The organism is Chryseobacterium sp. CH21, assembly GCF_004119445.1.
Taxonomy (GTDB): Bacteria; Bacteroidota; Bacteroidia; order Flavobacteriales; family Weeksellaceae; genus Chryseobacterium.
The window spans coordinates 1-56,495 of the sequence record NZ_QICI01000067.1 but is presented as its reverse complement, the minus strand read 5'-3'; the positions used below and the strand labels follow the sequence as shown (position 1 = coordinate 56,495).

63 protein-coding genes and 2 pseudogenes (1 of these 65 running past the window's edge) are annotated in these 56,495 nt (G+C 36.2%); 32 read left to right on the top strand and 33 right to left on the bottom strand.

The features are described from left to right. From BOQ62_RS14330 to leuB, 4 genes are all read left to right on the top strand, one after another. Positions 1-319, top strand: partial view of a 2-isopropylmalate synthase gene (locus BOQ62_RS14330; RefSeq protein ID WP_129040533.1) — the end only. Its footprint begins 845 nt before the window's first position; the window shows 319 of its 1,164 coding nt (coding positions 846-1,164); its start codon lies beyond the left edge, outside the window; it ends in the stop codon at positions 317-319. Between the two features lie 29 nt (positions 320-348). Then, a complete protein-coding gene (gene leuC, locus BOQ62_RS14325; RefSeq protein ID WP_129040531.1) occupies positions 349-1,737 on the top strand; it encodes a 3-isopropylmalate dehydratase large subunit in 1,389 nt (462 codons plus the stop codon). Positions 1,738-1,937: 200 nt separating this feature from the next. Continuing rightward, positions 1,938-2,546, top strand: a complete 609-nt coding sequence (gene leuD, locus BOQ62_RS14320) for a 3-isopropylmalate dehydratase small subunit (RefSeq protein WP_129040529.1) — start codon at positions 1,938-1,940, stop codon at positions 2,544-2,546. Further along, positions 2,527-3,651, top strand: coding sequence for a 3-isopropylmalate dehydrogenase (gene leuB, locus BOQ62_RS14315; RefSeq protein WP_129040527.1), 1,125 nt, complete (start codon positions 2,527-2,529; stop codon positions 3,649-3,651). The genes leuD and leuB overlap by 20 nt, the downstream gene beginning before the upstream one ends. A gap of 97 nt (positions 3,652-3,748) precedes the next feature. Here leuB and BOQ62_RS14310 read toward each other — a convergent pair whose 3' ends face one another. From BOQ62_RS14310 to BOQ62_RS14265, 11 genes are all read right to left on the bottom strand, one after another. After that, positions 3,749-3,931 carry a hypothetical protein gene (locus tag BOQ62_RS14310; protein WP_129040525.1) on the bottom strand — a complete coding sequence of 61 codons (183 nt, stop codon included), beginning with the start codon at positions 3,929-3,931 and terminating at the stop codon, positions 3,749-3,751. Between the two features lie 80 nt (positions 3,932-4,011). Further along, positions 4,012-4,617 carry a DUF4230 domain-containing protein gene (locus BOQ62_RS14305; protein WP_129040523.1) on the bottom strand — a complete coding sequence of 202 codons (606 nt, stop codon included), beginning with the start codon at positions 4,615-4,617 and terminating at the stop codon, positions 4,012-4,014. Between the two features lie 3 nt (positions 4,618-4,620). Further along, a complete protein-coding gene (locus BOQ62_RS14300; protein WP_129040522.1) occupies positions 4,621-5,184 on the bottom strand; it encodes a TlpA family protein disulfide reductase in 564 nt (187 codons plus the stop codon). 3 nt (positions 5,185-5,187) lie between these two features. Continuing rightward, positions 5,188-5,655 carry a nucleoside triphosphate pyrophosphohydrolase family protein gene (locus BOQ62_RS14295; RefSeq protein ID WP_129040520.1) on the bottom strand — a complete coding sequence of 156 codons (468 nt, stop codon included), beginning with the start codon at positions 5,653-5,655 and terminating at the stop codon, positions 5,188-5,190. A gap of 221 nt (positions 5,656-5,876) precedes the next feature. Then, a complete protein-coding gene (locus tag BOQ62_RS14290; RefSeq protein WP_129040518.1) occupies positions 5,877-6,296 on the bottom strand; it encodes a hypothetical protein in 420 nt (139 codons plus the stop codon). Positions 6,297-6,306: 10 nt separating this feature from the next. Then, entirely contained in the window at positions 6,307-7,020 is a 714-nt protein-coding gene (locus BOQ62_RS14285; protein ID WP_129040516.1) for a glycohydrolase toxin TNT-related protein, read from the bottom strand. A gap of 471 nt (positions 7,021-7,491) precedes the next feature. Next, positions 7,492-9,720 (bottom strand): zinc-dependent metalloprotease, encoded by a 2,229-nt coding sequence (locus tag BOQ62_RS14280; RefSeq protein ID WP_129040514.1) that lies wholly within the window; start codon positions 9,718-9,720, stop codon positions 7,492-7,494. A gap of 190 nt (positions 9,721-9,910) precedes the next feature. Beyond that, entirely contained in the window at positions 9,911-12,370 is a 2,460-nt protein-coding gene (locus tag BOQ62_RS14275) for a reprolysin-like metallopeptidase (RefSeq protein WP_228414166.1), read from the bottom strand. After that, entirely contained in the window at positions 12,370-12,840 is a 471-nt protein-coding gene (locus tag BOQ62_RS23370; RefSeq protein WP_228414164.1) for a hypothetical protein, read from the bottom strand. The genes BOQ62_RS14275 and BOQ62_RS23370 overlap by 1 nt, the downstream gene beginning before the upstream one ends. A 205-nt stretch (positions 12,841-13,045) precedes the next feature. Continuing rightward, positions 13,046-13,543, bottom strand: coding sequence for a DinB family protein (locus BOQ62_RS14270; protein WP_129040512.1), 498 nt, complete (start codon positions 13,541-13,543; stop codon positions 13,046-13,048). A 24-nt stretch (positions 13,544-13,567) separates the two neighbouring features. Next, positions 13,568-14,707, bottom strand: coding sequence for an acyl-CoA dehydrogenase family protein (locus tag BOQ62_RS14265; protein ID WP_129040510.1), 1,140 nt, complete (start codon positions 14,705-14,707; stop codon positions 13,568-13,570). Positions 14,708-14,898: 191 nt separating this feature from the next. Here BOQ62_RS14265 and BOQ62_RS14260 point away from each other — a divergent pair, with 191 nt between their 5' ends. The 7 genes and pseudogenes from BOQ62_RS14260 to BOQ62_RS14230 all read left to right on the top strand — a co-directional run bounded on the left by BOQ62_RS14260 (position 14,899) and on the right by BOQ62_RS14230 (position 22,411). Next, positions 14,899-16,818 (top strand): endonuclease, encoded by a 1,920-nt coding sequence (locus tag BOQ62_RS14260; RefSeq protein ID WP_129040508.1) that lies wholly within the window; start codon positions 14,899-14,901, stop codon positions 16,816-16,818. A gap of 480 nt (positions 16,819-17,298) precedes the next feature. Continuing rightward, the gene (locus BOQ62_RS14255) at positions 17,299-17,904 is read left to right on the top strand and encodes a SatD family protein (protein ID WP_129040507.1); all 606 of its coding nucleotides are present in this window, start codon (positions 17,299-17,301) and stop codon (positions 17,902-17,904) included. A gap of 2 nt (positions 17,905-17,906) precedes the next feature. Next, positions 17,907-18,602 (top strand): DUF3307 domain-containing protein, encoded by a 696-nt coding sequence (locus BOQ62_RS14250; RefSeq protein WP_129040505.1) that lies wholly within the window; start codon positions 17,907-17,909, stop codon positions 18,600-18,602. Between the two features lie 36 nt (positions 18,603-18,638). Beyond that, positions 18,639-19,361 (top strand): phosphoribosylaminoimidazolesuccinocarboxamide synthase, encoded by a 723-nt coding sequence (purC, locus tag BOQ62_RS14245; protein ID WP_129040502.1) that lies wholly within the window; start codon positions 18,639-18,641, stop codon positions 19,359-19,361. A gap of 35 nt (positions 19,362-19,396) precedes the next feature. Then, the gene (locus BOQ62_RS14240; protein ID WP_129040500.1) at positions 19,397-19,756 is read left to right on the top strand and encodes a four helix bundle protein; all 360 of its coding nucleotides are present in this window, start codon (positions 19,397-19,399) and stop codon (positions 19,754-19,756) included. A gap of 66 nt (positions 19,757-19,822) precedes the next feature. Then, positions 19,823-21,321: pseudogene (gene purF, locus BOQ62_RS14235) on the top strand (amidophosphoribosyltransferase). A 142-nt stretch (positions 21,322-21,463) separates the two neighbouring features. Continuing rightward, positions 21,464-22,411 carry a glycerophosphodiester phosphodiesterase family protein gene (locus tag BOQ62_RS14230; protein WP_129040498.1) on the top strand — a complete coding sequence of 316 codons (948 nt, stop codon included), beginning with the start codon at positions 21,464-21,466 and terminating at the stop codon, positions 22,409-22,411. A gap of 106 nt (positions 22,412-22,517) precedes the next feature. On the opposite strand, the gene BOQ62_RS14225 is transcribed toward BOQ62_RS14230, so the two are convergent. From BOQ62_RS14225 to aroB, 6 genes are all read right to left on the bottom strand, one after another. After that, entirely contained in the window at positions 22,518-23,102 is a 585-nt protein-coding gene (locus BOQ62_RS14225; RefSeq protein WP_228414179.1) for a porin family protein, read from the bottom strand. Beyond that, positions 23,036-23,236: a hypothetical protein gene (locus BOQ62_RS23365; protein WP_228414162.1), complete on the bottom strand. Its 201-nt coding sequence runs from the start codon at positions 23,234-23,236 to the stop codon at positions 23,036-23,038. Before BOQ62_RS23365 ends, BOQ62_RS14225 begins: the two co-directional genes overlap by 67 nt. A gap of 363 nt (positions 23,237-23,599) precedes the next feature. Then, positions 23,600-24,307: a porin family protein gene (locus BOQ62_RS14220; RefSeq protein WP_129040496.1), complete on the bottom strand. Its 708-nt coding sequence runs from the start codon at positions 24,305-24,307 to the stop codon at positions 23,600-23,602. 455 nt (positions 24,308-24,762) lie between these two features. Continuing rightward, positions 24,763-25,347, bottom strand: a complete 585-nt coding sequence (locus BOQ62_RS14215) for a porin family protein (RefSeq protein WP_129040494.1) — start codon at positions 25,345-25,347, stop codon at positions 24,763-24,765. A 202-nt stretch (positions 25,348-25,549) separates the two neighbouring features. After that, complete coding sequence (locus BOQ62_RS14210; protein WP_129040492.1) at positions 25,550-26,185, bottom strand: porin family protein; 636 nt, start codon at positions 26,183-26,185, stop codon at positions 25,550-25,552. A gap of 276 nt (positions 26,186-26,461) precedes the next feature. After that, positions 26,462-27,508, bottom strand: coding sequence for a 3-dehydroquinate synthase (aroB, locus tag BOQ62_RS14205; RefSeq protein ID WP_129040490.1), 1,047 nt, complete (start codon positions 27,506-27,508; stop codon positions 26,462-26,464). Positions 27,509-27,610: 102 nt separating this feature from the next. On the opposite strand from aroB, the gene BOQ62_RS14200 reads away from it, so the two are divergent. Next, entirely contained in the window at positions 27,611-28,792 is a 1,182-nt protein-coding gene (locus BOQ62_RS14200) for a pseudouridine synthase (RefSeq protein ID WP_228414160.1), read from the top strand. Between the two features lie 216 nt (positions 28,793-29,008). Here the strand turns inward: BOQ62_RS14200 and BOQ62_RS14195 are convergent, their stop codons facing one another. Then, positions 29,009-30,574, bottom strand: a complete 1,566-nt coding sequence (locus BOQ62_RS14195; protein WP_129040488.1) for an amidase — start codon at positions 30,572-30,574, stop codon at positions 29,009-29,011. A 182-nt stretch (positions 30,575-30,756) separates the two neighbouring features. After that, positions 30,757-31,362, bottom strand: coding sequence for a bifunctional nicotinamidase/pyrazinamidase (pncA, locus tag BOQ62_RS14190; RefSeq protein WP_129040486.1), 606 nt, complete (start codon positions 31,360-31,362; stop codon positions 30,757-30,759). 216 nt (positions 31,363-31,578) lie between these two features. Here pncA and BOQ62_RS14185 point away from each other — a divergent pair, with 216 nt between their 5' ends. The 5 genes from BOQ62_RS14185 (at position 31,579) to BOQ62_RS14165 (ending at position 34,899) form a co-directional block, all read left to right on the top strand. Beyond that, complete coding sequence (locus BOQ62_RS14185) at positions 31,579-32,721, top strand: DEAD/DEAH box helicase (RefSeq protein WP_129040484.1); 1,143 nt, start codon at positions 31,579-31,581, stop codon at positions 32,719-32,721. Positions 32,722-32,938: 217 nt separating this feature from the next. After that, a complete protein-coding gene (locus BOQ62_RS14180) occupies positions 32,939-33,475 on the top strand; it encodes a YfiT family bacillithiol transferase (RefSeq protein WP_129040482.1) in 537 nt (178 codons plus the stop codon). Between the two features lie 89 nt (positions 33,476-33,564). Next, positions 33,565-33,912, top strand: coding sequence for a hypothetical protein (locus BOQ62_RS14175; RefSeq protein ID WP_410494200.1), 348 nt, complete (start codon positions 33,565-33,567; stop codon positions 33,910-33,912). A gap of 13 nt (positions 33,913-33,925) precedes the next feature. Then, entirely contained in the window at positions 33,926-34,306 is a 381-nt protein-coding gene (gene ytxJ, locus BOQ62_RS14170) for a bacillithiol system redox-active protein YtxJ (protein WP_129040480.1), read from the top strand. Further along, positions 34,303-34,899 carry a Crp/Fnr family transcriptional regulator gene (locus tag BOQ62_RS14165; protein WP_089691886.1) on the top strand — a complete coding sequence of 199 codons (597 nt, stop codon included), beginning with the start codon at positions 34,303-34,305 and terminating at the stop codon, positions 34,897-34,899. The genes ytxJ and BOQ62_RS14165 overlap by 4 nt, the downstream gene beginning before the upstream one ends. A 143-nt stretch (positions 34,900-35,042) precedes the next feature. On the opposite strand, the gene BOQ62_RS14160 is transcribed toward BOQ62_RS14165, so the two are convergent. Next, positions 35,043-36,473 (bottom strand): PLP-dependent aminotransferase family protein, encoded by a 1,431-nt coding sequence (locus BOQ62_RS14160; protein ID WP_129040478.1) that lies wholly within the window; start codon positions 36,471-36,473, stop codon positions 35,043-35,045. 97 nt (positions 36,474-36,570) lie between these two features. On the opposite strand from BOQ62_RS14160, the gene BOQ62_RS14155 reads away from it, so the two are divergent. The 7 genes from BOQ62_RS14155 (at position 36,571) to BOQ62_RS14125 (ending at position 40,870) form a co-directional block, all read left to right on the top strand. Beyond that, positions 36,571-37,455 (top strand): DMT family transporter, encoded by an 885-nt coding sequence (locus BOQ62_RS14155; protein ID WP_129040476.1) that lies wholly within the window; start codon positions 36,571-36,573, stop codon positions 37,453-37,455. A gap of 338 nt (positions 37,456-37,793) precedes the next feature. Continuing rightward, entirely contained in the window at positions 37,794-38,390 is a 597-nt protein-coding gene (locus tag BOQ62_RS14150; RefSeq protein WP_129040474.1) for a Crp/Fnr family transcriptional regulator, read from the top strand. 57 nt (positions 38,391-38,447) lie between these two features. Then, positions 38,448-39,062 carry a Crp/Fnr family transcriptional regulator gene (locus tag BOQ62_RS14145; RefSeq protein WP_228414155.1) on the top strand — a complete coding sequence of 205 codons (615 nt, stop codon included), beginning with the start codon at positions 38,448-38,450 and terminating at the stop codon, positions 39,060-39,062. A gap of 177 nt (positions 39,063-39,239) precedes the next feature. Further along, the gene (locus BOQ62_RS14140; RefSeq protein ID WP_129040472.1) at positions 39,240-39,458 is read left to right on the top strand and encodes a hypothetical protein; all 219 of its coding nucleotides are present in this window, start codon (positions 39,240-39,242) and stop codon (positions 39,456-39,458) included. Between the two features lie 49 nt (positions 39,459-39,507). Further along, entirely contained in the window at positions 39,508-39,825 is a 318-nt protein-coding gene (locus tag BOQ62_RS14135) for a hypothetical protein (RefSeq protein WP_129040470.1), read from the top strand. A 15-nt stretch (positions 39,826-39,840) separates the two neighbouring features. Further along, a complete protein-coding gene (locus tag BOQ62_RS14130) occupies positions 39,841-40,227 on the top strand; it encodes a hypothetical protein (RefSeq protein WP_129040468.1) in 387 nt (128 codons plus the stop codon). 142 nt (positions 40,228-40,369) lie between these two features. Further along, positions 40,370-40,870 (top strand): CinA family protein, encoded by a 501-nt coding sequence (locus BOQ62_RS14125; RefSeq protein ID WP_129040466.1) that lies wholly within the window; start codon positions 40,370-40,372, stop codon positions 40,868-40,870. A 9-nt stretch (positions 40,871-40,879) separates the two neighbouring features. Here BOQ62_RS14125 and BOQ62_RS14120 read toward each other — a convergent pair whose 3' ends face one another. Continuing rightward, the gene (locus tag BOQ62_RS14120) at positions 40,880-41,668 is read right to left on the bottom strand and encodes an AraC family transcriptional regulator (protein WP_228414153.1); all 789 of its coding nucleotides are present in this window, start codon (positions 41,666-41,668) and stop codon (positions 40,880-40,882) included. A 173-nt stretch (positions 41,669-41,841) separates the two neighbouring features. On the opposite strand from BOQ62_RS14120, the gene BOQ62_RS14115 reads away from it, so the two are divergent. Beyond that, positions 41,842-42,921 (top strand): Atu1372/SO_1960 family protein, encoded by a 1,080-nt coding sequence (locus BOQ62_RS14115; protein ID WP_410494199.1) that lies wholly within the window; start codon positions 41,842-41,844, stop codon positions 42,919-42,921. A 100-nt stretch (positions 42,922-43,021) separates the two neighbouring features. On the opposite strand, the gene BOQ62_RS23360 is transcribed toward BOQ62_RS14115, so the two are convergent. Genes BOQ62_RS23360 through BOQ62_RS23350 form a run of 3 tightly spaced genes read right to left on the bottom strand, consistent with a single transcriptional unit; the run spans position 43,022 to position 44,432 of the window. After that, a complete protein-coding gene (locus tag BOQ62_RS23360) occupies positions 43,022-43,384 on the bottom strand; it encodes a hypothetical protein (protein WP_228414151.1) in 363 nt (120 codons plus the stop codon). A gap of 32 nt (positions 43,385-43,416) precedes the next feature. Continuing rightward, positions 43,417-44,136: a PLP-dependent aminotransferase family protein gene (locus BOQ62_RS23355; protein WP_228414149.1), complete on the bottom strand. Its 720-nt coding sequence runs from the start codon at positions 44,134-44,136 to the stop codon at positions 43,417-43,419. Next, the gene (locus tag BOQ62_RS23350) at positions 44,136-44,432 is read right to left on the bottom strand and encodes a GntR family transcriptional regulator (RefSeq protein ID WP_228414147.1); all 297 of its coding nucleotides are present in this window, start codon (positions 44,430-44,432) and stop codon (positions 44,136-44,138) included. Before BOQ62_RS23350 ends, BOQ62_RS23355 begins: the two co-directional genes overlap by 1 nt. A gap of 119 nt (positions 44,433-44,551) precedes the next feature. Here BOQ62_RS23350 and BOQ62_RS14105 point away from each other — a divergent pair, with 119 nt between their 5' ends. The 3 genes and pseudogenes from BOQ62_RS14105 to BOQ62_RS14095 all read left to right on the top strand — a co-directional run bounded on the left by BOQ62_RS14105 (position 44,552) and on the right by BOQ62_RS14095 (position 46,278). Further along, positions 44,552-45,007, top strand: a complete 456-nt coding sequence (locus BOQ62_RS14105; RefSeq protein ID WP_034698222.1) for a cupin domain-containing protein — start codon at positions 44,552-44,554, stop codon at positions 45,005-45,007. A 145-nt stretch (positions 45,008-45,152) separates the two neighbouring features. After that, a complete protein-coding gene (locus tag BOQ62_RS14100; RefSeq protein WP_129040459.1) occupies positions 45,153-46,037 on the top strand; it encodes a dihydrodipicolinate synthase family protein in 885 nt (294 codons plus the stop codon). An 8-nt stretch (positions 46,038-46,045) separates the two neighbouring features. Further along, positions 46,046-46,278: pseudogene (locus BOQ62_RS14095) on the top strand (thioredoxin family protein). Between the two features lie 202 nt (positions 46,279-46,480). On the opposite strand, the gene BOQ62_RS14090 reads toward BOQ62_RS14095, so the two are convergent. Continuing rightward, positions 46,481-46,987 carry a pyridoxamine 5'-phosphate oxidase family protein gene (locus BOQ62_RS14090; protein ID WP_129040457.1) on the bottom strand — a complete coding sequence of 169 codons (507 nt, stop codon included), beginning with the start codon at positions 46,985-46,987 and terminating at the stop codon, positions 46,481-46,483. A gap of 249 nt (positions 46,988-47,236) precedes the next feature. On the opposite strand from BOQ62_RS14090, the gene BOQ62_RS14085 reads away from it, so the two are divergent. The 3 genes from BOQ62_RS14085 to BOQ62_RS14075 all read left to right on the top strand — a co-directional run bounded on the left by BOQ62_RS14085 (position 47,237) and on the right by BOQ62_RS14075 (position 49,053). Further along, complete coding sequence (locus BOQ62_RS14085) at positions 47,237-47,677, top strand: DUF6597 domain-containing transcriptional factor (protein WP_129040455.1); 441 nt, start codon at positions 47,237-47,239, stop codon at positions 47,675-47,677. Continuing rightward, positions 47,674-48,033: a helix-turn-helix transcriptional regulator gene (locus tag BOQ62_RS14080; RefSeq protein ID WP_129040453.1), complete on the top strand. Its 360-nt coding sequence runs from the start codon at positions 47,674-47,676 to the stop codon at positions 48,031-48,033. The genes BOQ62_RS14085 and BOQ62_RS14080 overlap by 4 nt, the downstream gene beginning before the upstream one ends. A 66-nt stretch (positions 48,034-48,099) precedes the next feature. Beyond that, complete coding sequence (locus BOQ62_RS14075) at positions 48,100-49,053, top strand: nitrilase family protein (protein WP_129040451.1); 954 nt, start codon at positions 48,100-48,102, stop codon at positions 49,051-49,053. 52 nt (positions 49,054-49,105) lie between these two features. Here the strand turns inward: BOQ62_RS14075 and BOQ62_RS14070 are convergent, their stop codons facing one another. The 4 genes from BOQ62_RS14070 to BOQ62_RS14055 form a co-directional block, all read right to left on the bottom strand. Then, positions 49,106-49,462 (bottom strand): rhodanese-like domain-containing protein, encoded by a 357-nt coding sequence (locus BOQ62_RS14070; RefSeq protein WP_129040449.1) that lies wholly within the window; start codon positions 49,460-49,462, stop codon positions 49,106-49,108. Beyond that, positions 49,459-49,761, bottom strand: coding sequence for a DUF3817 domain-containing protein (locus BOQ62_RS14065; RefSeq protein ID WP_129040447.1), 303 nt, complete (start codon positions 49,759-49,761; stop codon positions 49,459-49,461). Before BOQ62_RS14065 ends, BOQ62_RS14070 begins: the two co-directional genes overlap by 4 nt. 2 nt (positions 49,762-49,763) lie before the next feature. Beyond that, entirely contained in the window at positions 49,764-50,222 is a 459-nt protein-coding gene (locus BOQ62_RS14060) for a hypothetical protein (RefSeq protein WP_129040445.1), read from the bottom strand. Positions 50,223-50,290: 68 nt separating this feature from the next. Then, positions 50,291-50,881 carry a TetR/AcrR family transcriptional regulator gene (locus BOQ62_RS14055; protein ID WP_129040443.1) on the bottom strand — a complete coding sequence of 197 codons (591 nt, stop codon included), beginning with the start codon at positions 50,879-50,881 and terminating at the stop codon, positions 50,291-50,293. Positions 50,882-51,030: 149 nt separating this feature from the next. On the opposite strand from BOQ62_RS14055, the gene BOQ62_RS14050 reads away from it, so the two are divergent. After that, the gene (locus tag BOQ62_RS14050; protein ID WP_129040441.1) at positions 51,031-52,248 is read left to right on the top strand and encodes an MFS transporter; all 1,218 of its coding nucleotides are present in this window, start codon (positions 51,031-51,033) and stop codon (positions 52,246-52,248) included. A gap of 126 nt (positions 52,249-52,374) precedes the next feature. Here BOQ62_RS14050 and pdeM read toward each other — a convergent pair whose 3' ends face one another. The 4 genes from pdeM to BOQ62_RS14035 form a co-directional block, all read right to left on the bottom strand. After that, on the bottom strand, positions 52,375-53,019 hold the full coding sequence (pdeM, locus tag BOQ62_RS14045) for a ligase-associated DNA damage response endonuclease PdeM (protein WP_228414145.1): 645 nt from the start codon (positions 53,017-53,019) through the stop codon (positions 52,375-52,377). 48 nt (positions 53,020-53,067) lie between these two features. Next, complete coding sequence (locus BOQ62_RS14040; protein ID WP_317127382.1) at positions 53,068-53,463, bottom strand: 2,3-bisphosphoglycerate-dependent phosphoglycerate mutase; 396 nt, start codon at positions 53,461-53,463, stop codon at positions 53,068-53,070. Positions 53,464-53,468: 5 nt separating this feature from the next. Beyond that, positions 53,469-53,675: a histidine phosphatase family protein gene (locus BOQ62_RS24100; protein WP_317127381.1), complete on the bottom strand. Its 207-nt coding sequence runs from the start codon at positions 53,673-53,675 to the stop codon at positions 53,469-53,471. Positions 53,676-53,821: 146 nt separating this feature from the next. Further along, a complete protein-coding gene (locus BOQ62_RS14035) occupies positions 53,822-56,272 on the bottom strand; it encodes a ligase-associated DNA damage response DEXH box helicase (RefSeq protein WP_129040437.1) in 2,451 nt (816 codons plus the stop codon). Positions 56,273-56,495 lie beyond the last annotated feature (223 nt).

Below are 56,495 nucleotides of genomic sequence, written 5' to 3'. Positions count from 1 at the left end.
GCCTAACAAAGCTATTGTTGGTGCTAATGCCTTTGCTCACAGTTCGGGAATTCATCAGGATGGTGTGATTAAAAACAGAGAAACTTATGAAATCATTGATCCTGCAGAAGTAGGAGTGAATGCTTCTTCGATTATTCTTACTGCCAGAAGCGGACGTTCAGCATTGGCTTACCGCTTCAAGCATATTGGCTATGAAGTGACCAAAAACGAACTTGATTATCTATATCAGGAGTTTTTGAAAATCGCTGACCTTAAAAAAGAAATATGTAATGATGATCTGAGCCTGATGATGGATTCTTTCAATAGAAAAATTGGATAGGTTTGATTTAAATCAAGATAAAGTAAACAATGGACAACAATAAAAAGACACTTTTTGATAAAGTTTGGGACGCTCATGTGGTAGAAACCATTCCGGACGGACCTCAGATCATTTATATAGACAAACATCTTATTCACGAGGTAACCAGCCCTCAGGCTTTTGCTGAGCTTGAATCCAGAAATCTGGAAATATTCAGACCGGAACAGATTGTAGCCACTGCGGATCACAATGTACCCACTTTGCATCAGGAGCAGCCCATCAAAGATGAGCTTTCAAGAAATCAGGTAGAGCAGCTTACGGAAAACTGTCAGAAAAACAATATCGAACTTTTCGGATTAGGACATCAATATCAGGGAATTGTTCATATCATCGCTCCGGAATTAGGGATTACCCAGCCGGGAATGAGTATTGTGTGTGGTGACAGCCATACCTCTACGCATGGTGCATTTGGATCTATTGCCTTTGGAATTGGAACCAGCCAGGTTGCTCAGGTATTTGCCAGTCAATGTTTATTGCTGAACAAGCCAAAATCCATGAGAATTACTGTGAATGGTAAACTGAATGAAAATGTTCAGCCTAAGGATGTTATTCTTTATATCATTTCAAAAATAGGAACAGACGGAGGAACAGGATATTTCTGTGAATATGCAGGTAATGTATTTGAAGAAATGTCAATGGAAGGAAGAATGACAGTCTGTAACATGAGTATTGAAATGGGTGCCAGAGGCGGAATGATTGCTCCTGATGAAACCACTTTTAATTATGTACAGGGAAGAAAATTCGCTCCACAAAAAGAAGAATGGAATGAAAAAGTAGCCTATTGGAAAACTTTGAAAACAGATGAAGGAGCCATTTTTGATGAAGAATTAAGCTTTGACGCATCAGATATTTATCCAATGATTACGTATGGAACCAACCCGGGAATGGGGATTTCCATCCGCGAAGTTATTCCGGCACCACAAAATGAATCTGAAGAGAAAGCATTAAAATATATGGGACTGGCAGCCGGACAGACTGTCAACAGTATCAAAGTTAATTATGTTTTCATAGGAAGCTGTACTAACGCAAGAATAGAAGATTTCCGTTCTGCAGCCCAATATATTAAAGGGAAAAGCAAGTCAGAAGCTGTAAAGGCACTGATTGTTCCGGGATCTCAACAGGTGGTGAAACAGATTTATGAGGAAGGTTTGGACAAAATATTCAGTGAGGCAGGGTTTCAGATTCGTCAGCCGGGATGTTCAGCGTGTTTGGCGATGAATGATGATAAAATTCCGGAAGGAGAATATTGTGTTTCCACTTCCAACAGAAACTTTGAAGGCAGACAGGGACAAGGTTCAAGAACAATTCTTGCCAGTCCGCTTACCGCAGCAAAAGCAGCAATAGAAGGTAAAATCTCAGCTTTTGAAAGTGTAAACTAAAAAGAATTTAACCACAAAGACACAAAAGATGATAACACTTAATTAAGAAGAAGATTCCATTTGCTTGTAGAAAAAGAACACTTAAGCTTTTTGAAAATCTTTGATTTTCATTCTTATGTGAACTTCAGTTAAGTAAATTGAAAAATAAAAAGAAAACTTTTGTGCCTTTTGTGGTTCTAAGTCTAAACAATATAGAATAAATGCAAAAATTAGTTGTTTTAAAATCCCGCGCAGTTCCACTGCCGGCAGAAAATATAGATACAGACCAGATTATTCCGGCTAGATTCCTGAAAAGTATAGACCGAAAGGGTTTCGGAGAAAATCTGTTCAGAGACTGGAGATTCAATATACATACAGGAGAACCCAATCCGGACTTTGTTTTAAACAATCCTAAATTCGAAGGTGAGATTCTGGTGGCAGGAAATAACTTCGGTTGTGGAAGCAGCCGTGAACACGCAGCCTGGTCTTTAACAGATTATGGCTTTAAAGTAATTGTTTCCAGTTATTTTGCGGATATATTTAAAGGAAATGCCCTGAATAACGGACTTCTTCCCGTAAAAGTTTCCGAAGAATTTTTAAAAGAAATTTTAGAAGGAATCAATGAAAATCCAGACAATGAAATTGCTATTGACGTGGAATTACAGTCCATCAGCTTCAAAGATACTACAGAAACCTTTGAAATTGATTCTTACAAAAAAATATGCCTGCTAAACGGCTATGATGATATTGATTTTTTAATCAGCAGAAAGCAGACGATCACAGAATTTGAATTAGAAACACAAAAAGCAAATGAGCGACAATTATTTTAAAATTGCGGTTCTTCCCGGAGATGGGATTGGCCCGGAAATCATCAGTGAAAGCATTAAAATATTAGATGTTATTGCTGAAGCTTTTCAATGCAAATTCCATTTTGACTATGGATTAATCGGTGCAGAAGCTATTTTTAAAACAGGAAATCCTCTGCCTGAAGAAACATTAAAGATTTGTAAAGAATCTGATGCTGTGCTTTTCGGGGCTATTGGCGATCCGGTTTTTGATAATAATCCGGAAGCAAAAGTAAGACCTGAACAGGGATTATTGAAACTTCGTAAAGAACTGGGATTGTTTGCCAATATCCGTCCTTTGAAAACGTATGCATCTCTGATCGATAAAAGTCCTTTGAAAAGAGAAATTATTGAAGGAGCTGATATCCAGATTTTCAGAGAACTGGTAAGTGGAATTTATTTCGGTGAAAAATTTACAGATCCGGAAGGAGCTTATGCTTATGATGTCTGTAAATACAGCCGTGAAGATATTATTCCGATTGCTCATATGGCATTTCAGGAGGCTCAGAAAAGAAATAAAAAGCTTACCCTTATTGATAAAGCCAATGTTCTTGACACTTCAAGATTGTGGAGAAAAACGTGTCAGGAAATTGCACCGGAATATCCTGATGTACAGCTGGATTATATGTTCGTAGACAATGCAGCCATGCAGCTGATTCTTAATCCTAAGCATTTTGATGTTATTTTGACGGAAAATATGTTTGGGGATATTATTTCAGATGAAGCAAGTGTGATCGGAGGCTCTATCGGTTTGCTGCCATCTGCATCAGTAGGAGAGAAGAATGCTTTGTTTGAGCCTATTCATGGATCTTACCCACAAGCGAAAGGAAAGGGAATTGCTAATCCTATTGCTTCCATTTTAAGTGTTGCCATGATGTTGGATCATCTTAATTTAAAGGCAGCAGCAGATAAATTAAGACAATCTGTAGAACATGCAATTGAAAACAAGTATGTTACGATTGATCTTAACACCAAACAGTATTACTCAACAAGTGAAGTGGGAAGCTTTATTGCTGACCATATCAGATATTCTGAGAAGTCGTATTACAATTTTGAAAATGTCAAGATCGGAAAATCAACCATTGTATAAAAAAAGTTCATTTAGATAGTTAGAAAGAAAAGTTCCGCCTCGTATGAGACGGAACTTTTCGTTTTTTTTAATATTAATAAGCCTTCAAAGCTCTTTGTTATTTTGTATTATCCGTTTTTCCTGATTTATTTTTGGAAGATTTTTGGATGTCTTCTTTATCAATATTAGGCGGATTGGTCTTTTTCGAAGCGGCAGGAATATCCTGGAAATCCTGATTTTGCTTTTGGGTTTCTGCGGTATTGGCAGACTCTTTCTTTTGGGTGTTTCCTTTTTTATCCATGACTTTGAATTTTCAATATTATATAATGATATCATTCAAAGTGTTTGCCAAAATGGGAAACGGGTAAAATTTTATTCTTCCTAAAGACCCAAAATACCAATTTTTCCGGTTTTATCTTCTATTTCGTAATTTAAAGCTTTAGCCAGAACGAAAACATTATTCAGATTTTCCATCAGCTGTTTACGGCCTTCGGTTCTCAGCTGATTCTGATCAATAGATTTTTCTGCCGTTTCCTTAGCTTTCTGAGTAACATTTTTAATGTCTTTTTCCGAAATTCTGTTGATAAAAGAATCGTCCAAAGATTGAATTTCAACGCTCGGAGTAATTCTTATCTCAGCATCAGGAAGCTCGGTAATGATGAGTTTTTTGTTGATGGAATCTACTTCGATCTTCATTTTGTTAAGATCATAAGAAACCTGAGCATTAGTTTTTGTGTAAGTAATAATGCTGTTGCTGGAAATCTCTTTCCCAAAAACTTCATAACCCATTTTGGTTTTCTGCATGCTGGAAGTATTCTGCTCCATGACCACCATCTTATTCATCTTGGAGATCTGATTGGTCAGGATATAATAATCTGACTTTTCAGTTTTATTTCCAAGGTTCAAACAGGATTTCAGACCGAAAAACAGCAGCACCATCGCACCGGCACCGGCTGCAAAAGATAATATGGTTTTATAATTTCTCAAAATCTATTTAAAAATTTCTTTGATGACAGATGAATCGTTCTTTTTCAAAATTTGAACTAAATCTCTTTCAATATATCCAGTAGTGGGCATTTCTATGATTCTGCCAACCTCTTTTCCGTATCTTTTCAGGATAATGGTAGGAACTTTCTGAATATTATAAAGACTTTCTTCTCCGGCAGGAGATTCTTTCTTACGGTTTACCGCAATAATAGTCAGTTTGCTTTCAGGATAGTTGGCTTCTTCCAGTATCTTCATTAATCTTGGAACATCTCGGTGGCTGTCTTCGCACCATGTTCCCATGAAAACAATAATATCATAACTCCCAAGTTTTCCCTTTCTTAATTCGCTTACAGCTTGTTTGTCAATAGCATATTCATCATGTTCTTTCACATACCAATCGGCATAAGGAGCTTTCAAAAACTGCTCTTTCAGCTGGGCACCTAAAAGCATTTTGCCATCTTTCTGAGAATCAACCTTACGGTTCACCACTACTTTTTGAGCACTCAACTGTTGTGCCGCTAAAAATAGGCTTGAAAAGACAACAATATTGGTAATAAATTTTTTCATATTTTATTTTTCGATAATTGATTTTAAATCAGCAGGAGAGTAGTATTTGTTTTTCAATACTTTATGATCTGCCTGTCTGTAAACATTGTATTTTTCTCCGGACTTTTCATAAAAAGATTCTACTTCCTTCTCTTTGTAAAATTCAACAGTTTCTTTTGCCTGTTCTTCATTATCACATGCTTTAGACATATTAGAACGCTGAACTTCGTTGAATAGCTCTACAAATTTGCTGCCAAGTCCGAATTCAAGCACTGCACCACTCAAAACATACTGAAGATCACACAATGCATCCGCAATTTCTACAAGATTATTATCTGCAATGGCTTGTTTCAGTTCGTTTAATTCTTCCTGTAAAAGTTCTACTCTAAGGTTGCATCTTTCCGGAGAAGGAATTTGTGGGGTATCTAAAATAGGGGCTTTGAAAGTAGTATGGAATTCTGCTACTTGGTTCAGACTATCAATTTTATCCATGAATTTTTTTATTTCCCACAAAGATAGAAAAGGATTTCTAAAATGTGAAATGTACAGCAGGAAATGTATGAATAAAGCTTTAGAGAAAATGTTTTAAATAAAATAGAAGATATAATCATCTCTTAAACAGAAAAATCTGTATGATCAGGGGGAAAATTTAATCAAAAAACCACAACTGTAAAAATTGTGGTTTTATTGTGAACCGATTTAATTCTATTCAATTATTTTAATTCTTCATATTTCCAGACTCCTGAGATATTCAATATCATTAATCCGGGTTGTTTTTCACCATAGCTGAATACGCAGATGTATTTTGAATGGCAGGAAGAACATTCTGTACCAAAATATAAAGTGGGGAGATCATTAACGGTCAATTCACCAAAATGAAACATTCTTTGAGAAGTTCCGTTAACGATTCCGTGTTGTAACAATTCATCTTTGGATAATACTTTATCTTCATGATACAGTTGAAAGATAGGGAACCCGGATGAATAGGGTGCTATTTCAAATGTGTTTTTGTGACCGCAATCACAGCAGGTAAAAATTGTTGTTGCAGAGGGAAGAGCTTCATCATTAATAAAGGTACTTTTTTCAACAGAAGCTTTTCCTGTAATTTTTATTTTTTCTGATATTGAATGCATCTGAATTGATTTATGGCTGAATAACTGTGCCTACTAAGTTAGGATATTTTCCGCTTGGGCTTTTCTTAATGGTAACTTTTATATAGCCTTCTTCTGCCAGTTTGTTCCATGTTTTCTGATATCCGGTGTTGATGTCAATTGGAATTTTCCACATGGTTTGTTTTCCTTTTCCTGCCTGGCTGAACCAGGGAATAATATCTGCGGTCTGGGTTTTAAACTGCATAGAATTGTTCAAAACATCAATTTCATAATAGAAATCATATTTGTCTTCAGCTTGGTTTAGAGCTCTTTGGGTAAAAGTATAAGTGTAACCATTGATAATAGGGCTTGTAAAACTGCCACCTAAAGTAGGAACTCCGGTTCCGTTATAACTTCCGACAGCTCCGCTGTATCTATCAAATTTCTGTCCAACCTGCAAAGGAACATCATCAACGATATTGTAACCTCCATTAGCTGGTGGCCATCCACCATTTAAACTGTTAGCTTTAAAAAGTGATTCCAGTTCACTCCATTTTCCTCTTTTGTACAGATCATAAGCTTGATTTCTGATGGCCTGGCTTACCGAATTGTTGTTGTCATACGTTGCAGCCAATTCATCAGCATTTTTGTAGAACACCGTGGTAATATCCGGGTTAACGTCCATTACATCATCATTATCTGAGCTACAGGCAACCGAGAACGTGGTAATGGCTAAAAGAAAAAAGTACTTAAATAAATGTTTCATATAAAAAATTTTAAATTATTTTAAAATTATTGAGGTATTAGAGAGGCTACCTTTTTGAAACATTATTCTTTTTGCAAAATCTTAAGTGAAATACTACTATGAATATTATTATTGTTTTCCGGTCTATATGATAAATTTCCAGGAGTGGAATTGGGTATAATACTACACTTTTCTGACAGTAAATGGTTGGAATATCAATTTACGCCAGAATAAATTCAAAAGAAGCCATTGCATAAGACGTTAAAAAACGGCTTGAAACTCCCTCAAATACAATCTGGGTAAACGGTACAACATAATATTGTGATGCGATAAATTTAAATTAAAAACTTAAATATTAGTAGTTTTATTTAAAATAAAATATTATTATGAAATTAATTACATTAATAAATAGTTTTAAATTAATATTTACTATTTTAATGTAAATAAAAAAGCTGCCCGAATGAGCAGCTTTCTGATTGAATTATATTCTTTTTACTTTTTAATGAATTGTTTAGAAAATCCTCCGAGTTGGATGACGTAGGTTCCATTGGTTAATTTATTAACATTCACTGTTCCGTTTTCCAGATTTCCCATGCTAACAAGTCTTCCGGACATGTCGTAGATTTTATATTCTTCGTTGCTGGTATTGGTAAGGGTAAGAATGCTCTTTACAGGATTAGGATACAGCTTGATTTCTGTGGATGATGAATTGCTGTCTGTAGGTTTATCATCAGAATTTTTTACGGAAATATTGGCATTATTGATATCAAAGAAAATATGATTGCTTCCTTTTACCATAATTCTTCCGGAATCTGTTAAGGCATCAGGAATTGTAATAGCCTGCGAGCCGTTATTAGGTACTCCGGCTAATAACGTGATCCATGTATTTCCACTATCTGTAGACCATAAAATATCTACATTGGCCGTATTAATACCATTAGCTGTGGTTCCTGCTACATCCCATGTAATGGTCTGTGAGCTTCCTTTTACGTAAGAAACCGCGGTATTTTGTGATGTGATCATAAACGGTCCGGCAGCTGGATTAACCGTTATCTCTGTATCATCAGAATTATTTCCGCCACCTCCGGCTTTGTTATCCCGAACAGTCAATCTGAAATTTAAAGTTCTGGCAACAGAAGGAAGTGCTTCCACATCTATTTCTGCGCCTGCTGTCTTAAAAGCGCCTGCTAAAACAGAAGACATTACAGGAAAATATCTTACAGAAGAGCTTGATGGTTTCCAAGATCTGAATATGGGACCCGCCGCTTTTGTATCTTTTGCCGCAGAGTTGGCTCCGGTTTCAGAAGAAGTTCCCTCATCCATTTGTTCCCAGATGTAAGTGAGTGGGTCTCCATTTGCATCAGTTCCAGATCCGGTAAGCATGAAAGGGGTACTTTTGGGAATAGTATAATCTAGTCCTGCATTTGCTGTAGGAACTGAATTTCCTGTAGGTGTATTAACGGAACATGTTTTGGTTTTGATATTATTGGTAATCTGTTCAATACTTAAAGCATGGAAAAACGGATCCGAATTACTCTGAATATCATAATTGGTAATACCTGCGTATCCCATGATAGTAGATCCTGAACCTGGTTCTACAGGTTTTAATCCAGATTGTGGTTCGTATGACCATGTGTGGTTTCCTCCGAACTGATGTCCCATTTCATGAGCTACAAAATCAATGTCAAAAGTATCTCCTGAAGGATTGCCGTTTGCCGGAGAGGTGTATCCGCTTCCTTTATAGCTGCTGGGGTAGGTTACCCCCTGATCCTGATAAGTAGACATATCATTGTCACAAATACATCCGATACATCCTGCATTGCCGCCGCCGCCATCTCTTCCGAAAAGGTGGCCTATATCAAAATTATTATTCCCGATAGAAGTGCTTAAATTGTTCATGAGCTCCAGATTCCAGTTGTTCATCTGTGAAGAGGGAGAATAAGGATCTGTAGTGGCATCGGTATAAATAATACTGTCATTATTGGCAATCAGTGTCATTCTTGCTGCAAAATCGTTTTCGAAAATACCATTTACGCGGGTCATTGTATTGTTCATCGCAGCTAAAGCCTGGGCTTTAGTTCCTCCAAAGTAAGAAGCATATTCTCCCGTACATGAAAGAGCAAGCCTGAACGTTCTCAATGTGGCATCATCTGCATTTTTATGGGTGAAAGTGCTTGAATTTCCTTTTTGAGCGACATCTAAAACTTTACATTCAAGTTTATTCAGATTGTCTTTACTGTCTGACTTTTTGTAAATGATATAAGTTGAAAGATCTTTGGTATAAGGTTGAATAAAAACAGCAGATTTGTCACCATAAATTTCCATTGAAGAAAGTCCCAGGGAAGAAATACTGAAATAAACCTTTGAAGCAGGATCTTCCATTCCTTCACCAATATAAGACTTGATGTCCGGATATTTAGCAGCCAGTTCAGGCTCAAAATTAGAATTTTCTGTTACCCTGAAGTTTTCCATTTTTCCTGTTGAATTGGGAAAAGAGATTATGATTTCAGATTTCTGTGTTGATCTTTTGGGGGCTTTTGCTAATACATTTTTTAATCCGCTTATATTCAAATGATAAAGTTGAGGATTTTCAAAACTTGACATGTTTTCCAGAATCGGAGAGGATCCCTTTGATGAACTTGAAGTCCATAAGCGATCTGTTTGTGCAAAAGAAATACCCGACAATGCGAGCATTCCCGTTATCAATAATTGTTTTTTCACGTCAATGTATTTTCAGCAAAAATAATAAAAAAATGCCCTGAGAGCATTTTAACCGTATGTTTTTGTCAGTAATACCTTTTAAACAAAAGGGTTGTTGTGAAAAAAAATATATAAAATTTGATAAAAAAGAAAAACTGTTCTATACAGAACAGTTTTTCACATCGTTTAATTTTAAAAAGTCTATTAGTTACTAATTTTTAATAAATCTCTTAGAAGATTCTCCAATTTGAATCATATAAGCACCTTTTACAAGACTGCTTACGTTCACGGAACCTCTTTGAAGTTTTCCTGAGTCTATTAGTTTTCCACCCATATCGAAGATTTTATACTCTTCTGATGTTGTATTTGAAATAAAAAGTTGATCTCTCACTGGGTTTGGATAAAGTTTTACATCTGTGATCAGGTCTTTTGTATTCTGAAGATCTCCTTTTCCTGAAGAAACAATATTAAGGGTATAATCTTCAACCTGTCCGTAAGTAAATGCTTCACATGAAGAAGTAGGGATTGAGCTGTACTTCATCATTACTCTCATTCTTGTAGAACCAACAGTTGCTGTAGATGGGATTGTGATAGATCCTGTAACCGGGCTGGTTGTAGAACCTGCTTTTGTCCATGCTAACTCTCCACTGTCTGTAAAGTCTCCGTCTCCGTTGTAATCAATATAAACAGCATATGCTTCGCTGTATTTTGTAGAAGTCCAAACCGGAGTAATGGAAATTGTGTAAGCACTTCCTCTTGTGACATTAGTAGAAACTGAAGTGAAGTTTTCATAACCTGCAGTTCCTGTAGAAGTATTATTAATAGATCCGAATGTTACGTTTCCGATTCTTTCATCAGCGGTATTGGATGCTGAAGAAGAACAGTATGAAACAGTTCCTCCTGAAAGCGTAGTAACACTTACTGTATTGCTGGAAACAGAAGCATTTCCTGCTGCATCTTTTGCTTTAACAGAGAAAGAATACGTAGTTGCTGGAGAAAGTCCTGTTACAGTATAAGTAGTAGAAGCAGTAGAACCAATTAATGAAGCTCCCTGATATACATCGTATCCGGTAACTCCTACATTGTCTGTAGCGCCAGACCATGAAAGATTGGTTGTTGTAGCGGTAGTTCCTGAAGCAGCAAGGGTAGGAGCTGTAGGAGCTACTGTATCAGGAGTTCCTGAACCTGCATTTACGGAGATATTGGCATTATTGACATCAAAGAAAATATGATTCGATCCTTTTACCATAATTCTTCCTGTAGTGGTAGTAGAATTAGGAATGGTAACAGCTTGTGAACCGTCATTTGGAGTTCCGGCCAATAGAGTAGTCCAGGTGTTTCCACTGTCTGTCGACCAAAGAATATCAACATTAGCAGCATTTACACCGTTGGCTGTAGTGCCTGCTACGTTCCATGTAACGGTTTGAGAGCTTCCTCCTGTATAAGTTGTTGCTGAATTCTGCGAGGTTATATTAAATGGTCCTGCAGTTCCGTTAACGGTGATTACAGCGTCGTCAGAATTGTTTCCTGAGCCTCCTGCTTTGTTATCACGAACAGTAAATCTGAAGTTTAATGTTCTGGCTACTGAGGAAAGTGCTTCTACTGTGATTTCAGAACCTGCTGTAGTGGTTGCACCTGTTAAAACAGAAGCCATTCTTGGGAAATATCTTACAGGAGCAGTAGTAGGAGTCCATGATCTGAAGTTAGGTCCTGAAGCTTTTGTGGCACTGGCTGCTGAGCTTGCTCCTGTCTGAGAAGAAGAAGCGTTATCCATTTGCTCCCAGATGTAGGTTAAAGAATCTCCGTCAGCATCTGTTCCGGTACCTGTAAGAACAAATGGAGTTCCTTTTGGAATGGTATAATCTGAGCCTGCGCTCGCTGTAGGAATTGAGTTCCCTGTGTTGGTGTTGACAGAGCACGTTTTAGCTTTAATATTATTAGTGATCTGCTGAATGCTTACCGCATGGAAGAATGCATCAGAGTGAGGCTGAACATCCTGGCTGGTAATTCCTGCATATCCCATGATGGTTGATCCGGATCCTGGCTCCATATTCACGCCAGTACCTTCATTCCCATGAGAAAAAGTGTGGTTTCCGCCGAACTGGTGTCCCATTTCATGAGCCACGTAATCGATATCAAAATTATCTCCTGATGGAATGGCGTCTGCCGGAGAAGTGTATCCGCTTCCTTTTGATCCGTTTGTACAGATACAGCCGATGCATCCTGCATTTCCGCCACCTCCTGAAGCTCCGAACAAGTGCCCGATGTCATAATTAGCTTCACCAATTACAGAAGTTAAAGTGCTTTGTAACTGAGAATTCCAGCTGCTCATTCCGGAAGCTGCGGAATAAGGGTCTGTAGAAGCATTGGTGTATATGACAGCGTCGTTGTTGGCAATCAGAACCATTCTTGCTGCGAAATCCTTTTCAAAAACTCCGTTTACACGAGTCATTGTGGTATTCATTGCAGCTAAAGCCTGAGCTTTTGTACCTCCGAAATAAGTGGTGTATTCTCCGGTACAAGATAATGCCAGTCTGAATGTTCTTAATTTAGCGTCATCAGCATTAGGTCTTGCAGCAAGAGCAGAGTTGGAAACTCCTTTCTGTGCAGCGTCTACTACTGTACATTCAAACTTGTTAAGATCATCTTTTTTATCGGATTTTCTGTACACTACATAGGAAGAAAGGTCTTTAGTGTATGGCTCGATGAAAACTGCAGATTTATCACCGTAAATTCCATGGAAGACAGTCCTAGTGGGGAAACACTGAAATAGACTGTGGAATTAGGATCATCCAGGCCTTGTCCTACATAGGATTTAATATCCGGATATTTTGCTGCCAACTCAGGAGCAAAATTGGAATTCTCCCTCACTTTAAAATTTTCCATTCTGCCTTCAGAATTCGGAAAAGAGATGATGAGTTCTGATTTTTCGCCTGCAGCCAGTCTTTTGGGAGCTTTTGCCAGGACATTCTTCAATCCATTGATATCCAGGTTGTATACCTTTGGATTGCTGATGCCGGTTTTGTTTTCAAAAATCTCTGATGAAGCTTTTCTGGAACCTTCAGACCAAAGACGGTCAGTCTGTGCGAAAGAAATACCCGAAATAAGGAGCATTCCAATCAGCGTTAATTGTTTTTTCATATTCAATATTAAATTTGATTGTGGAATATCAAAGCTAATAAAAAATATGTTACGAAAAACAAAATTTTTTAAGATTATTTTTGATTTAGCTTGCAATGTATTATGTAATACATTGAATATAATTGAAAAAGCCTTTTGTTAAAAGAAAAATGACACATACCGAAGTATATGTCATTCTTATGTTTTGATATAATATCTATTTCAATTACATATTATCATCAGCAGTAGGTCCATACAGTCCGGGAACTTTATTTCCGGTAGATCTTAAATAGACAACCAGTTCCCCTCTGTGATGGTACAGGTGGTTGTAAAGAAAAGCTCTCACTACCTGAACTTTTGGCATAGGAGGGAAAAGTACATTACCGTTCATTTCCATTTTCCATTCGTTAAAATAAGCGTTTTCATCAGAGTTTTCAAGAACTTTCTGAGCTTTCGCTACATTTTCTTCAAACTTGGCAACGATATTTTCTGCTTGGGAAATATCACCTTTGTCATACTGATAAGTACCCATGTCAAAAACATCCTGATTGAAAGTGGAATCATACCAATTATAAACTTCTGCAATGTGAGAAGCTAGCTGACCTGTTGTCCAGTTTTTTTCAGATGGTTTCCAGTGTAAGGCACTGTCGGGAATTGCTTTTAAAATTTTTCTTGTGTTCTCTGCTTCATGCAGAAACTCACCTAATAAGGCTTGTTTAATCATTTGTATGTGTTTTAATAATTACATTTATTTTGTAATATCTCTTCCGATTACCAGCCTCTGGATCTCAGAAGTTCCTTCACCAATAGTACAAAGCTTAGAGTCTCTATAGAACTTTTCAGCTGGGAAATCTTTTGTATAACCGTATCCTCCGAAGATCTGAACGGCATTGTTGGAAATTCTCACACAAGCTTCAGAAGCATACAGTTTTGCCATAGCTCCTTCTTTTGTCATTTTCTGTTTTGCATTCTTCAGGGTAGAAGCTCTTTGGATAAGAAGTTCGGCGGCATCAATCTCTGTAGCCATATCTGCTAACATAAAGTTGATCGCCTGGAAATCAGCAATTGGTTTCCCAAACTGATGTCTTTCTTTTGCATATTTCAAAGCAGCTTTGTAAGCTCCTCTTGCAGTACCTAAGCTTAGGGCAGCAATAGAAATTCTACCACCATCCAATACTTTCATAGCCTGCTTGAAACCTTCACCTACTTCTCCTAGACGGTGAGAATCCGGTACACGTACATTATCAAAGATAAGTTCCGCAGTTTCGGATGCACGCATTCCTAATTTATTTTCTTTTTTTCCTGAAGAGAATCCAGGCATTCCTTTTTCTAAAACAAAAGCGGTAGAGTTGTTCTTAGCACCTATTTCTCCTGTTCTTGTCATTACTACAGCAATATCTCCTGAAATAGCGTGAGTAATAAAGTTTTTAGCTCCGTTGATGATCCATTCGTCACCATCTTTTACAGCGGTAGTAGACATACCTCCTGAATCTGAACCTGTATTATGTTCTGTAAGCCCCCAAGCTCCGATTACTTTTCCGGAAGCCAGCTGAGGAAGCCATTTGTGTCTTTGCTCTTCATTTCCGAACTCGTAGATATGGTTGGTGCAAAGAGAGTTGTGTGCTGCTACAGAAAGACCAATAGATGGATCAACCTGAGAAATTTCATCCAGAATAGTAACATACTCATGATACCCTAAGCCGGAACCTCCATACTGTTCAGGAACCACAATTCCCATAAAACCCATCTCACCTAACTGGTGGAATAAGTCTTTTGGAAAGGTCTGGCTTTCATCCCATTCCATAATGTTTGGTCTGATGTTCTTTTCTGCAAATTCTCTGGCCGTCTCCGCAATCATTTTGATGTTGTCAATAGTCTCTGTATTCATATAATAATAGTTAGTTCCCAAAGATAACCAAATTGACGGAATGCTAAAACAAATTATTTTATTCGTACCATTAAAGGGTAATGCGTTTAATTTTCAATTTTTTATATTTCGAAAATTAATACTTTCTTAATAAAACTTTCAGTCTTTTGCATTTTTTATTTCACTATTTTAGTCCCCCCAAATTTTAAGGCATGAAAAAAATTCTATTTCCTCTTGTTTTAATTTCCTCTTATTTTTCTGCGCAGGCACCTGCCGGATATTATAATGGAACAGCCGGATTGACGGGCTATGCTCTGAAATCGAAACTTCACGATATTATTTCGGAGAAAATGATCAACTGGCATTATGACGATCTTAAGGGATATTATGGTCAGACTGATCTTGACAAATACTATGACCACGATGCCTCCAATACCCAGTATCTTTTGGATATTTATTCTGAGATCCCTTCAGGGCCGGATGCTTATGAATATACAGTAGATCAGATGACAGGTACAGCAGGCGCTGAAGGACTAGGCTACAACAGGGAGCATATGATGCCACAGAGTACCTTCAGTACAAATTCGTCAATAAGTGATTATCCAATGTATTCTGATCTGAATTTTATTATTCCCGCTGATGCAAGGATTAATCAACTAAGAAATAATTATCCTTACGGAATAGGAAACAGCGCGAATCACTATATCTTTAGCAATACTTCAAGGATGTCTAATGCTGCCATTCCCAATTATCCTTATACCGGAAGGGTTTATGAACCTATTAATGAGTTTAAAGGTGATATAGCAAGAACTTTATTGTATTTTGCAGTAAGATACGAAGGAAAACTAGGTTCGTTCAATACAGCTTACAGTACATCTTCAAACATTACACCTGCAAACGATCAATGTCCGCTTGACGGAACGGAGGAAAGAGCGGTTGACCTTCCTTATATTGCTATGCTGAAGCAGTGGAGTACTGCAGATCCTGTTTCGCAAAGAGAAATCGACAGAAACAATGCGATCTATGCCATACAAAAAAACAGAAACCCATTTATTGATCATCCTGAATGGATTGATATGATCTGGTCTGAAACTCCTGATAGTGTAGCTCCTGCTGCTCCAGGATCACTTGTTTCTACACAGCAGAATGCTTATTTCGTTAATCTGAACTGGACAGCTTCTCCTGATGCTGATGTATTAGGATACAGGATTTATATGAATGGCTCAACAACACCTGTTGCCGTTACAAAGGGAACTTCTATAAGTATTGATCACCTGAGTCCCTCTACATCTTATACTTTTACTGTAAAAGCTTTTGATAAGGGATATCTTGAGTCTCCGTTTAGTAATACTGTTACAGCTTCTACGATTGCTTCAGATTCTTATGCACCAGATCTCATCATCACAAAGTATATATCAGGAACCAATACTATTGACAATACCATTAAGAATAATGCGCTTGAAATTGTTAATAAAACAGGGCATGAAGTCAATCTAAATAATTACAGAATCAATATTCAGTTTAAAAATAACTCTTCAGGAACAATCTATAGCGGAGATACCTATGAACTGGAAGGCAGGGTAGGAAATAATGAAACTTTCGTGATTTTAAATCCAAAATCTACTTTGTCTTGTTATACTAATGCTCAGGCAAAATTCGTAACGGCTTCTGATCCTCTGACGTTTACAGGAGGAAATTATGTAGAGCTTGCATATAATAAGACGGTAACAGTGGATGCTATCGGAACTAAATTTATAACCAACAATAACGGAAATGTATCTTTGTATAGAAAGAGTACTATCAATCAGCCAACCAGTACATTCAGCATAGGAGAGTGGGATTCTTACCCGTCCAACTACTGTCAGAATCTGGGTGGGACGTTATCTACAACAGAGCTGATTGCTGATAACAAAGAATTCACCATTTATCCAAATCCAGTTTATGACAATCTTTATGTAAACGGGGAAACAGAGAAGGTAAAAACAGCCCAGATCATAGATCTTTCCGGAAAAGTGATCTATACGGAGAAGGATCCGTTCAGGTATAAAAAGAATATTTCAGTACAGGGAATTCCGACAGGTATATATTTCTTAAAGCTTGATGAGAAAGCTCATCAGTTTATTAAAAAGTAATCCAACCTTGATAGGTTTTTGAAACCTGTCAAGATTATTTTCTACGAAGATTTAACGAGTCAGACCTAACAGGTTTTTAAAACCTGTTAGGTTTATTTTTATGGTGTAGAAATGATTCAAGAGGTTGCTTAGATTTGCTCGCAATGACTGTTTAGCCCTGATAGAAGCGGTTATCCCGGAGTATAAGTGGGAGAGTTAGAGGGTTAAAGAGCCGGAATAGGAAGGAACGAGGAGTATGAGCGGATAGCAGGAATAAGCTTCTTCACTAAAAATAAAGAGTGAAATGTGGACTTAAAGTAAATGTAATGACAGATTATTGGTCAACTTTTTACTTTTTTATAATTTTATGACTTTTGTTAAAGCCTTAAAAACCTTATGTTTACTGAATAATTGATATAAGCTGATTCACTAATAATCAATATCTATAAGTGTTTCTGCTTATATTTTTTATTTATAAGTAATTATGCTTATATTTGCACTATGATAGCGGTCATTACCGGTGATATTATAAATTCACAGCATGCGGACACTGAAGTTTGGATTACCAGGCTGAAACATCTTCTCGAAAAATGGGGAAGCGCTCCTCACACATGGGAAATCTACAGAGGAGATGAGTTTCAGTTCAAATGCAAGATTGATGACGTTTTCTGGCGTTTTCTAGCCATAAAATCTCTTATTAAAAGTCAGGAAAATTTAGATGTAAGGATGGCCATAGGTATCGGTGAAGAAAGTTTCTCTTCTGAGAAAATCACGGAATCTAATGGGACAGCCTATGTCAATTCAGGAAGACTCCTTAATGATATTAAAAATGACGGCCATACTGTGGCAATTAAAACATCGAGTGACCCTGTGGACAGAGATCTTAATATCCTGTTGAAATGGTCGTCCAAAGATTTTGATAACTGGACAATGGCTACTGCAGAGATCATTCATGAAATGATCATGAATCAGGATATCACTCAGGAAGATCTTGCCAAGAGATTTGCTATTTCACAGTCTTCTGTAAGCCAGAGACTGAAGCGAGCCAACTATGAGCTCATCGTGGAGACCAATCAGTATTTCAGAAAAAAAATCTCAGAACTATAGGCATGATCTTCATCAAACTCATATTGGCACATCTACTTGGAGATTTTATACTTCAGCCAAATTCATGGGTTGCGGATAAAGAAAACTATAAACTAAAAAGTAAGTTTTTATACTTTCATATTCTGATTCACACTGCTTTAAGTCTTATTTTCCTTTGGGATATTCAACTTTGGTGGGTGGCTGTTTTGGTGGGAGTAACTCACTTTATTATTGATGCAGTTAAACTTACCTTTCAGAAGGTAAAGACTAAAAAAAGATGGTTTTTCATAGATCAGCTGCTGCATGTTCTGGTGATTGCCGGAGTTTCTTTTTATTTCAAGGAATTCAGTTTTGAGTCTTTACAGAATCAGGAATTTTTAAAGATAATCATGGCAGCATTGTTTCTGACAACACCGGCTTCTATTTTTATCAAAATCCTATTGTCATCATGGACACCCGCTCCGGATGGCGCCAACACTATTCAAACCGAATCTTTGTCAAGTGCCGGAAAATATATCGGAATTTTAGAACGTCTGCTGGTTTTCACTTTTATTATGGTGAATCACTGGGAAGGCGTAGGTTTCATGGTAGCTGCCAAATCTGTTTTCAGATTCAGTGACCTTGCACAGGCAAAACAGAGAAAGCTTACAGAATATGTATTAATAGGTACACTGCTGAGTTTTGGGCTGGCTGTCTTAACAGGAATAATAATAAAATAAATCAATAAATCTAACTACAATTTAGAAAGTAAAATTATGAGTCAAAAGAAAGAAATGTTGTACGAGGGGAAAGCAAAACAAGTATTTGCTACCGATAATCCTGATGAAGTAGTAGTACGTTTCAAAGACGATGCTACAGCATTTAACGCTCAAAAGAAAGGTCAGGTTGACCTGAAGGGGGAAATGAACAATGCAATCACCACCCTTATTTTTGAATACTTAAATGAAAAAGGAATCAAAACTCATTTCATCAAACAATTGGACGAAAGAGAGCAGTTGGTAAGAAAAGTATCTATCATTCCTTTGGAAATGGTGGTAAGAAACTATTCTGCCGGAAGTATGGCACAAAGATTAGGAGTGGAAGAAGGAATTAAATCTCCGGTAACCATCTTCGATATCTGCTACAAAAAAGACGAATTGGGAGATCCGCTTATCAATGATCACCATGCTGTTTTCTTAGGAGCAGCTACTTATGAAGAGCTTGACGAAATGTATGAGCTTACTTCAGACATCAACGAAATCCTTATTGACCTGTTTGACAAAATCAATATCATCCTGGTAGATTTCAAAATCGAATTGGGTAAAACTTCAGATGGTGAAATTATCTTAGCAGACGAAATCTCTCCTGATACCTGCAGACTTTGGGATAAAGATACCATGAAGAAATTAGATAAAGACAGATTCAGAAGAGACCTAGGAGAAGTTACTGAAGCTTATGTTGAAATCTATAACCGATTGAAGAACTTACTTGTAAAATAATTTCAGAAATTAGAAGTTAGATATTAGAAATTAGTGTGAAATCTCATCGAATAGAAGATTTGAAGGTCTGGAACAAATCAATGGCTTTAATGAAAGAAGTTTATTTGATTTCTTCTGAATTACCTATGGAAGAAAAATTCGGACTACAATCTCAGATCAGAAGATGTGCTGTTTCAATACCGTCTAATATTGCAGAAGGAGCAGGAAGGAATAATAAAAACGAATTTTATCAATTTCTTGGAATTGTGTTTGGTTCTACCTATGAATTACAAACTCAGCTCCAGTTATTGATTGATTTGAGCTTTATTTCTGAAATAAAAATAGCTCCACTAAAAGAACTTTTAGCTGAAATTCAAAAAATGATTTATTCATTAAAGGCAAGTTTAAAATTATAATTGAAGTTAACTTAGACTAATTTCTAACATCTAATATCTAACTTCTAATCATTAGAAAAAATAGAAATGAAAAGTTTAGACATTCATAAAAGTGAATATTTAAAACAGTTTGAAACCCAGACTTACGGAAGGAATCTTTTCAGAACTCAGGAAGAGGAAAGACTAGATGCTCCTAATGAAGAATGTGGGATCTTCGGATTGTATTCGGATAATGATCTGGATACTTTCTCGCTTTCACAGTTCGGGCTTTTTGCATTGCAGCACAGAGGCCAGGAGGCTTGTGGTATTTCCGTTTTAAAAGAGGGAAGAATCACCAACATGAAAGACGAAGGGCTTGTTTTGGATGTTTATAAAGAAATTCAGGAACCTGAAACTTTTATGGGAAATTCTGCAATTGGTCATACCCGTTATACCACTGCAGGAGATAAAAAGAAATATAATTTCCAGCCATTTTTCGCGAAAAACGAATATGACCAGATTATACTTTCTATAGCACACAACGGTAACCTTACCAATGCCAAAGAATTAAAAGCAGAATTAGAAGCTGAAGGCGTAGTTTTCAGAGCAACCTCCGATTCTGAAGTAATCCTGAGACTGATCCAGAAAAACCTTGATTTAGGTCTTCGTGGTGCCATTAAAGCAACCATGGAAAAGATCGAAGGAGCGTATTCTGTTGTTGGGATGACCAGAAATAAATTCTTTGCATTCAGAGATTTCAACGGAATCCGTCCATTGGTGTTAGGAGCTATCGATGAAAGATCTTACGTAGTTGCTTCAGAATCTGTAGCCCTGGATGCTGTAGGAGCTCAATATGTACGTGATATTCTTCCGGGTGAGATCATTTATACCAATGAAAACGAACCCGGAAAACTTCATTCTTATATGATGGATGAAGCGAAAGGAAAGCAGAGAATCTGTTCTTTTGAATACATTTATTTTGCAAGACCTGACTCTACATTAGAAAATATCAATGTATATGAGATCAGAGAGAAATCTGGTGAAAAAATCTGGGAACAGGCTCCTGTAGAAGCCGATTTAGTGATCGGAGTTCCGGATTCCGGAGTTCCTGCTGCTATTGGTTTCTCTAAAGCTTCAGGAATACCTTTCCGTCCGGTTTGATCAAAAACAGATATATCGGAAGAAGTTTCATCGTTCCTACACAGGAAATGAGAGAAAGGGTAGTGAACCTTAAACTGAACCCGATCATCTCTGAGATGAAAGACAAGAAAGTAGTGATCATTGACGACTCTATTGTTCGTGGTACTACATCCAAAAGACTGGTTAAAATTCTAAAAGATGCAGGCGTAAAAGAAATCCACTTCAGAAGTGTTTCTCCACCTATTATTGCTCCATGTTATCTGGGAATTGATACTCCGTCTAAAGATGATCTGATCTCCGCCAATATGACAACAGAAGAACTTAAAAACTATCTGGGAGTAGATTCCTTAGAATTTTTAAGCATAGACAACCTGAAAGACATTTTAGGGTCAGCTAATCACTGTTTCGGATGCTTTACAGAAGAATATCCTGTAGGAAAAGGAGAAGAGGTAGATTTATTCAATTAATCTATTTACTGAAATAATAAAAATAAAAGAGCCGGGTTGATAACCCGGCTCTTTTGTTGTATAAATGTAGCAAAAGCTTAATATTTCTGTAGTATACAATATATAATGGAGTTTTATTTTTGTTAAATTAAAACTTCAGGATATGAAATATGCATTTTTTACAGGTTTTTTTCTGGTATTTACCCAGCTTTATTCTTCACAGGCTTTTGATAACGAGGCACACCGCGGAGGAAAATCTCTTTATCCTGAAAATACAATTCCAGCCATGAAGAATGCCCTGAAAATGAATGTTACAACCCTGGAAATGGATCTTGCCATCACGAAAGACAAAAAGGTAATCCTTTCTCACGATGCTTTTCTTTCCCCGGAATTGGTCACAAAACCGGACGGAACCTATATTCCCAAAGATTCAGGATTTTATTATAAAATTTATGAAATGCCTTACGCAAAGATTAAAACATTTGATGTAGGTTTAAAAAAATTGGATCACTATCCTGATCAAAAGAAAATAAAGGTTCATAAACCTCTCTTTTCAGATGTAATAGATGCATGTGAAGCGTATGCCAAAGAATTGAAGAGACCCCTGCCTTTTTATAATATAGAAACGAAAACCCGTCCTTTTTCTGATCATATATTTCATCCGGAACCGAAAGAATTTGTAGATCTGATGATGAAAATTATTGTAGAAAAAAAGATTCAGGACAGGGTTATTATCCAGTCTTTTGATCCCAGAACACTGGAAATTCTTCACAAAAAATATCCTAAAATCATGACCGCTTTACTGGTTGAAAAGGTAGATGATAAAAAACTGGCTCAGCAGCAGGCTTATTTTAAACAAATTCCTGTGGAAAAATTCAAAATGTATCCCAATCATCTAAATGGAGTAGCAGGAGATATGAAATTCCTAAGCTTTACCCCAACCATTTACAGCCCGGAACATAGTCTTGTCACACCACAATTAGTGCAGGAATGCCACTCATTAGGCGTGAAAGTAATCCCTTGGACAGTGAACAACAAAGAGAGATTAAAAGAATTAAAAGAGATGGTAATAGATGGAGTGATCAGTGATGATCCGAGAATATTTGAATAACTATCTCCATGATTGTACTTATTAAAATAAATAGCCGGAAGAAACTCTTCCGGCTATTTTATACGTGCTGGTTAATGCACTTCGGTTAAAAAATTGGTTCTTCTGATTAGAATTTATAGTTCAGTCCTAACTGAAACACTCTGTTGTTGTTTTCAGGAGCAGGTCTGCTCTTTTCAATTTTTGTCAAACTGTTTACATATCTTGCACTGATACCAATGTTTGAAGTGATATCGTATCCTAAACCAAGACCTAAACCAAAGTTGAATCTGTTGATCTGATCTTTGTTGATATCTTCAGTGTTTGAACTTGTAGTAGTGGTCGTAACACCTCCTGTAGTACTTGCTACACTTGTTTCTCCTTTAGTTTTTCCGTTGATGAAATAACTGAATTCAGGTCCTGCTTCAATATAAAACTTGTCAACAGGTCTCATTTGAACCATTAATGGAACTGAAATGTAGTTCATCTTTACTCTGCCTTCTACTTTAGTCTTTACATTCGTAACTCCATTGTCCGTTTCCGTAGAAGATAATACATCTTTCGCCCCCATTTGGTTATACAAAACCTCTGGTTGGATGCTAAATTGTCTTGAAAGTGGAATATTAACGAATGCACCTGCGTGGAAACCTATTTGCTGGCTGTTGATACCAAACTTCTGCTCACTGAAATAAGCAGAGTTTCCTCCTGCCTTGATCCCGAATCTAACGGGTTGAACATCTTTTTTAGTGGTGATGCATTTACTGTTCTCGTTTCTGTCTTTGTTTCTGTTTCCTGAGCAAAAGCTAGCGTACCAGCAGTTAATGCTATTCCTAAAAATAACTTCTTCATAATTTTATTTTTTAATTTTACTATTTGTGTGTCAAATGATTTTTCAATCAGACTTCAATTATTTTGCAAATTGCTTGCCAAAGTCGAAAAAGGCTCATTTAAAGGGCTTTACGCGTGGTTTGAAGAATGTGTTTTCTTAATATTTTTCCCTTTTTGATGAATAAAAAGAGTGTTATATTCTATATTTATGTGAAAAAATCAATGCAAAAAAATATCATTGCTGATCATTTAAATGATGAAAAAGAGGAAAAATTAAAGCAATTTTAGTCAAATAATGAACCATTCAGATTATTTTTAGATGCAAGAATAAAAAATGCCAGACTTTTTACAGCCCGGCATCCATTTTGAAAATAATAAATATCTCTATTTAAATTGATAAGCAACTCCAATCTGAAGCGCATTGTTTCTTACTTTATTGTTATAATCATTGTTCTTAAAAAGATCAGTGATACCCGCCGTAAATCTTGCAGTCACTCCGAAATTTTGGGTAAAATAATACCCTGCGCCAATGCCTATCCCCAAATTGAATCTTTTGTAAAGTTCCATTGGAATTTTATTCGAAAAGCTATTACTGCTAAAGGTTGTAGTACCTCCAAACGTATTTTCGGTTTTTTGATCTCCTTTCGATTTTCCTCCTAAAAGATACCCGAATTCCGGCCCTGCCTCTACATACAACTGAGGAAGAATTTTATATTGAACCATTACAGGAAGAGTAAGATAATTCAAATTGGTTGTATAGCTGAATTCCTGTCTTATTAAATAACCGTCTGATACAGATGCATAGGTATATTTCTCTTCTGTTTTAGAGCCCATTTGGCTAAAAAGAAGCTCAGGCTGTACACTGAATTTTTCTGCAACAGGAATATTGACAAATATTCCAACATGAGAACCCAATTTTACTTTTTCATTATAATCACTGTATTCATTGTTGCTATCACTAAATGTAGATGCATTGAATCCTGCTTTTACCCCAAATCTGACAGGAGATTTTGAAGATGCTGGCTGCTCTTTTTCCTGAGCGTTCATTAAAAATGATCCGGCTAATGCCAATCCTAGAAATATTCTTTTCACGATTAAAGTTTTAAATTTTCTTTTTTGCGGCAAAATATCTGCCACAAAGGGGAGAAGTGATAAAAGTCATGCTGTAAAGCGAAAAAGTCAGGCTTAAACTAATAAACCTGACTTTTTCTATTGAAATCAAAATGTATCTAATTATGGAGCAAAATACTTTTTAGTATTTGCTTTGCATTGTAAGACATGAGTCAACTCAATGCGGGTTCTGTTAAAAAGTTTATAATGGTAATAGTTAGATTTTTAGCATTACATTCATTTGATTATCAGATGAATCAATGCCTATTTCATTGTAAAAACAGAAACCATAAGTTGGAAATTTCCGCAATAAAGTACAATCATTACTCAATACGCAAATTTCTTGCCAAAAACATTTTTAAAATAAAAAAGCCGGATTAAATTTAATCCGGCTTTGTATTGATTAGAAAGGCTGCTTTTGAAAGCTTACCGATTTCTTAGAATTTATAAGCTAAACCAACCTGGAATACTCCGTTTCTAGAAGCATCATCAGTATTGTTTTTAGGAACATCAGATAGTCCGGCAGTATATCTTACATTCACTCCGATATTTTGTGTGAAGTAGTATCCAGCTCCAAGACCAATTCCGAAATCAAAAGTTTTTAAATTGTCTTTAATATCTCCAGACACACCGTTGCTTTTTGCTTTAGCGCTTACTAGAAAACCGAATTGAGGTCCTGCTTCTACATATAGATTAGGAATCAAGTTGTATTGTAGCATTACAGGTACCGCAATATAATCCATGTTAATTTTTGCATTACTGTTACCTTTAGCTTTACCCCCTAAACCACTGTATAATACTTCAGGTTGTACGGAGAAATCTTGTGCTACAGGAATGTTGGCAAAAACACCACCGTAAAATCCAGCTTTTGAATTTAAGTCACTGTTAGAAATATTTGAGATATTAAGACCTGCTTTCAATCCAAATCTAACTGGAGAAGATGAAGCAGTAGAAGTTGAAGTCTTCTGAGCGAAAGTGAAAGTACCTGCTACTAAAGCAAGACCTAAAATTAACTTTTTCATAAGTTTATATTTTAATAGTTTTTAAGTTTTATTTAACATTTCATTAGTAATCAAACGGTGTGCCAAAGTTGGAAATCACTTCTGGTTCTTTATTCATCAGCTTTTTCTGAGATAATATTTTTTTAACATAAAAAAAGACCAGATTAAAAAATTAATCTGATCTTTTCTATTGAATATAAAATTTGTTAGTGAATGTATAAGCTTATTTAAATTTATAAGCTAAACCTACCTGGAATAGGTTGTTTCTTGTAGCATCAGATCCGCTAGGTCTGTTTTTTGCTATATCTGTTAAACCTGCAACATATCTTGCGGTAAGTCCTAAGTTTGGAGTGAAATAATATCCAGCACCAAGACCAATACCAAAGTTGAATGTATTCAGATTGTCTTTGTAGTTATCAGTCGTATTAGACTGTCCGTTTGATTCGTTTTTAAACTTGTTTTTAGCACTTACCATGAAACCGAATTCCGGCCCTGCTTCCACATAAAGATTAGGAATCAGGTTGTATTGGAACATTACAGGTACAGTAATATAATCTAACTTAGTAGAAGCCGAAAACTTTGTGTTTCCTATTGTATAGTTTGATTTGTTACCATATTGAGAGTACTGTACCTCCGGCTGAACACTGAATGAAGCTGCTAATGGAATGTTTGCAAATACTCCAGCATTAAACCCTATTTTAGATTTCTGATCATCAAGACCGCTATCCTTTGAAAGTGAAGATACGTTCATCCCTCCTTTTACCCCGAATGTTACCGGATTAGAAGATGTGTTTCCTGTCTGTTGAGCGAATGCGAATGTTCCTGCAGTTAACGCTAATCCTAAAATTAACTTTTTCATAACTTTAATTTTTTAATTTTACTCTTTCTTAATTTTAAATTTTACTACTGTTCAGCATTTTCAGTTGAACGCAGAGTATCTTTCAAATTGCTTGCCAAAAATATTTTTTATGAGTAAAATCAATAAAAAAATCACTTAGTGTTTAAGTGATTTTTATAATAATAAATTGATTATCAGTTTATTATGATTTTAAATAAACATTTGTTTAGATATGGTCTAAATTGACAATTTTGTCAAAATCCTTATTTAAAATAAATATTTTTTAACAAAAAATGATTAAGCATCATTCAGTTTTCTATAAAAAGAGAGTGATTCAAGGATATTTTCCTGGCTGCTTTGGTGGTCATATGTACAAGAACCAATTCCGGAAAGGAGAGAGAAATTGATTTTACTGTCTGTATTCTTTTTATCATTCAACAATAGTGCGGTGATATCTTCATCTTTAAAATCGCTGATATCAAGGTAAGGATAGTATCTCTGAACATTTTCAATGATAGCTTTCGCATCCTCCTCAACAATAAGATTTTCAAGATAAGCAAGGTGAGCTTCGGCAATCATTCCCATAGCAACCGCTTCACCATGAAGGATAGGATTTCCCTGTTGTAAACATAAGCTCTCTACAGCATGGCCAATTGTGTGTCCGAAATTCAGGGTTTTCCTGATATTCTGCTCATGAAAATCCTTGTCTACAACATTTTGCTTTATATTCATAGAAGTTTGAATATGAGGAATTACGGTTTCTACTTCCAGTTTACGGATCTGAATCAACTGATCCCAATGATTTTTATCAGCAATTAAACCATGTTTTAACATTTCTGCGAATCCACTTCTTAATTCTTTAAAAGGTAATGTTTCTAAAAATTTCGGGAAAATAAAGATCTGTTCCGGAAAAGCGAAGGTTCCTACCATATTTTTATAATGCATCAGATCAATACCCGTTTTTCCTCCTATAGAGGCATCACACATGGATAAAAGGGTAGTGGGGATGTTGATAAACTGGATTCCTCTTTTATAGGTAGATGCAACAAATCCTCCCATATCCGTAATTACACCGCCACCAAGGTTGATAACGAGTGCTTTTCTGTCTGCCTGCATTTCCGTAAGAATTTCCCAAAGCTGATTGGCAGTCTGGATATTTTTCATTTCTTCTCCGGCTTCAATCTCCAAAATTTCAAAGCCAAGATCTGTTTCCATATTTCCTAAAAGAATAGGAAGACAGTATTCATGAGTGTTTTCATCTACCAGAATGAAAATTTTACTGAAAGTTTTTTCATGAAGAAACTCATTGAGCTGAGAAAAATTATCGTTTAATATTGTTATCATCTTCTATATTATGTAAAGTTAAAAATGTAAACTATAGTGCAAAGTTATGATTCTTAATTTTTAACTCGTAACTAAATTACTATCTTTGCAGAAATTTTTAGAATGAGCAGAGATAATAATAATTCAGACAGACCAAAGAGACCAAGAATTTCAACCAAGAAAAGTTCTGATGATTCTCGTGCTTCCAGATCTGGAAATTCTTCAGGATCAAAGTCTTTTAAGAAGCCGTTTTCTAAAGACGGGGGAAGAAAAGGCCCAGAACATCAGGGATCCAACTCAAGATTTGAAAAGAAACCTTTCAAAAGAAATACAGACAGTTTCGAAAATTCCAACGAAGAATCAGGTTCAAAATCTGAAAGAAAAGCTTATATCACGAACAAAAGTGAGAGCTATGAGAAAAAATCTTTCGGAAAACCTAAAAGAGGCGGAAAAAGTTTCGATACCAGAGATAAGTATGAAAGAGGCAGTCTGAAATACGGAAGAAGACCTTCTAACGACGATGAAAGAAATGATGACAAAACGAGATCTTTTGTACAGAAAAGAAGACTGAGTAAAATTGAAAAAGACGTTCATAAAGACAGCATCCGTCTTAATAAGTATATCGCAAATTCAGGAATCTGCAGCAGAAGAGAAGCTGATGAACTGATTACTCAGGGATTAGTGGAAGTGAACGGGCAGGTGGTGACTGAAATGGGTTACCAGGTACAGAAAACTGATAAAGTAGTTTTTGACGGACAAGGTATTACCCCTGAAAAACCTGTATATGTACTTTTGAATAAGCCAAAAGGTTATATTTCTACGACAAAAGATGATAAAGCAAGAAAAACTGTAATGGATCTTGTGGCGAATGCTTCACCTTACAGACTTTTCCCGGTTGGAAGACTGGACCGTTCTACAACAGGGGTTATTTTATTGACGAATGACGGACACATGACTAAAAAATTAACGCATCCATCTTTTGATGCTAAAAAGATTTATCATGTAACGCTGGATAAAAAACTTACTGCTGAAGATTTACGTCTTATAAGTGAAGGTATCCGTCTTGATGAAGGGTTAGCAGTGGTAGATCAGATTTCATACATTGATGGGAAACCTAAAAATGAGATTGGAATTGAGATTCATATCGGTTGGAACCGTGTTATCAGAAGAATTTTCCAAAGATTAGGATACGAAGTAGAATCTTTAGACAGAGTAATGTTTGCTGGATTAACGAAGAAGAACATCAAGAGAGGACACTGGAGAATCCTTAGCGAACTGGAAGTAAACAACCTTAAAATGCTTTAAAATAACGATAAATGATGAGTTATGAATGACAGATTCAGGGTTCTAGCTTATATCATTTTTTCAAAAAGAATTTTAGGATAAAAAACAAAAAAGCGCAGAATTATTTTCTACGCTTTTTTTGTATGTCCCGTCCTGAAATAAGCTGACGATTAATCAATTATAAAAGACCAAGAGTTAAAAGCTGTATTTGATATATTGTAACTGATGATATACTTGCTATTCTTTTAAAAACTGAGGAACTTTTCTTTGTGGGTTGTTCTGTTCAAATGTATAGGCCATATTGATCAGTTTACCTTCTTCCCATTTTCCAGCAAAAAAAGAAATACCAATCGGTAAGTTATTTATATAGCCCATTGGTAAGGTAATGCTTGGGTATCCGGCAATAGCTGCAGCACTGGAACTTGAATAGAAATTTTCATAATTATCACCATTTTTCAAATCCGTTTTCCATGCTTCCGCAGTAGTAGGTGCTATTATCGCATCTAAATTATATTTTTTTATTGTAGAGTCTATTCCTTGCTGGCTGCCTTTTTGGGCAATTATAACAGCCTTTTTATAATTCTTATCTTTCTTTCCATTACTTTTTGCTGAAATCTCTAAATATTCCTGTCCAAAGTATTGAAGTTCTTCTTTATTCTTTTTGTTAAAAGCGATTAACTCATCTATATTTTTTATTACTGCATTTTTCCCTAAAGATTTTAAATAATCATTCAAATCATCCTTAAATTCACTGACCATCAATCCAAAGGAGCTTTTTGAAATTTCAGGGGAAATCCAATCTTTTTCTATTTCAACAATTATGGCTCCCTGAGCTTCCAGTATTTTTAATGTTTGTAAAAATAAATCGTCCACTTTTTTATTTGCTCCTTTGGTAATTCCTTTTACATATCCGAGCCTTTTGCCTTTTAATCCTGTTAGAGTAAGGAATGGGGTATAATCTTTATGTAGAAATGGTGTATTACCAATGGTCTTCTTATCATGTTCATCCTCACCTACCATAGTTCCAAGGCTTATGGCAATATCTTTCACCGTTCTTGCCATTGGTCCCGGGGTATCCTGTGAACTGGAAATGGGAATAATTCCTTGTCTGGAAATTAAGCCGACAGTAGGTTTTAAACCAACAATTCCATTGAAGCTGGAAGGGCAAACGATAGATCCATTAGTTTCTGTACCGATTGCTATTATGCCGAGATTGGAGGAAATAGCAACCCCTGAACCAGCACTGGATCCGCAGGTATTTCTATTAAGGATATAAGGGTTTTTGGTAAGTCCACCCAGCCCACTCCAGCCACTTGTGGATTTTTCACCCCTGAAATTTGCCCATTCACTGAGATTGGTTTTTCCAATGATTACAGCACCTGCATCTCTAAGTTTTTTAACGAGATAACTATCCTGTAGTGGAAAAGAGTTTTTTAAAGCCAGGGAACCTGCCGTATTGGGCATTTTATCATGAGTATCTATATTATCCTTCAATAATACAGGAATTCCAAATAAAGGTTTATTTTTAAATTTTGAATTCAAATGATCCAAAGAGTCAGCAATCTTAATAGCATCCGGATTGGTGGAAATCACGGAATTTAATTGTATTCCATTTTTATCAATATCATTGATGCGTTTAAAATAAGCTTCAACAACTTCTTTTACCGTCACTTTATTGTTTCTATACAAATTTTGGATCTTTTCAATATCATATTCCAGATATTTGAATTGCGAATCTGTTGTATCCTGAGCCTTGGCAAGAACACCAAAAAAGACTACAGCAAATAGAATTATTTTTTTCATTATAAATGTTTTTTCAAATATAAAGAATTATGCCGAATTCTTGCAATCATTGTACTTTGTATCTGCAGCTGTTGACAGGCAGATTCCTGATTATAGAAAGAGCGCAGAATTATTTTCTGCGCTTTTTTATTGTCTTAAGTTGTGAATCTAAAAATTCACAACTCATCATTTATCATTCCTAATTACCCCAAGACTGTCACTCCTTTTTCAATCATGTCATAGATTGCATCTCTGCCATTGTCTGGTTTTACGTTTACAGCACGTGTTCCGTTGAAATGAAGACAAGTTACATATCCGCTGGCTACAGCATCCTGTGCAGTGAATTTAACGCAATAATCTAATGCCAATCCAACGATTTCAACCAATTGAATATCATGATATTTTAAGAAATCATCCAGCCCGGTTTTCATAAAGTGATTATTGTCCTGAAAACCACTATAGCTGTCTATTTCTATATTTTTACCTTTTTGAATGATATGGGTTACTTTATCTCTATTCAGATCTTTATGGAATTCTGCTCCGAAAGTTCCCTGAATACAATGATCCGGCCACATAAACTGAGGAACACCATTTAAAATAATACTTTCTCCTACCTTTCTGCCATTACTGCTAGCGAAACTTTTATGACCTGCCGGATGCCAGTCTTGTGTAAGAACTACCTGATCATATTCATTTTCCTCCATCAGAAGATTGATATAGGGAATAATTTCGTTGGATCCAGGGACTGCAAGGGCTCCGCCTTCACAAAAATCATTCTGTACATCTACTATTATTAATGCTTTTTTCATATTTTAAATTCTCGAATTTTTGATAAATTTACAAAACTAATCCGCAAAAATTTGTCCAAAACCGAATTTTCGGACAAATCGGCAATATCAAATTTTAATTATCCTGAAATAAAGAAGTTAGAAATTAAAATAATTAAACTTTGTCTGGATTGTATTAGGTTTTAAGGTATAAACCAAATATCAATAGCGTATCTTTGCAGGAAATAAGTATTTTTTATGTCATTTGAGTCTTTAGGATTATCACACAATATTATTCGTTCTGTTAAAAAATTAGGGTATTTAAAACCATTTCCCATTCAGGAGCAGGCTGTTCCCGTTATTTTGCAGGGAAAAGATCTGATGGGAATTGCACAGACAGGTTCCGGGAAAACGGCTTGTTTTGTGATGCCGATTTTAGAAAAACTACAGAACGCAGAAGTTAAAAAAGACCGTAATGTTCAGGTTTTAATATTGGTTCCTACCCGTGAACTGGCGATTCAGATTGATGAAGTCTGCAGAGCATTTACAGAAAATCTGAAGAGGGAAGTACGCACAATGGCAGTCTATGGTGGGGTTTCTATCAATCCACAGATGAAAGGAATGTTTGGAGTGGAAGTTCTGATTGCAACTCCCGGACGTTTATTAGATTTAATTGATCATAATGCACTGAGTATTTCAGGAATTAAACATCTGGTAATTGATGAAGCCGATAAAATGTTTCAGTTAGGATTTGGGGAAGAAATGAATAAGCTTTTTGCTATGATGCCTGTAGCAAAGCAAACCATTTTGTTTTCAGCAACTCTGAATGATAAAGTTGCTGAAATGAAAGAACGTCTTTCCATCAATCCTACGATTATTGAGATTAAAAAGGAAGAAGTTGAAATTGATAATATTGAACAGCTTGCCTATCATGTTTCTCCGGAAAATAAAGGCCCATTTTTAAGATATTTGATCAAAGAAAAGAAAGTGGAGAAAGCACTGGTTTTTGTTTCTTCCACAAGATCTGCTGATAATCTGGTAGAAAAACTTAAAAAGAATAAAATAAAAGCTGTAGCTATTCATAGCCAGAAGTCACAGGGTGCGAGAAGGAATAATTTGGAAGAATTTAAAGTAGACGGAGCTCAGATTTTGGTGGCTACCGACTTAATAGGTCGTGGAATTCATATTGAATCTCTGCCATGTGTCATCAATTACGAGTTGCCGCGTTCACCTTTAGATTACATCCACCGTATTGGTAGAACAGGACGTGCTCATGAAAAAGGAACGGCAATCAGTATTCTGACGGATGATGAATTGCAGCATTTCAGAGTTATTCAAAAGAAAATGGGCAGAAAAGTGACCCTGCAGAGAACAGAAGGTATTGATTTACACGGATATTAATCATTGATTATAAATAATAAAAGGTTTCAGTTTATACAATTGAAACCTTTTTAGTGAAAAATCGGTACCACAAAAATCATTATCGGTACAATTAATGCTTTATTCACTTTAAATTCTTGAATTTTTGATAAATTTACACAAGCTGATATGTAAGCATTGTCCTAAAAATAATCATTGGACAAATCGGCAATAATTAAAAATTAAAAAACCTTGAGCAATGAGTGATTTAGAGAAAAAAAAGTTTCCAATAGGCCAGTTTGAAGCTCCTGAAAGCATCTGTGATACCACATTGGATACTTATATCAAAGTAATCAAAGACTTTCCCGGCAGACTAAAAAATCTCATTGAACATTTTACTGATGATCAGCTGGATACTCCTTACCGAGAAGGAGGTTGGACGGTAAGACAGCTTGTGAACCATCTTTCTGACAGTCATATGAACAGTTTCATCCGTTTTAAACTGGCACTTACAGAAGATAATCCTACCATAAAACCTTATGATGAAGCTAAATGGGCAGAGCTTCAGGACAGCTTTCATATGCCTGTAAAACCGGCCATGAGAATGCTGAAAGGAACACACCAAAGATGGGTAACACTTCTTAAAAGCCTTACCAATAAACAGTTTGAAAGAACTTTTCATCATCCTGAGCACAATAAAAACTATAATTTAAGAGAAAGTCTTGCTTTATACGTTTGGCATTGTAATCATCATTTTGCTCATATTGAAAATCTGAAGATAGAAAAAGCTTGGTAAGGAAAAGTCTCAATAATCCAATATACTATCAGGAAGTTGTCCACAGAATTTCCATGTTATCTGAAAACTCTCATAGAAAATGGGGTAAAATGAACGTGTCTCAAATGCTAAAGCATTGTGATTTAGTTCTTCAGGTAGCTTTAGGGAAGCTGGAACTCCCCCGTGTCAATGTCCTGTTTAGGGCAATAGGGATTTTTACTAAAATAGAAATGCATATTTTCAATAATGGAATTCCCGGAAACATGCCTACTTTTCAAAAACTAATCGTTAATTTTGAATGTGATTTTGATGGGTCAAAAACCAATCTGCTGAAAACACTGGAAGAATTCCGGGAAGTTTGTGAAAAAAATAAACTTCCGGATCGTCATAGATTATTCGGTAAAATGACTGAAAAAGATTGGATATTTTTAGAGTACAAGCATCTTGATCATCATTAAAACAATTTAGTGTATGAGTTTTTTTGATAAAATATTCGGCGGAAAAGGTGAAACCCCAGAACAGAAAACATTTTGGAAAAAAATTGAGTCTGAGGAAGACCTGACAAAAGCGATAGAAGATTCTTTTCAGAATAAAATAGCTATATTTAAACATTCAACAAGCTGTTTTATCAGCAGGACAGTATTAAAAAACTTTGAAAAAGAAGTTGAAAATTCTGATCAGGAAGTGCATGTGTATTACTTGGATCTGCTGGCTTATAGACCTGTTTCCAATAAAATAGCAGCAGATTTTGAGATCAGACACGAAAGTCCACAGTTGATTGTAATAGAGAATGGAAAACCTGTAAACAATGCTTCGCATCAGGATATTTCTTTAAGCCAGATTGTATCATGAAGAATATAAATAATTATTTAGCCAAAGTTTTAAATGTTCCCCTTCAAAATGTGAACACCTGCAGCCTGCACTATGAAGTAAAGAAGATTCCTAAAAATCAGTTTCTTCTTCAGTATGGTGAAATCTGTCGTCATATTTTCTTTGTAGAGAAGGGACTGATAAAGATGTATTCTATTGATAAAAACGGAAAAGAACACATTATACAGTTTGCCCCTGAAAGCTGGCTGATTTCTGACCGAAGCAGTCTTTATTTCAATGAGAAATCCATTTATTATATAGAAGCAGTGGAAGATTCAGAGGTTTTATTTCTGCACCCTGACTTCTTTAATAAATTGGTAGAACAGTTTCCGAACAGTATTGAAAGAAGTGATTTCCTTCTTCAGAAACATATCAGAAGTCTTCAGAACAGGATCAATTCTTTATTAGGAGAAACTGCTGAAGAAAGATACATGAAGTTCATCAAAATGTACCCGGATTTGCTTCTGAGAGTTCCACAATGGATGATTGCTTCCTATCTTGGAATTACTCCTGAGAGTCTAAGCCGTGTGAGAAAAGAGCTGGCAAGAAAAAATTTCGTCCCGGATAACAAATAGAAAAAGCTGGGAGATGGAAGAAGGAAGCTGGAAGTTCTGGTGAATATAAAAGAACTTCAAGAGCTATAAGATATCCTTTACCTTATCAATAAAAATTTAGATAAGTTATTTTTAGGACTATAATGACTTCCATCTTCCAACTTCTATCTTCCCTCCTTTAAATAAATTTTTTGGGCAAGGTGCCCAATCTGTCTGAGCTTTTCTTTTGTATTTTCTGTCCATGGAAGACCTATACAAAGTCTCATACAGTTTTCAAACTGCTCCTGAAAAGTAAACATTCTTCCGGGAGCAATACTGATATTTTGCTTGATGGCAAGATCATATAATTCTGTTGTTCGTATCTTTTTATCAAATTCTACCCATAGAGACAATCCTCCCTGCGGACGACTGGTTTTCGTCCCTTCCGGAAAATACTCTGCAATCGTCTGAACATAATTCTGATAATTAGATTGTAATGTTCTGCGAAGCTGCTGAAGATGTTTTTCATATTTTCCTGATTTCAAAAAGTTGGCAACAGCTTCATTCACAATCGAAATAGAAGAAGTGGAATGCAGAAGTTTAAGCTTAAGAATTTTGTCTTTATACTTTCCCGGAGCAATCCAGCCTACACGATAGCCTGGAGCTAATGTTTTTGAAATAGAGCTGCAATACAGTACGTTTCCGTCTTTATCGAAAGATTTACAACATTTTGGACGGCTGGAACCAAAATAAAGATCTCCGTAGACATCATCTTCTATCAGTGGAATATTGTTTTCAGAAAGTATTTTTACAATTTCCTTTTTATTTTCATCGGGCATACAGCTTCCCAAAGGTGAATTGAAATTGGGAATAAGCAGGCATATGTCTATTTTGGGAATTACTTTTTTCAGAGCGTCAATTTCTATTCCGGTCGTAGGATGGGTAGGAAGTTCCAGCACTTTTAAGCCTAATCCGTTGGCAAGCTGCAGAATTCCTGGATAACAAGGACTTTCAATAGCAATGGTATCTCCGGGTTTTCCTAAAGCCATTAAGCAGAAAGAAAGAGCGTTCATTCCTCCATTGGTCGTAATCAGATCGTTTTCGCTCAGTTTTCCTCCCCATTGCAGAGAACGTATGGCGATCATTCTTCTGAGCTTTAGGTTTCCCTGAAGTTCTTCATATTCTGTACCTCCTTCTTTGAGTTCCCTGATGGCGTTTACAATTTCTTTCTTCAACTTGGCCTGAGGCAGGAGAGCTCCAGAAGGAATTCCAATAGAGAAAAAAGTAAGATCCTTTTTACCCATATTTTCATATACTTTACTGATCAGCTCATCCGGTTCATCATTATTGGCGATCAATGACGGACGGCTTACTTCCGGCAAGGGAAGTTTTGCAGACAGCAGCTGGCTTACGAAATAACCGGATTGCGGTTTTGATTCTACTAAAGACTGGGATTCCAGTTCCAGGAAAACACGCTTGGCTGTATTCATACTCACCTGATGTTCCTGGCATAGCATTCTCACTGAAGGAAGCTTTTCTCCCGCCTTTAAAATGCCATTTCTAATCTGTCCTGCAATTCCGTCTGCAATTTCTGTATATAAAAATTCTTTACTCATATTTTCAAACTGTGCTCATGCAAATATACAAAACTGATACTGTGTTTATCTAATTATCCTTTCTAATTTTGAACCATCAATTAAAAGCTTAAATAAAATGATGACAAAACAAATATCAAAAGATGAAAATATAAGTGGCTGGATCAATGGCTTCATAGGAGTTGTATTGTTTAGCGGTGGATTACCTGCTACCAAATTAGCCGTAATGGAAATGAATCCTACTTTTGTAACGATTGTTCGTGCAGCAGTTGCAGGGATATTGGCCCTTATTGTATTATGGTTAGGCAAAGAAAAGCGTCCTGTCAAAAAAGATCTGGTGCCATTGGTTTTGGTTTCTCTTGGCTGTGTGATAGGTTTTCCGCTACTATCGGCATTGGCTCTTCAATATCTTACTTCCGCCCATTCTATAGTATTTCTTGGTATGCTTCCTTTAGCAACCGCAGTATTCGGGGTATTACGAGGTGGTGAAAGACCTCATCCTGTATTTTGGCTGTTTTCGATTGTAGGAAGTATTTTAGTGATCGGATATGCTGTTTCGCAAGGAATATCAGCATCTCCCATAGGTGATGTTCTGATGCTGCTTGCCGTTATTTTATGCGGTATGGGGTATGCTGAAGGGGCTAAATTATCCAAAACTTTAGGCGGTTGGCAGGTTATTTCATGGGCTCTGGTACTGGCATTACCTATTATGATTCCTTTATTCTTTATTTATTTTCCTGATGATATTCAGAACGTTAGCTTTCAGGGATGGTTTGGACTGGCTTATATTTCTTTATTCAGTATGTTTATTGGCTTTATCTTTTGGTATAAAGGCTTGGCACAGGGTGGTATTGCTACTGTAGGGCAGCTTCAACTGCTTCAGCCTTTCTTTGGTCTTGCATTAGCTGCATTACTTCTTCACGAGCAGGTTAGCATAGGAATGTTGGGGGTGACGGTAGGAGTAATCTTATGTGTGGCAGGAACTAAAAAGTTTGCAAAATAATTAAAAATACAGTTATAAACGGCAGCTCAATAATCTTTTGAACGGCCTACAGAAAGTCCTGTTTCTTTTGAAATGGGGCTTTATCTTTTAAAATCAAAATGTTGCCATAGATTTTAGTTTTTTTAATTGTAATATGTTGATTGTAAAGTGATTTTATTGATTGGTTTTAATTGATAGAGCTAAAATTGATTAAAATTAATAATTTATTTAACGGTATTTAACATTTTTGTTATTTATTAAGGTTCGATTTTTGCATGTATACCAAAATCGATTACCAATACCATTTTTACTAAGATTAAGAGGATAGGAAGAAGAAAACAATTCCAAAAAGAGCTAATATGGTTATCGACGAGAACATTTTGATTTCAGCGGGAGCAGAAAGGAGATACTATACCCCTACAGAAACAATATTCTGTGAAGGGGACATTCCTGCTTATTACTACCAGATTATCAAAGGAGAGGTAAAACTCAACAATTATAATGAGGAGGGTAAGGAGTTTATCCAAAATATATTATCCAACGGAGAAAGTTGTGGTGAATCTATTCTTTTTATAGAAAAACCTTATCCTATGAACGCAGAAGTAATTACAGAATGTACTGTTCTGAGGCTTCATAAATCTATTTTTTTCAATCTGCTGCAGCAGTCTCCGGAATTATGGCTGGAAGTAAGCAGCTTTCTTTCACAGCGTCTTTATTATAAATTCATCATGATGCAGAGCCTGTCATCACAGAATCCTTCTATACGGCTTAGGGGATTGATGGATTATCTTAAAAGTTTTCAGAAGGATCTGAGTCCATATTCTTTTTTAGTTCCGCTAACGAGGCAGCAAATGGCAAGTCTGACAGGGCTTTGTGTAGAAACGGCGATAAGAACCATCAAGCATATGGAAAGAGACAAGATATTAAGAATTGAAAACCGTAAAATTTTGTACTAAAAAATCATTTTAGGTATATTATTTGCGTTTTTCATTACTTAAAAATCGATTAAAGCTATGAAAACTATAAGCTGCATGAATATTCCTGAAAGCCTTCTATACTCATTCGGGGCAGAAGAAAGAAATTATAAGAAACGCGAAATTGTCTTTAAAGAAGAAGATCATGCGCTTTATTATTTTCAGATCAGTGTAGGAAAAGTGAAGCTTAATAATTATAATGAGGATGGGAAGGAGTTTATTCATAATATTCTGGGCAAAAAACAGAGTTTTGGAGAAGCTATGCTTTTTCTCAATCAGGATTACCCGATTAATGCCATATGTCTTGAGGAAACCCGGATTATAAGACTCCCCAAAAATAATTTTTTTGAAATGCTCAGCCAGAATCCCGATCTTTCTCTGGAAATGAATGCCTGCCTTTCTCAGGAAGTTTTTTATAAACTGAAAATGATGCAGAGTATGGCTTCTCAAAATCCTGTGCAAAGATTGAGAGCTTTATTAGATTACCTTAAGAGTTATCATGATGAAGACTGCCATCAGTGTTTTCATATTGCATTTACAAGACAGCAGATTGCCAATCTTGTGGGTTTGAGGGTAGAAACGGTGATCCGAACTTTAAAGAAAATGGAAAAAGAAGGAATGCTTAGTCTAAAAGATCGCAAAATTTTATATTAATTTTGTTTTTCATGACTCAGATCATAAAAAAGTGAATTATTCTTATGTACATTTGAAATAACAATTTTCAGGATTATTCTTAAGATCTTAACCTAAGGAATATAACAAATTTCATTTTGGAATTGTTGTTTAATGCCAGTTACGGGCTGTAATAACTAAACTATATATTTTTACATTATGGCCGATAAAATTACAGAATTCAATAAAACCAATTCTTCTGTAACAAAAACAGATAAGAGTGATGAATTTATACTGGAAAATGACATAGAAAAAGCTCTGCTTCACCCATTTTTTGTAAGTGCAATCAAGAATATTTATACTACCAAAAATGAAGATCAGGAACTGACAGATGGTACCGAAAGATCTGATAGTTTTAATGAAAAGCAGGGAGATTAAAAGGGTAAAGAATACTTTATAGCTTGCTGATTACAGGCTTATTTAAACCATGAAATCAAAATGTATGAACGGTCAGAAAATAATCAATACCCTGAAGCACAAAGAATTTATAAAAGTAGTTCATAATGGAGATTGCTTTGAAGACGGAGCTGCTGTTTATGCCAAAGAAATCAGAGAAAATATCTTTCTTCTGTTCATTATCCTCAAAGATATTGACATAGAAAATGTACAGGCATTAATTGCCCATTTTGACTGCTTCAGCAGTATTGGACTGAAAGAACCGGAACAGATCATGTTTTATCTGTCTATTAAAGATAAAAATGATCTCCATTATTTCGAGCAGTATTTGAAAGCTCACCCTAACTAATACCATTTTTTTAATATGATATTTGAAAACGATACTTTACGGCATTCCGGGCTGAATGACAAAAATAATGTGATTGAGAACGAATCTCTGTTTCCGCCTATCATCAACAGCTATGGAGTGACTGCTTTTCTGATCAAGTCTTTGGAGAAGATTAAAAACAATGCAACGTGTGAGATCCTTAAAGGGACTATTGACACCTACATTGATGAGTATATTCTTCATATCCGTGAATTTCATTCCAGTAATACATCGGGTAGTACAGACAGGGAAGCGGAAGTAAGGTTTGAATCCCCTTCTTTTACTTTATATGCCAAAACTGCGTATTATAAAGTTTTGAAAGAGGAAGAATGCATCAATAGGTTTCTTGATATTCTTGAGAACAATAAAACAGATATGTTTTAGATAAATCCTATTGAAAATATCCTGAAAAGGATAATAAATATCTTTCACACCATTTTACAATATTAATCATGAAAGCTGCTGTATTGGTCTGTTCAGCAGCTTTTTTTGGTTTATTTGATCCAACATCACAAAATATACTCATATGAAATTTCAACAGAATCTTCTCAATTATATAAGTCAGTTTCTGGTAGCCGCTGATGAGTCAGTTTCAATTGCCGAAAGCGTTACTTCTGGCTGTCTGCAGCTGGCCTTCTCACAAATGCCGGATGCTCCTTTATTTTACAAAGGCGGAATGACAACATATACACTTCCGGAAAAAGTAAGACTTCTTAAGGTAAGCAGACCAGGACCGGATGAACATGACGGTGCTTCTGAAGCTATTTCTCAGGCAATGGCGCTCAATGTAGCTAAGCTTTTTGAGTCCGATTGGTCCATTTCTACTACAGGTTATTGCACTCCGGTTATCAATTCAGGATATAAGGTTTTCGCTTATTTTTCATTTGCTTATAAGGGAGAAATTATTCTTACCAAAAAGCTTGAACTGCATCCTAAAACCCAGGCTTTAAATGCCCAGTTATATTTTACAGAATTTATTCTGGGTTGTTTTAAAAGTGAACTTAACAGAGTTCTAATTCTAAAATAAACTAAAAACTTAATTTTTATTCACTTTTGGCTTGGTCTGCATGATTGCATAATAGGATGAAGTGAATGCTGAAAGACTTTGATATCCCACTTTATAAGCCACCTCACTCAAAGTATACTGTTTGGTGTCTATCAGTTCAATGCTTTTCAAAATTCTTGTCAGTTGAAGGTATTTCTGTAAGGTAATTCCTGTTTCATTTTTAAAGATTCTCTGAAGGCTTCTCACAGACATTTGTGCTTTTTCAGCTAAAGAATCAATATCCAGATTATATTTAAAACTGGAATTGATCTCATTGCACACAGGAATGAGCCTGGTATCAGCAGGTACAGGAATTTCAAGACCGCTGCTTTCCTTGCAGAAATTGGGTAGACTCTTTAAAATAGCTTTAAAGAAAATGTCCTGTTCTTCATTTTCGTCCAGCGACTGATTCCATTTTGAAGCATACAAAAGCATTTCCTTTAATACGGGCGGAACAGCAAATATCTGAACATTCTGATAAAATTCTTCTTGAAAAACAGATTTGAAAAGAAATACCATCAGATTTACTGTTTGCGCTTCTGAAGTTATTTTATGGGCTTTTCCTGAGGGAATCCAGATGACATGATGCTGTGGAACAAGATAAATCTTCCTGTCGATGTGAAAATACTGATAACCTTCTTCCACAAAAGTAAGCTGCGCACGGTTGTGTCTGTGCTCATAATCATCATGTTTCCAGTTTTTTTCGCACCATACATAAGCTTCCTTTTCGATGGAATCTACAAACTGGCTTTCTGTTTTTTCAATCAGTCCACATTTCATGCTGTCGTTTTGTATGTATATTTTGGCAAATTTAATAAAAACGCCATTAGTAATTTTGTATAATCAATCTAATAACAACATTATTACAATAAATTATAATCTATATCTTATTCAGAATGAAAAAACTATGTCTTTTTTTTGTTTTAATTTTATTATCTAATATCACCAATGTTATGGCACAAAATAAAGCGAAAATATTGGTTCTTATCCATTCAGACAATGGAGGAACTTACGAACTGGCTAAAGAAATTGCTAAAGGAATTGAAAGCGAGAATAATGCGGTTCCTTATATCAAATTAGTCAAAGCCTCACAAAATCTGACCCTGAAAAACCTTCCTGTAGCAAAAGTAGATGAACTCACCTCATATGATGGAATTGCTTTTGGTTCACCGGTTTATTTCGGAAATATCAGTACAGGGATGAGTGAATTTTTATCGAAAACCGTTCAGTTATGGACCAATCATGCATTGGAAGGTATTCCGGCTACTGTTTTTATGTCTGCCGGAAGTGGAGCAGGAAAGGAACTTGCTCTTCAGGCATTTTGGAACAGTCTTGCTGTTCACGGAATGGTATTGGTTTCTAATGGAATTCGTGGAACAGAAGAACTGAACAAAGCTATTCCACAGGGAAATACGGTGTTGGGTGTTACCAGCATGGCTTCTTTAAAAGATGTGGAAAGACCTACCAAAGGAGAACGAAATATTGCTGAGCTGCAGGGAAGAAATTTTGCAAAAATAGCTTTGGCATTAAAAGACACTCGACCGAAAAAAATGGCAGTTATTGCTGAAAACCACCAGAATTTTAATGAAATATTAAAGCAGAAAAATATTACGCTTCCACAGGTACCGAAGCCGGCAGGGAACTATCAGCCGTTTGTACGCTCAGGAAACCTTGTATTCATCAATCAGGTGGCTTTGAAAGATGGTAAAATTTTCAATCCGGGAAAACTGGATGTTGATGTGAATGAACAACAGGTAAAAGATGCCACAAAAGTAACCATGCTGAATGTTATTTCTGTGTTGAATGAGGCTGTAGGAGGAGATTTAAGCAGAGTAAAACAATGTGTTCAGCTTACGGGAATCTTCAATACCAAAGATGATTATACCAAACATGCAGATCTGATGAATGTGGCTTCTGATCTGGCTGTTGAAATCTTCGGAGAAAAAGGGAAACATGCCAGAGCTACTTTGGGAGCTTCTTCTATTCCTGTAGGATCTTCAGTAGAAATTCAGGCGGTTTTTGAAGTAGAATAAATTTCAATTTTTTTTAATTAAAATATAAATGTCTCAGATATACTTAAGGTTTGAACTCAATATCTATGTAAATCTGAGATATTTATGATTCGAAAAAGGATTAGAAAAATTTAGAAAAAATCTCAGCAATCAATGGGATACTTTGTTCCAGCTGTTCCTCAGATAGGGCTCCATAGCTTAATCTGAACCCATTCACCTTATTTTGACTGTATTGTTTAGGATGAATAATCTTAATGTTTTTTTCTAATAATAAAGCTGTTACCACGTCCCAATCCAATTGTACTTTAGGAACAATCCAAAAAGCAAGACCTCCTTCAGGCAGTGTAAAATCTGCAAGATCTTTCATATGCTTTTTCAACAGTTCAAAAACGAAATCTCTTTTGTTCTTGTAATGAACAGTTGCTTTTCTGATATGCTTTTTTACAGCTCCTTCTTTAATCAATTGAAGAACTGCCTGCTCCATAATCACATCTCCATGTACATCAATAATCTTTCTCAGATTACCAATTTTTTCAGGAGTTCCTGATTTTTGGTTGCCAGATAACCGATTCTCAAAGCGGGCGCTACCACCTTACTCAATGTTCCGATATACACATAATTGTGCAGTTCGGGAAAGCTTGAAATAGGGAGAATAGGGCGATACCCGAAATGAAACTCATTATCATAATCATCTTCAATAATGGTCATATTGTACAGGTTTGACAGTTCAATCAGTTTTAATCTTCTTGATAAGCTCAAAGTAACGGTAGTAGGGTATTGCCTGTGAGGAGTAATGTAGATCGCTTTTATATTCTGATGTTGTTTTAAAAGTTTTTCAACAGCTTCAATACTGATTCCTTCCTGATCTAAGGGCGCGGGCAAAAGTTGTGCTCCAGCGTATTGAAAGGCTTGCCAGGCAGGCTGATATCCGGGATCTTCTACAATAATATGGTCTCCGGAGCTTAAAAGACTCTGAGCGGTCAGAAACATCCCCATCTGGCTGCCTCGGGTAATAGAAATTTCATTTTCATGAATATGCATTCCACGCTGATGGTTGAGCATTTGAGAAATCATTTTTCTGAATTCTATATCGCCGTGTTCATCTCCATAGCCCATCATCTGCCATTTTGCTTTGATACTGAAGATTTGCCTGTAAGCTCTAGCCAGCTCATTTACAGGGGCAATTTTACTGTCAGGATGCCCATCATCGAAATTGATTAAAAGTCCGTTAGGCATTACCTGTTGGTTATAAGAATCATGGAGTATATCCGTATTTTTTCATGCAAAAAAGGGAGTCTTTCCGATACAAAAATTCCTTTCCTTTCTCTGGAAATCACCCATTCTTCATTGATGAGCACCTGATAGGCTTCTACAACGGTATTCCTGTTGATTTTCAAAGTTTGGGCAAGGTTTCGGCTTCCGGGAAGTGCATCTCCGGATTTTAATCTTCCTGAACGGATATCTGTAATAATGGTATCTGCAATCTGTAGATAAACTGCTTTATCAAGCTTTTTATCAATTTCTAATTCCAATTTCCAAGGGCGCAACATCTGGACTATCTATTTATGTAAAAACTGAATCATTTAAACAGTCCAAATATAAAATAATTTTGTCATACAATAAAGCACAAAACCATAATAATTTTAAAATCATGGATAAGAAACAATTCAGTTCTAAAGACTTCCACGAAACTTTTGCAAGACCGAAGTATGTAAAACCAAGTCATTTGATTCATAAAAATGTAGAGAATGCAGGAGAGCACAACCAATTTTCAACAGAAAGAAAGCATCCGGTTTTCTTTGTAGATCTTCCGAGTAAGAATGTCAGTATGACAATTGGAGGGCTTACCCCGGGACAGCAAACCAACAGACACCGCCATACGTATGAGACAGTATTATTTGTTATTGAAGGAAAAGGCTGGACAGAAGTAGAAGATGAAAGAGTGCATTGGGAAGCAGGAGATGCTGTATATATTCCTTCCTGGGCCTGGCACAAACATCAAAACCTGAGCGATACGGAGCCTGCCAAATATATCGCCTGCGAAAATGCCCCTCAATTGCAGAACTTAGGAGTTGCTTTGAGAGAAGAAGAAGGAAGAGACCTTTAGTATCAAGAGTTTAAACCATTAAAGCGAGTAGTTTTTAATTGGATTGATATCGGATATGATTTTTTAAAAGCGAAACTATACTTAATACTCTTAACAACTTATTCTTTCTGAATGGTTTAAAAATAATCTTTTAAACAAACAACACATGAAAAATGTACCATTTAAAGGGATTATTGCCTATCCCATAACCCCTTTTGATATAAATGAAAAAGTGGATATTCCTCTTTTCAAGCATTTGGTAGAAAGGCTGATTACCTCCGGAAGCCATGGTATTGCTCCATTGGGAAGTACAGGAGTAATGCCTTACCTGTCTGATGAAGAAAAAGAAGAAGTTACAGAAGCCACTTTACAGCAGGTAAAAGGCAGGATTCCAACATTGGTAGGGGTTTCTAACCTTACGACAGATAAAACGATCCATCATGCCCAGTTTGCAGAAAAAGCAGGAGCAGATGCGGTGATGATTATTCCCATGAGCTACTGGAAGCTTACTGATGATGAAATTGTAACACATTATGATGCTGTGGCCAATAAGATTTCCATCCCGATTATGGCTTACAATAATCCGGCAACAAGTGGAGTAGATATGTCACCCGCTCTGTTGAAAAGACTGCTTGAAATCCCTAATGTAACCATGATCAAAGAAAGTACAGGAGATATTCAGAGAATGCATTATCTGAGAAGAGAATTGGGAGAGGAAGTGGCTTTTTATAATGGCTCAAATCCTTTGGCTCTGGCTGCATTTTCAGCAGGAGCAAGAGGATGGTGTACAGCGGCTCCAAACCTTATTCCTGAACTGAATATCAGTCTTTACAATGCTGTTGAGGAAGGTGATCTTGAAAAAGCAAAAATGATTTTCTATCAACAGTTTGACCTTTTAAAATTTATTGTGAACAAAGGATTGCCAAGAGCTGTGAAATCAGGACTGAATATTCTTGGTGAAGACGGCGGGAATTTGAGAAGCCCTTTAAAACCTTTACACGAAAAAGAAACAGAAGAATTAAAAAATATTATTAAAACCCTTATTAATTAGTCAATCATATGAAAAAGTCCATTTTTTATCATGCAGGATGCCCTGTATGTATTAGCGCAGAACATGACATGTTGCTCTTATAGGTTCGGAAAGCGTTGAAATTATCCATTTGGGTAACGACAAAAGCAGAATTGAAGAAGCTGAAAAGGCAGGTGTAAAATCTGTGCCTGCTTTAGTAACTCCTAACGGGAATGTTCTTCATATTAATTTTGGAGCGTCTATGGAGGATGTGAAAGGTTAGAAGATCATTAGTCTTGTATAAACGGCTCAATTTTTTTTGAGCCGTTTTTATTATTTAAAACGTAAAGGCGGATTTTATCTCCGATAAAATTTAATGCTGCAAATTTATCTCTCACAGACCACACAAGTTATATACATCATTATGGATAGATATGCTTAATTTACAAAACCTGCGAGAGAAATTGTTGCCTATTTTGAACGATCTAAATGATAGCATTTCCTTCTACGCCATCAGAATTATTGGTTTTATGCCCTGTTATGGCAGAAGCTACAAAACTAAAGAGGCTGACCAGTTTTCCTGCTTTGGTATCCCAGTAATAAGTTTCTTTTGGCTCAACACGGATAATGGTAACATTGGGATCATCCTTTCCGTCAAACCAGGCTTTAGCCAAAGGAGACCATTTTTCTTCTATAGTTGCTTTATCTTTATAAACAGAAACTGTTCCATAAACTGAAAGATATTGAGAATCACTGTTGTTCATGAAAAACAGCTGTACTCTCCGGTCTTCTTTTATTTCAAAATTCTTATTGCTGGTTCCACTGCTGATAAACCAAAGATTTCCACTATCGTCCGTTTCCTGCAATGTCATTGGTCTTGAATTGATAGGAGTGGTTTCCAATTCTGTACAGAACATACATATTCGGGCTTTTTCTGACAGTTCTTTGATCTTTTTGATTGCTTCAAGATGGGTAAGATTTTGTGTTGACATACTACTATATTTTAGTGATTGGTAAGTAGTAAAATATTCAAATACCTGACCAAAAGGGAAAAAATTGTGGTACCTAGAGTTGATTTCTTTTTAAAAACTGAAGAATATTGGTTGGAAAAAGAAAAGACGTTAAAGGTTTAATAAGGCTAATGCTTTTTAGGACGCAAAGATTTTATCGAACATAAAATTTAAATGTTTAATTTTAAATCTTACCTTTTTCTGCCCATAACTTTTACGTAAATTTGATGGATGCAGATTTCCCCTCCTAAGCATTTAGCTCCTTATATCAGGCATTATATCTTTTTGGAAAATTCCGGAGAAGATATGAGAAGTTTAAGGCTCTTTACTGATGGGAGTTCCGGATTGATACTATCAGGAGATATGAATCTGTATGCAGATATTTCGCAAGATCGGATGCCGCTTTCCTTTTTCTATGGCACCTTGAACAGATACAAAGATTTTTTCTCAAAAGGTAAATTTTCCCTGATTGCGGTTGTTTTTCAACCTTATTTTATGAATATTCTTTTAAAAACTTCCGCAAAAGACATTCGGAATCAGATAATTTCTGTAGAAGATGTATTGAAAAATAGAATGGAAATATTTCAGGAGAAATTGTTTAATAAAGTGAATCCATTGACCATAATTAATGATCTGAATATTTTTTCACCCATTTTTTATCGGAAAAAATGAGTGTGGATCATCATGTTATGGCAGCCACACAACTATATCTTCTTCAAAATAAAGGAGTAGTATCTTCCAAAGACTTGCAGCACTTTACAGGTTATTCGGAGCGTCATTTAGAGCGAAAGTTTGAATACCATATGGGAATTTCTCCTAAAAAATATGGAAACATTATCCGTCTTCATTACTTTTTAAGTCTTATGAATACTGGAACTGATCATAAAAATATGACTATGCTTTCCTATGACGCAGGATATTCTGACCAGTCGCACCTTATCAGAGAGTTTAAAAGCAATATTGGGATTACTCCCAAACAATATCTGAATACTGAAAATAGATTGGCTGTTAATTTCATTGAACTGTAAAACAGAAATGTCGGTTTTATACAATTTTTCATAATTCACACCGACTAGTTTTGCTTAAAAAAATCAATGAATATTACAATTGCAACCGCACAGTTTGAAAACAAAAGTGGAGACAAAGCCTATAACCTATCTGTTATTGAAAAACTAGCTGGTGAAGCAGCATCCAAAGGATCCCATGTGATTGCTTTCCATGAATGTTCCATTACAGGCTACACTTTTGCCCGAAAACTTTCCAGAGAACAGCTGACTGATATTGCTGAGCTTATTCCGGAAGGGGATAGCATTCAAAAATTACAGCAGATTGCCACGAAACATAATATCACCATCTTAGCTGGTTTGTTTGAAAAAGATGAACATGATTACCTTTTCAAAGCTTATGTATGTGTTGATAAAACCGGACTGAAGGCGAAATACAGAAAATTACATCCTTTTATTAATCCGAATCTTACTTCAGGCAATCAGTACTGCGTATTTGATATTATGGGCTGGAAGTGTGGAATACTTATCTGCTATGATAACAACATCATTGAAAATGTGAGAGCTACAAGACTTTTGGGTGCGGAAATTATTTTCATGCCTCATGTTACCATGTGCACCCCTTCTACAAGACCTGGAGCAGGTTTTGTGGATCCTCAGCTTTGGGAAAATAGAGTTGCGGATCCTACTTCTTTACGTCTGGAATTTGAGGGAATGAAAGGCAGAGACTGGCTGATGAAGTGGCTTCCTTCAAGAGCGTATGATAACGGAGCTTATATTGTTTTTTCAAATCCTGTAGGAATGGATGATGACCAATTGAAAAACGGATGTTCTATGATTATTGATCCTTTTGGAGATGTGATTGCAGAATGCCGTTCTTGGGAAGACAGTTTTGAATTGGCTGTCTTTACTTCTGAAAAGCTTACTCAGGCAGGAGGGTATCGATATATTAAAGCACGAAGACCTGAATTATACGGAGCTATCATTGGACAGGAACATTCGTCAGAACAAAAGGTAGTATGGCTGGACGATAAAACAGTTTAAAAAATTGAATCTCTTCTGTAAAGGCCAATCAGGAGAGATTCATTATTTCTTTTTATGGTTGGATTGTTTTCTGCAGGTCAGTCCACGCACCTCCGTTGTAGATATTTCTGAAACCTCTTTCTTTCAGGATATTCTCGGCTTTTACACTTCTGAGGCCGTGAGAACACACTGTGATATACGTTTTCTCTGGATCTAATTCTATATAACGCTCTCTGATTGTTCCTAATGAAATATTGACAGCGCCTTCTATATGTCCTGTTTCATATTCTTTTTCTGTTCTCACATCAAGAATGATAGCTCCTTTTTTGATGAGTTCCGGTAAACCGTTATCTAAGGTCTGGAATCGGTAAACCCGGTACAGTATATATACAATAAGAGCTATTGCGCAGAATAAGAGAATACTCTTCATAGCTTGCTCAGAATTTTTTTGTCAATGTAAAAAGTTCCAAACGGAATAAAGCAGGCCAAAATCACTTTCCATGTTATTTCTTTAAACTTCCAGTTCTGTTCCACGCCAACGCTCAGTGTATTGAACAGGAAAAGCAAAAATAATGTTCCGTGAACGGGACCAATAAGTCTTACCCATAAAGGATTGTCCATCCAGTATTTCATTGGTACAGCAATAAATACCAAGGTCAGTAATGAAATTCCTTCCAAAATAGCCAGAACTCTCAGCCGGCCGATCTTTGTTTTAAATAAATCTATCATAATTATCTGAAATAAGGTCTGTTTGCAAATGGTGAGAAAGGCCACGGAATAGCAATGAAAATAATAATCAACGCAATAGAAAACCAGATCCCCATCGTTTTGAATTTTTCTTTATCTGAAGGTTTTCTTTTGGCTAAAGCGGAGCCAATGGTAATGATAATAATTGCTGTAATCATCAGTGAAATATGAATCATTCCGAAAAATAGATGCTCAAAAGAATCTTTGGCTTGGTTAAAATTCTTCCAGAAGTATTGAATCACCGGGCTTTTAAAATAGAATATCATTCCTATGATCAGTTGGATGTGAGCTATAGTAGCCGTCCAGTGTCTTATAGCATTATCCGTTCCTGTAAATTTTCTTTCTTCAAAATAGCCTTTAAAAGAACGGTAAATTGAATAAATCAAGCTTATTAGAACCAGCCATCGGGTGAGTGAATGTAAAAATGTAAGGGTTTGATACATTGTTTATTTTTTGAATACAGCAAAGGTAAAACAAAAACATACTAATTAGTATGTTTTTTGAGAAAAAATTATTGAAGTGTGGTTAAATAAGATTTAAGTCCTTTTAAATAAGTGAGATATACTTCTTTTGAATTTTCTAATTTACCCAGATTTCTCACTCCCCAATAGCCTGAAATGACAAAAACGCTCACTTCTTTTGCACTGACTTCTTTCTTAATTAATCCAGCTTGTTTACCCTTTTCAATACTTTCTGCAAGAGCCTGTTCCCATTCTTTTGAAAGATCATGTAAAGCCTGAGTAAAAGCATGATGCCACGGTGCCATTTGCTGCACAAAATTGGAGGTAGGGCAGCCATATTCTACTTTTAAAAAGTCATTCTCTATCAGGAGATGGTACATGATATCATAAATACTATCTAAAGGATTCTGGCTGTTTTGAAGAGAATCAATGAAAGTTTTTCTGAAGTTGGGTTTCATCAGATCTGTAATAATAGCCAGTCCCATTTCATCCTTGGTTTTAAAATGATAATAGAAAGCACCTTTGGTCACCTGAGTCGTTGCAATAATTTCATCAATGCTTGTGGTCTGAAAACCTTTCACATAGATCAATTCGAACGCTTTCTGGAGAATAGTAAGGCGGGTTGCTTCTGATTTCTTCATTAAAACTGATGATTATTGTGCAAAGGAACACATTTTAAATGTAAAATAAAACTATCATTATTATGATAGTTTGTTACAATTTAAATAATTTTTATAATACAGTAATTCGTCGGAAATTTGCCTTGTCAATATCAACAAAATACAAGACAATGAATTTTCAAAAAGAAATACAGATCAATACTGCAGCACAGACTGCTAAAAAAGGGCTTCCTGCTGCGCTTTGGGCACTAACGATAAGTGCCTTTGGAATAGGAACTACAGAATTTGTTATTGTAGGTCTTCTTCCTACCGTAGCCTCAGACCTAGGAATCACAATTCCTTCAGCAGGGCTGCTGGTTAGTCTTTACGCAATCGGAGTGGCGATAGGGGCACCGATATTAACGGCGTTAACAGGAAAAGTTCCACGAAAAATGCTTTTGGTTTCCATTATGATGCTATTTGTTATCGGAAACGGACTGGCATCTATAGCCCCCAGCTTCATAACACTAGTTCTGGCAAGAATACTTACAGGACTGGCCCACGGGATTTATTTTTCCATAGGCTCTACTATTGCAGCTTCGTTGGTTCCTGAAGAGAAAAGAGCAACCGCAATTTCTATTATGTTTGCGGGACTAACGCTTGCAATAGTAACAGGAGTTCCTTTGGGAACATTTATAGGACAGCATTTCGGGTGGAGAGCAACTTTTATAGGTGTTTCAATCCTTGGAATTATTGGGCTTATTGCCAGTTTATTATTGGTTCCCAACAACCTGAAAAATGGAAAAACAGCTTCTATAAAAAGTCAGTTTAAAGTATTAGGGAACAGACGTTTGATTTTTGCCTTTTTAATGACTGCAATGGGATATGGGGGAACATTTGTGGTGTTTACCTATCTGTCGCCTATTTTGCAGAAAATTACTGGTTTTCATGAGTCAACAGTCACTTTTATTCTTTTGATTTATGGAATTGCCATTGCCTTAGGAAATCTGATTGGTGGGAAAGTAGCCAATAAAAATCCTCTGAAGGCCCTTCTATGGATGTTTGCAGGACAGGGGCTAGTATTGCTTGCATTTTATTTCACCGTAAACAGCCCTGTTTTAAGTATTATTACCCTTTTCCTTTTAGGAGCTCTTTCATTTGCTTCTGTTCCGGGACTTCAGCTATTGGTAGTACAGATTGCAGAAAAAGAACTTCCCGGGACTGAAGATGTTGCTTCGGGGATTAATATTGCCGCATTTAATATTGGTATTGCGATCGGATCTTATGCTGGAGGAATAATTGTTACCTCTTCTCTAGGTCTGGCAAGTACGCCATGGATAGGTGCTTTATTCCTATTGGTTACTGTTCTTATTACAGTTTACAGTATTCGTTTAAGCAAGAAAAATTAAAATTTTACTCATGATTCCTGTCAAGGTTCATAACCTTGACAGGGATTCTTACTTACAAGATATGTTTTTTATTTATTATGCTATTTTTCCATGTAAAATCCGCTGAAGTTAACACCTTAGATTATCTCAGATTTCATAAATCTCGACATCTGTAAAGACAAAAAAAGTGCTTTTCTTAGGCAGGTTTTTCGTATCCAGCCCTGTAAATTCACTGAAAGCGGGTAATAATAACTGATTGCTGCTAAGCGCAAAGCAGGGAAGCCTGATATTTTTCACGGCAGAATTCAGCACAATTCCAGGGTGAATATGTCCGGTAATTTGAAATCCGGATCTTGTTGTGTCAAAATCATGAATAAAAGTAATACCATTCACTTCAAAGTATTCAGCTTTGTGATTAAAGCATAATTTTTCCTCCAATGTTTTCGAAATACGGTCATGGTTTCCTTCAATCAGATAAAACTGAACATCAGGATATTGGTTTTTCCATGTGCAGAATTCATCTACATCAGAATTGTCTCCGGCATGAAGTAAATCTCCAACCACAATGAATTTTTCAGGCTGAAAATATTCAATCAGCGCTGATAATCTTTCCAGATCACTTTTCATAATATGATTAGCCAGTGCAATTCCGTTTTTCCGGAAATGAGCGGTTTTCCCGATATGCAGGTCGGAAAGAATCAAGGCTTTTTCTTTTTGCCAGAATGCCGCCCGCTGATTGGTCAGAGTGAAAGTTTCGTTTTGAATTGAAATATCTTTAGTTGCTATAAACACTTGATAGATTGAAAATGAATGTTTAAAATTAAACTATTTAGATCATATTTAGCCAACCTTCCGGCTTACATGAAATTTTTCATCAAAAACATAGGTCAGAGGAAAACCTGTAGCAATCTCTCTTTCTAGAATTTCTTCCGGAGAAAGATGTTCCAGATACATAATGAGGGCACGAAGGCTGTTTCCGTGAGCGACAATCAGGACATTTTCACCCTGTTTCAGTAAAGGTCTTATCTGGCTTTCAAAATAAGGAATCACTCTATTATAAGTGTCTTTAAGACTTTCTCCACCCGGCGGAACCACATCAAATGATCTGCGCCAGGTATGAACCTGTTCGTCACCATATTTCAGAGCGGTTTCTGCTTTGTTGAGTCCTTCCAGATTCCCGTAAGAACGTTCGTTTAATGCTTTGTCTCTGATGACGGGGATATTTGGATTTCCTATTTCGTTCAGGATGATGGATAAGGTATGCTGTGCTCTGATCTGATCAATGCAGAAGTAAATGCTATATCTATTCTTTCTCCTTTTAAAGCAAGACCTGCTTTTTTTGCTTCTTCAATGCCGGCTTCAGTTATATCGATATCTTTCCACCCTGTAAATCTGTTTTCAAGATTCCAGAGTGACTGTCCGTGGCGGACTAAGAACAATTTTTCCATTTTAAATTTTATTTAAACTTCTAAGAAGGTATACTCTAAGTTATGATGATTATTTAAAATTATCAAGAATTTTAACTTAGAATATTAGGCTATGAATAAGATTAAGAATAGAAGTAAATTTATTAAAGAAAATGTCGGCTCAGTAGTCAAAGATCACTTATATCAGACAGTTTCAGCATTCTTTTAATCCTTGCATCCAGTCCTTCACTTGAAAGCGTTTGTCGTAAACTGTCTACTTTAATTGGGAAACTTAGCGGGGTAAAAGAACGGGAATGTTTTAAAATAATTTCAGATTTTTCAATCCTTTTAAAAGCTTCTACCAATCGTTGTTCCTGTAGCTGCATATTAAAGACTTCTGTATACGCCTGTTTTATTAAAAAATGATTGGGATCATGGTCTTCCAGTACTTTAAAAATTAATCCGGCAGAGCTTTGTAAAGATTTGTTAGAACGCTGCTGTCCTGCATAATTTTGAATCACCATTCCTGAAATCACAGCAATATCTCTAAATTTCCTCCTTGCCATTTCGGCAGAATTGATACTTGCGATCACATCATTCATCAGATTATCTCTGGTTAAAATCTGCTGTAGATTATCTTCATTTAATGGGATTTCTTTATCACTAAACAATTCAAATCCATAATCATTCATCGCCATAGAAAAGGTGATTGGGGCAAGTTTTGAGATTCGATAGGCAATTAAAGCCGCCATTACTTCGTGTACCAGACGTCCTTCGAAAGGATACATAAACAAGTGATAGCCTTCACGGTTTTTGATCATTTCAACCAAAAATTCATCTTTTTTGGGAATATGAGAGTTTTTTTCCTGATTGATCAGGAGAGGATGCAGAAATTTAAGTTCTTTTTCCGAAGCTTTAGGACTTAATGCATGAGAAAGTTTTTCTCTCAGAAAATGTCCCAGATTGGAACTCAAAGGAAGTCTTCCGCCAAGATAACTAGGAACCAAAGCTCTTCCTTTGGCTGCTCTTACATACACTGTCATATCTTTGATGATCACGACCTCCAATGTACGTCCGGCCAGAATAAATTTTTCTTCTTTTTTAAGTTTTGAAATAAAATATTCTTCAATCATTCCGATGTAACCTCCGGAAATAAATTTTACCTTCAGCATAGCATCACTTACAATAACCCCCATATTCATCCGGTGAAGCATGGCTATTTTTCTTGAAGTTACTTTATAAAGACCGTCTTCCATGATGACGATTTTATGAAATTCTTCATAGCTTTTCAACACGCTGCCGCCAATGGTAAGGAATTCCAGGATGCTTTTCCATTCTTCATCCAGCATTTCCTGAAAAGCATATACTTTTTTTATTCTTTCGTACAGTTCATCAGGGTAAAAACCGTCCCCAACCGCCAATGTCATCATAAACTGAACCAGCACATCGAAACATAAAACCTGTGGCTCTCTGGGCTCAACAACCTTTTGTTTTACAGCTTCTTTTAAAGCTGAAACTTCAATTAGTTCCAGAGAATGAGTAGGAACACAGTAGATTTTGGAGGTTTCAAAAGGGGAGTGGCCGCTTCGTCCTGCTCTTTGAAGAAAACGGGCAACACCTTTGGCAGATCCAACCTGAATAACCGTGTCAACAGGTTTAAAATCTATTCCAAGGTCGAGAGATGATGTAGAAACTACAGCTTTCAACTTTCCGGAGCTTAAATTTTCTTCAATCCAGATTCTTAAATGAGCATCAATAGAACTGTGGTGGATGGCAATCTGACCTGCAAAATCAGGGTAAGCATCCAGTAAAAGCTGATACCACATTTCGCTCTGGCTTCTGGTATTGGTGAATATAATGGTAGATTTTGATTCCAATATAATCGGAACTACTTTATCTGCAAGCTTGTTTCCAAGGTGTCCTGCCCAGGGTAATATCTCGATTTCGTCTGGAAAAACCGGGAGAATATCTATCTTTTTATGCTCTTTGGCTGTAATTTTTGTTTTTTTAATATCGTAGGGAATAAGCACTTCCATAGCTTCATCCAGATTTCCGATGGTTGCGGTAATTCCCCAGATTTTAATTTTCGGAACATATTTTCTAAGCTGTGAAATCCCGAGTTCTACCATGACACCACGCTTTGAACCCAGTAATTCATGCCATTCGTCCACGGCTACACATTTCATATCTCTGAAAAATGTTTCATTATTTTTCTGAGCCAGTAGTAAATGGAGACTTTCAGGAGTTACTACGAGGATTTCAGGCATCTTTTTTACCTGCTGTTGTCTTACTTTTGGATCTGTATCGCCATTTCTGACGCCTACAGCCCAGTCGAGTCCTATTTCATCAATGGCTTCCTGCATTGCTTTTGCAATATCTTTGGACAGAGACCGGAGAGGCGTTATCCAGATCATTTTCAGCCCTTTTTTATATTGTTCAGGATGATTCAGAAAATCTGAAATTAAAGCCAAAAAAACAGAAAAAGTCTTGCCAAAGCCTGTCGGAGCAACGACCATTCCGCTGTATCCGTTCCCAAATTTCTTCCAGGTTTCGAGCTGAAATTTGAAAGGGACAATACCTTTATCGGTCATCCATTGCTGAATGATCTTTAATCCGTTGGTATGTTCGAAAGTTGCCAATTTATAGTTGATTTAGATTTTTAACGCAAAAGGCGCTAAGATTTTATATGATTACGTTCTATTTTCGGTCGCAAGAGTGTTTCACTTACCAAAGTTCATATTTTATTATCGCTGAACGAAGTGCCCTTTAGTTTGTATTATAAAGTTTTTTGAATTACGTAAATTAACTTTATAGTATTAATTAATCCACAAGAAACAGGGTGAATCATTAAGCGCCAAAGGT

Excerpts from the sequence above, each read along its gene's own strand:
- BOQ62_RS14050 (WP_129040441.1), top strand. The coding sequence starts at position 51,031 with ATGAATTTTCAAAAAGAAATACAGATCAATACTGCAGCACAGACTGCT.
- aroB (WP_129040490.1), bottom strand. The coding sequence starts at position 27,508 with ATGATAACAATATTAAACGATAATTTTTCTCAGCTCAATGAGTTTCTT.
- pncA (WP_129040486.1), bottom strand. The coding sequence starts at position 31,362 with ATGAAAAAAGCATTAATAATAGTAGATGTACAGAATGATTTTTGTGAA.
- BOQ62_RS14145 (WP_228414155.1), top strand. The coding sequence starts at position 38,448 with ATGAAAACTATAAGCTGCATGAATATTCCTGAAAGCCTTCTATACTCA.
- purC (WP_129040502.1), top strand. The coding sequence starts at position 18,639 with ATGAGTCAAAAGAAAGAAATGTTGTACGAGGGGAAAGCAAAACAAGTA.
- BOQ62_RS14200 (WP_228414160.1), top strand. The coding sequence starts at position 27,611 with ATGAGCAGAGATAATAATAATTCAGACAGACCAAAGAGACCAAGAATT.
- BOQ62_RS14215 (WP_129040494.1), bottom strand. The coding sequence starts at position 25,347 with ATGAAAAAGTTAATTTTAGGTCTTGCTTTAGTAGCAGGTACTTTCACT.
- BOQ62_RS23360 (WP_228414151.1), bottom strand. The coding sequence starts at position 43,384 with ATGGAGCAGGCAGTTCTTCAATTGATTAAAGAAGGAGCTGTAAAAAAG.
- BOQ62_RS14075 (WP_129040451.1), top strand. The coding sequence starts at position 48,100 with ATGAATATTACAATTGCAACCGCACAGTTTGAAAACAAAAGTGGAGAC.
- BOQ62_RS14250 (WP_129040505.1), top strand. The coding sequence starts at position 17,907 with ATGATCTTCATCAAACTCATATTGGCACATCTACTTGGAGATTTTATA.
- BOQ62_RS23370 (WP_228414164.1), bottom strand. The coding sequence starts at position 12,840 with ATGAAAAAACAATTAACGCTGATTGGAATGCTCCTTATTTCGGGTATT.
- BOQ62_RS14265 (WP_129040510.1), bottom strand. The coding sequence starts at position 14,707 with ATGAATACAGAGACTATTGACAACATCAAAATGATTGCGGAGACGGCC.
- leuD (WP_129040529.1), top strand. The coding sequence starts at position 1,938 with ATGCAAAAATTAGTTGTTTTAAAATCCCGCGCAGTTCCACTGCCGGCA.
- BOQ62_RS14070 (WP_129040449.1), bottom strand. The coding sequence starts at position 49,462 with ATGAAGAGTATTCTCTTATTCTGCGCAATAGCTCTTATTGTATATATA.
- BOQ62_RS23365 (WP_228414162.1), bottom strand. The coding sequence starts at position 23,236 with ATGAAGAAGTTATTTTTAGGAATAGCATTAACTGCTGGTACGCTAGCT.
- BOQ62_RS14165 (WP_089691886.1), top strand. The coding sequence starts at position 34,303 with ATGAAGAATATAAATAATTATTTAGCCAAAGTTTTAAATGTTCCCCTT.
- BOQ62_RS14060 (WP_129040445.1), bottom strand. The coding sequence starts at position 50,222 with ATGTATCAAACCCTTACATTTTTACATTCACTCACCCGATGGCTGGTT.
- BOQ62_RS14180 (WP_129040482.1), top strand. The coding sequence starts at position 32,939 with ATGAGTGATTTAGAGAAAAAAAAGTTTCCAATAGGCCAGTTTGAAGCT.
- BOQ62_RS14105 (WP_034698222.1), top strand. The coding sequence starts at position 44,552 with ATGGATAAGAAACAATTCAGTTCTAAAGACTTCCACGAAACTTTTGCA.
- BOQ62_RS24100 (WP_317127381.1), bottom strand. The coding sequence starts at position 53,675 with ATGGAAAAATTGTTCTTAGTCCGCCACGGACAGTCACTCTGGAATCTT.
- BOQ62_RS14115 (WP_410494199.1), top strand. The coding sequence starts at position 41,842 with ATGGCACAAAATAAAGCGAAAATATTGGTTCTTATCCATTCAGACAAT.
- BOQ62_RS14195 (WP_129040488.1), bottom strand. The coding sequence starts at position 30,574 with ATGAAAAAAATAATTCTATTTGCTGTAGTCTTTTTTGGTGTTCTTGCC.
- ytxJ (WP_129040480.1), top strand. The coding sequence starts at position 33,926 with ATGAGTTTTTTTGATAAAATATTCGGCGGAAAAGGTGAAACCCCAGAA.
- BOQ62_RS14255 (WP_129040507.1), top strand. The coding sequence starts at position 17,299 with ATGATAGCGGTCATTACCGGTGATATTATAAATTCACAGCATGCGGAC.
- BOQ62_RS23355 (WP_228414149.1), bottom strand. The coding sequence starts at position 44,136 with ATGCCTAACGGACTTTTAATCAATTTCGATGATGGGCATCCTGACAGT.
- BOQ62_RS14300 (WP_129040522.1), bottom strand. The coding sequence starts at position 5,184 with ATGAAAAAATTTATTACCAATATTGTTGTCTTTTCAAGCCTATTTTTA.
- BOQ62_RS14130 (WP_129040468.1), top strand. The coding sequence starts at position 39,841 with ATGATATTTGAAAACGATACTTTACGGCATTCCGGGCTGAATGACAAA.
- BOQ62_RS14065 (WP_129040447.1), bottom strand. The coding sequence starts at position 49,761 with ATGATAGATTTATTTAAAACAAAGATCGGCCGGCTGAGAGTTCTGGCT.
- BOQ62_RS14155 (WP_129040476.1), top strand. The coding sequence starts at position 36,571 with ATGATGACAAAACAAATATCAAAAGATGAAAATATAAGTGGCTGGATC.
- BOQ62_RS14260 (WP_129040508.1), top strand. The coding sequence starts at position 14,899 with ATGAAAAAAATTCTATTTCCTCTTGTTTTAATTTCCTCTTATTTTTCT.
- BOQ62_RS14135 (WP_129040470.1), top strand. The coding sequence starts at position 39,508 with ATGAAATCAAAATGTATGAACGGTCAGAAAATAATCAATACCCTGAAG.
- BOQ62_RS14055 (WP_129040443.1), bottom strand. The coding sequence starts at position 50,881 with ATGAAGAAATCAGAAGCAACCCGCCTTACTATTCTCCAGAAAGCGTTC.
- BOQ62_RS14090 (WP_129040457.1), bottom strand. The coding sequence starts at position 46,987 with ATGTCAACACAAAATCTTACCCATCTTGAAGCAATCAAAAAGATCAAA.
- BOQ62_RS14210 (WP_129040492.1), bottom strand. The coding sequence starts at position 26,185 with ATGAAAAAGTTAATTTTAGGATTAGCGTTAACTGCAGGAACATTCGCA.
- BOQ62_RS14175 (WP_410494200.1), top strand. The coding sequence starts at position 33,565 with ATGAACGTGTCTCAAATGCTAAAGCATTGTGATTTAGTTCTTCAGGTA.
- leuB (WP_129040527.1), top strand. The coding sequence starts at position 2,527 with ATGAGCGACAATTATTTTAAAATTGCGGTTCTTCCCGGAGATGGGATT.
- BOQ62_RS14120 (WP_228414153.1), bottom strand. The coding sequence starts at position 41,668 with ATGAAATGTGGACTGATTGAAAAAACAGAAAGCCAGTTTGTAGATTCC.
- BOQ62_RS14160 (WP_129040478.1), bottom strand. The coding sequence starts at position 36,473 with ATGAGTAAAGAATTTTTATATACAGAAATTGCAGACGGAATTGCAGGA.
- BOQ62_RS14085 (WP_129040455.1), top strand. The coding sequence starts at position 47,237 with ATGCAGATTTCCCCTCCTAAGCATTTAGCTCCTTATATCAGGCATTAT.
- BOQ62_RS14310 (WP_129040525.1), bottom strand. The coding sequence starts at position 3,931 with ATGGATAAAAAAGGAAACACCCAAAAGAAAGAGTCTGCCAATACCGCA.
- BOQ62_RS14295 (WP_129040520.1), bottom strand. The coding sequence starts at position 5,655 with ATGGATAAAATTGATAGTCTGAACCAAGTAGCAGAATTCCATACTACT.
- BOQ62_RS14100 (WP_129040459.1), top strand. The coding sequence starts at position 45,153 with ATGAAAAATGTACCATTTAAAGGGATTATTGCCTATCCCATAACCCCT.
- BOQ62_RS14230 (WP_129040498.1), top strand. The coding sequence starts at position 21,464 with ATGAAATATGCATTTTTTACAGGTTTTTTTCTGGTATTTACCCAGCTT.
- BOQ62_RS14185 (WP_129040484.1), top strand. The coding sequence starts at position 31,579 with ATGTCATTTGAGTCTTTAGGATTATCACACAATATTATTCGTTCTGTT.
- BOQ62_RS14285 (WP_129040516.1), bottom strand. The coding sequence starts at position 7,020 with ATGAAACATTTATTTAAGTACTTTTTTCTTTTAGCCATTACCACGTTC.
- leuC (WP_129040531.1), top strand. The coding sequence starts at position 349 with ATGGACAACAATAAAAAGACACTTTTTGATAAAGTTTGGGACGCTCAT.
- BOQ62_RS14270 (WP_129040512.1), bottom strand. The coding sequence starts at position 13,543 with ATGATTAAACAAGCCTTATTAGGTGAGTTTCTGCATGAAGCAGAGAAC.
- BOQ62_RS14150 (WP_129040474.1), top strand. The coding sequence starts at position 37,794 with ATGGTTATCGACGAGAACATTTTGATTTCAGCGGGAGCAGAAAGGAGA.
- BOQ62_RS14125 (WP_129040466.1), top strand. The coding sequence starts at position 40,370 with ATGAAATTTCAACAGAATCTTCTCAATTATATAAGTCAGTTTCTGGTA.
- BOQ62_RS14080 (WP_129040453.1), top strand. The coding sequence starts at position 47,674 with ATGAGTGTGGATCATCATGTTATGGCAGCCACACAACTATATCTTCTT.
- BOQ62_RS14290 (WP_129040518.1), bottom strand. The coding sequence starts at position 6,296 with ATGCATTCAATATCAGAAAAAATAAAAATTACAGGAAAAGCTTCTGTT.
- BOQ62_RS14140 (WP_129040472.1), top strand. The coding sequence starts at position 39,240 with ATGGCCGATAAAATTACAGAATTCAATAAAACCAATTCTTCTGTAACA.